Annotated in this window: 46 protein-coding genes and 3 pseudogenes (1 of these 49 running past the window's edge); 34 read left to right on the plus strand and 15 right to left on the minus strand. The window is 72.4% G+C overall.

What is annotated here, in order from left to right; all coding sequences use genetic code 11:
* Positions 1–399: 399 nt before the first annotated feature.
* On the minus strand, positions 400–954 hold the full coding sequence (locus Aru02nite_RS37270; protein WP_275408692.1) for a DapH/DapD/GlmU-related protein: 555 nt from the start codon (positions 952–954) through the stop codon (positions 400–402).
* Positions 955–1131: 177 nt separating this feature from the next.
* On the opposite strand from Aru02nite_RS37270, the gene Aru02nite_RS22615 reads away from it, so the two are divergent.
* Entirely contained in the window at positions 1132–1566 is a 435-nt protein-coding gene (locus Aru02nite_RS22615; RefSeq protein WP_203660934.1) for a hypothetical protein, read from the plus strand.
* A gap of 288 nt (positions 1567–1854) precedes the next feature.
* Here the strand turns inward: Aru02nite_RS22615 and Aru02nite_RS22620 are convergent, their stop codons facing one another.
* Entirely contained in the window at positions 1855–2193 is a 339-nt protein-coding gene (locus Aru02nite_RS22620; RefSeq protein WP_203660936.1) for a MazG nucleotide pyrophosphohydrolase domain-containing protein, read from the minus strand.
* A gap of 467 nt (positions 2194–2660) precedes the next feature.
* Here Aru02nite_RS22620 and ssd point away from each other — a divergent pair, with 467 nt between their 5' ends.
* From ssd to Aru02nite_RS37610, 7 genes and pseudogenes are all read left to right on the plus strand, one after another.
* A complete protein-coding gene (ssd, locus tag Aru02nite_RS22625) occupies positions 2661–3728 on the plus strand; it encodes a septum site-determining protein Ssd (protein ID WP_203661159.1) in 1068 nt (355 codons plus the stop codon).
* Positions 3728–4924: a TadA family conjugal transfer-associated ATPase gene (locus Aru02nite_RS22630; RefSeq protein ID WP_203660939.1), complete on the plus strand. Its 1197-nt coding sequence runs from the start codon at positions 3728–3730 to the stop codon at positions 4922–4924. Before ssd ends, Aru02nite_RS22630 begins: the two co-directional genes overlap by 1 nt.
* The gene (locus tag Aru02nite_RS22635; RefSeq protein WP_239076877.1) at positions 4921–5763 is read left to right on the plus strand and encodes a type II secretion system F family protein; all 843 of its coding nucleotides are present in this window, start codon (positions 4921–4923) and stop codon (positions 5761–5763) included. Before Aru02nite_RS22630 ends, Aru02nite_RS22635 begins: the two co-directional genes overlap by 4 nt.
* The gene (locus Aru02nite_RS22640; protein ID WP_203660941.1) at positions 5760–6491 is read left to right on the plus strand and encodes a type II secretion system F family protein; all 732 of its coding nucleotides are present in this window, start codon (positions 5760–5762) and stop codon (positions 6489–6491) included. The genes Aru02nite_RS22635 and Aru02nite_RS22640 overlap by 4 nt, the downstream gene beginning before the upstream one ends.
* A gap of 52 nt (positions 6492–6543) precedes the next feature.
* Positions 6544–6717: a DUF4244 domain-containing protein gene (locus Aru02nite_RS22645; protein ID WP_203660943.1), complete on the plus strand. Its 174-nt coding sequence runs from the start codon at positions 6544–6546 to the stop codon at positions 6715–6717.
* 96 nt (positions 6718–6813) lie between these two features.
* Positions 6814–7134 (plus strand): TadE family type IV pilus minor pilin, encoded by a 321-nt coding sequence (locus Aru02nite_RS22650; protein ID WP_275408693.1) that lies wholly within the window; start codon positions 6814–6816, stop codon positions 7132–7134.
* Positions 7134–7460: pseudogene (locus Aru02nite_RS37610) on the plus strand (Rv3654c family TadE-like protein); the annotation flags it as partial. The gene Aru02nite_RS22650 and the pseudogene Aru02nite_RS37610, both read left to right, overlap by 1 nt.
* Positions 7461–7496: 36 nt before the next feature.
* Here Aru02nite_RS37610 and Aru02nite_RS22660 read toward each other — a convergent pair.
* Together Aru02nite_RS22660 and sftH are read right to left on the minus strand one after the other, a co-directional pair.
* Complete coding sequence (locus tag Aru02nite_RS22660; protein WP_203660945.1) at positions 7497–8501, minus strand: hydroxyacid dehydrogenase; 1005 nt, start codon at positions 8499–8501, stop codon at positions 7497–7499.
* A gap of 636 nt (positions 8502–9137) precedes the next feature.
* Entirely contained in the window at positions 9138–11459 is a 2322-nt protein-coding gene (gene sftH, locus Aru02nite_RS22665) for a DEAD/DEAH box helicase (RefSeq protein ID WP_203661165.1), read from the minus strand.
* An 89-nt stretch (positions 11460–11548) separates the two neighbouring features.
* Between sftH and Aru02nite_RS22670 the strand changes: the two genes are divergently transcribed.
* The 11 genes from Aru02nite_RS22670 (at position 11549) to Aru02nite_RS22720 (ending at position 27464) form a co-directional block, all read left to right on the plus strand.
* Complete coding sequence (locus Aru02nite_RS22670; protein ID WP_203660948.1) at positions 11549–11965, plus strand: STAS domain-containing protein; 417 nt, start codon at positions 11549–11551, stop codon at positions 11963–11965.
* Between the two features lie 8 nt (positions 11966–11973).
* Positions 11974–12426, plus strand: a complete 453-nt coding sequence (locus Aru02nite_RS22675; RefSeq protein WP_203660950.1) for an ATP-binding protein — start codon at positions 11974–11976, stop codon at positions 12424–12426.
* 1300 nt (positions 12427–13726) lie between these two features.
* Positions 13727–16084 (plus strand): sodium-translocating pyrophosphatase, encoded by a 2358-nt coding sequence (locus tag Aru02nite_RS22680; RefSeq protein WP_203660951.1) that lies wholly within the window; start codon positions 13727–13729, stop codon positions 16082–16084.
* A 78-nt stretch (positions 16085–16162) separates the two neighbouring features.
* A complete protein-coding gene (locus Aru02nite_RS22685) occupies positions 16163–16717 on the plus strand; it encodes a hypothetical protein (protein ID WP_203660953.1) in 555 nt (184 codons plus the stop codon).
* Positions 16714–17367, plus strand: a complete 654-nt coding sequence (locus tag Aru02nite_RS22690) for a hypothetical protein (RefSeq protein WP_239076878.1) — start codon at positions 16714–16716, stop codon at positions 17365–17367. The genes Aru02nite_RS22685 and Aru02nite_RS22690 overlap by 4 nt, the downstream gene beginning before the upstream one ends.
* Before the next feature lie 261 nt (positions 17368–17628).
* Complete coding sequence (locus Aru02nite_RS37275; protein WP_203660955.1) at positions 17629–19137, plus strand: patatin-like phospholipase family protein; 1509 nt, start codon at positions 17629–17631, stop codon at positions 19135–19137.
* Positions 19082–21343, plus strand: coding sequence for a protein kinase domain-containing protein (locus Aru02nite_RS22700; protein WP_203660957.1), 2262 nt, complete (start codon positions 19082–19084; stop codon positions 21341–21343). The genes Aru02nite_RS37275 and Aru02nite_RS22700 overlap by 56 nt, the downstream gene beginning before the upstream one ends.
* 178 nt (positions 21344–21521) lie before the next feature.
* A complete protein-coding gene (topA, locus tag Aru02nite_RS22705) occupies positions 21522–24347 on the plus strand; it encodes a type I DNA topoisomerase (protein WP_203660959.1) in 2826 nt (941 codons plus the stop codon).
* Between the two features lie 303 nt (positions 24348–24650).
* Positions 24651–25232, plus strand: coding sequence for a TIGR03086 family metal-binding protein (locus tag Aru02nite_RS22710; RefSeq protein WP_203660961.1), 582 nt, complete (start codon positions 24651–24653; stop codon positions 25230–25232).
* A gap of 111 nt (positions 25233–25343) precedes the next feature.
* Positions 25344–26213 (plus strand): LLM class F420-dependent oxidoreductase, encoded by an 870-nt coding sequence (locus Aru02nite_RS22715; protein ID WP_203660963.1) that lies wholly within the window; start codon positions 25344–25346, stop codon positions 26211–26213.
* 120 nt (positions 26214–26333) lie between these two features.
* Positions 26334–27464 carry a hypothetical protein gene (locus Aru02nite_RS22720; RefSeq protein ID WP_203660965.1) on the plus strand — a complete coding sequence of 377 codons (1131 nt, stop codon included), beginning with the start codon at positions 26334–26336 and terminating at the stop codon, positions 27462–27464.
* 7 nt (positions 27465–27471) lie between these two features.
* Here the strand turns inward: Aru02nite_RS22720 and Aru02nite_RS22725 are convergent, their stop codons facing one another.
* Positions 27472–28770 carry a D-arabinono-1,4-lactone oxidase gene (locus tag Aru02nite_RS22725; RefSeq protein ID WP_203660967.1) on the minus strand — a complete coding sequence of 433 codons (1299 nt, stop codon included), beginning with the start codon at positions 28768–28770 and terminating at the stop codon, positions 27472–27474.
* Between the two features lie 288 nt (positions 28771–29058).
* On the opposite strand from Aru02nite_RS22725, the gene Aru02nite_RS22730 reads away from it, so the two are divergent.
* On the plus strand, positions 29059–29610 hold the full coding sequence (locus Aru02nite_RS22730) for a TetR/AcrR family transcriptional regulator (protein ID WP_203661169.1): 552 nt from the start codon (positions 29059–29061) through the stop codon (positions 29608–29610).
* 6 nt (positions 29611–29616) lie between these two features.
* Here Aru02nite_RS22730 and Aru02nite_RS22735 read toward each other — a convergent pair whose 3' ends face one another.
* On the minus strand, positions 29617–30849 hold the full coding sequence (locus Aru02nite_RS22735) for an alanine racemase (protein ID WP_203660969.1): 1233 nt from the start codon (positions 30847–30849) through the stop codon (positions 29617–29619).
* 261 nt (positions 30850–31110) lie between these two features.
* On the opposite strand from Aru02nite_RS22735, the pseudogene tmk reads away from it, so the two are divergent.
* Positions 31111–33159, plus strand: a pseudogene (tmk, locus tag Aru02nite_RS22740) (dTMP kinase); the annotation flags it as partial.
* A 680-nt stretch (positions 33160–33839) separates the two neighbouring features.
* On the plus strand, positions 33840–35015 hold the full coding sequence (locus Aru02nite_RS22745; RefSeq protein ID WP_203660970.1) for a DNA polymerase III subunit delta': 1176 nt from the start codon (positions 33840–33842) through the stop codon (positions 35013–35015).
* A gap of 66 nt (positions 35016–35081) precedes the next feature.
* Here Aru02nite_RS22745 and Aru02nite_RS22750 read toward each other — a convergent pair whose 3' ends face one another.
* The gene (locus tag Aru02nite_RS22750; RefSeq protein ID WP_203660971.1) at positions 35082–36140 is read right to left on the minus strand and encodes a hypothetical protein; all 1059 of its coding nucleotides are present in this window, start codon (positions 36138–36140) and stop codon (positions 35082–35084) included.
* A gap of 573 nt (positions 36141–36713) precedes the next feature.
* Between Aru02nite_RS22750 and Aru02nite_RS22755 the strand changes: the two genes are divergently transcribed.
* Together Aru02nite_RS22755 and Aru02nite_RS37280 are read left to right on the plus strand one after the other, a co-directional pair.
* On the plus strand, positions 36714–38420 hold the full coding sequence (locus tag Aru02nite_RS22755; RefSeq protein WP_203660972.1) for an NAD-binding protein: 1707 nt from the start codon (positions 36714–36716) through the stop codon (positions 38418–38420).
* 476 nt (positions 38421–38896) lie between these two features.
* Positions 38897–39628 carry a class I SAM-dependent methyltransferase gene (locus Aru02nite_RS37280; protein WP_203660974.1) on the plus strand — a complete coding sequence of 244 codons (732 nt, stop codon included), beginning with the start codon at positions 38897–38899 and terminating at the stop codon, positions 39626–39628.
* Positions 39629–39773: 145 nt separating this feature from the next.
* On the opposite strand, the gene Aru02nite_RS22765 is transcribed toward Aru02nite_RS37280, so the two are convergent.
* Positions 39774–40808 carry a WD40/YVTN/BNR-like repeat-containing protein gene (locus Aru02nite_RS22765; protein WP_203660975.1) on the minus strand — a complete coding sequence of 345 codons (1035 nt, stop codon included), beginning with the start codon at positions 40806–40808 and terminating at the stop codon, positions 39774–39776.
* A 40-nt stretch (positions 40809–40848) separates the two neighbouring features.
* Positions 40849–42057, minus strand: coding sequence for a DUF4032 domain-containing protein (locus Aru02nite_RS22770; RefSeq protein WP_203661173.1), 1209 nt, complete (start codon positions 42055–42057; stop codon positions 40849–40851).
* A 273-nt stretch (positions 42058–42330) separates the two neighbouring features.
* On the opposite strand from Aru02nite_RS22770, the gene Aru02nite_RS22775 reads away from it, so the two are divergent.
* The 3 genes from Aru02nite_RS22775 to Aru02nite_RS22785 all read left to right on the plus strand — a co-directional run bounded on the left by Aru02nite_RS22775 (position 42331) and on the right by Aru02nite_RS22785 (position 45238).
* The gene (locus tag Aru02nite_RS22775) at positions 42331–43713 is read left to right on the plus strand and encodes a trypsin-like serine peptidase (RefSeq protein WP_203660977.1); all 1383 of its coding nucleotides are present in this window, start codon (positions 42331–42333) and stop codon (positions 43711–43713) included.
* Between the two features lie 128 nt (positions 43714–43841).
* Positions 43842–44540: a phosphatase PAP2 family protein gene (locus tag Aru02nite_RS22780; protein WP_203660979.1), complete on the plus strand. Its 699-nt coding sequence runs from the start codon at positions 43842–43844 to the stop codon at positions 44538–44540.
* Between the two features lie 50 nt (positions 44541–44590).
* Positions 44591–45238, plus strand: coding sequence for a phosphatase PAP2 family protein (locus tag Aru02nite_RS22785; RefSeq protein WP_239076879.1), 648 nt, complete (start codon positions 44591–44593; stop codon positions 45236–45238).
* A gap of 27 nt (positions 45239–45265) precedes the next feature.
* Here the strand turns inward: Aru02nite_RS22785 and Aru02nite_RS22790 are convergent, their stop codons facing one another.
* Genes Aru02nite_RS22790 through Aru02nite_RS22810 form a run of 5 tightly spaced genes read right to left on the minus strand, consistent with a single transcriptional unit; the run spans position 45266 to position 50007 of the window.
* A complete protein-coding gene (locus Aru02nite_RS22790; RefSeq protein ID WP_203660981.1) occupies positions 45266–46099 on the minus strand; it encodes a class II fructose-bisphosphate aldolase in 834 nt (277 codons plus the stop codon).
* A 4-nt stretch (positions 46100–46103) separates the two neighbouring features.
* A complete protein-coding gene (locus tag Aru02nite_RS22795; RefSeq protein ID WP_203660983.1) occupies positions 46104–47036 on the minus strand; it encodes a 1-phosphofructokinase family hexose kinase in 933 nt (310 codons plus the stop codon).
* A complete protein-coding gene (nagA, locus tag Aru02nite_RS22800) occupies positions 47033–48178 on the minus strand; it encodes an N-acetylglucosamine-6-phosphate deacetylase (RefSeq protein WP_203660985.1) in 1146 nt (381 codons plus the stop codon). Before nagA ends, Aru02nite_RS22795 begins: the two co-directional genes overlap by 4 nt.
* On the minus strand, positions 48179–49108 hold the full coding sequence (locus Aru02nite_RS22805; RefSeq protein WP_203660987.1) for an ROK family protein: 930 nt from the start codon (positions 49106–49108) through the stop codon (positions 48179–48181).
* Entirely contained in the window at positions 49108–50007 is a 900-nt protein-coding gene (locus Aru02nite_RS22810; RefSeq protein ID WP_203660989.1) for an SIS domain-containing protein, read from the minus strand. The genes Aru02nite_RS22805 and Aru02nite_RS22810 overlap by 1 nt, the downstream gene beginning before the upstream one ends.
* A gap of 140 nt (positions 50008–50147) precedes the next feature.
* Between Aru02nite_RS22810 and Aru02nite_RS22815 the strand changes: the two genes are divergently transcribed.
* The gene (locus Aru02nite_RS22815; protein ID WP_203660991.1) at positions 50148–50942 is read left to right on the plus strand and encodes a DeoR/GlpR family DNA-binding transcription regulator; all 795 of its coding nucleotides are present in this window, start codon (positions 50148–50150) and stop codon (positions 50940–50942) included.
* A gap of 94 nt (positions 50943–51036) precedes the next feature.
* On the opposite strand, the gene Aru02nite_RS22820 is transcribed toward Aru02nite_RS22815, so the two are convergent.
* A complete protein-coding gene (locus Aru02nite_RS22820; protein ID WP_203660993.1) occupies positions 51037–51405 on the minus strand; it encodes a hypothetical protein in 369 nt (122 codons plus the stop codon).
* A gap of 231 nt (positions 51406–51636) precedes the next feature.
* Between Aru02nite_RS22820 and Aru02nite_RS22825 the strand changes: the two are divergent.
* The 6 genes and pseudogenes from Aru02nite_RS22825 to Aru02nite_RS22850 form a co-directional block, all read left to right on the plus strand.
* Positions 51637–51882: pseudogene (locus Aru02nite_RS22825) on the plus strand (DUF3263 domain-containing protein); the annotation flags it as partial.
* A 121-nt stretch (positions 51883–52003) separates the two neighbouring features.
* A complete protein-coding gene (locus Aru02nite_RS22830; protein WP_203660997.1) occupies positions 52004–53428 on the plus strand; it encodes a glycoside hydrolase family 3 N-terminal domain-containing protein in 1425 nt (474 codons plus the stop codon).
* Between the two features lie 28 nt (positions 53429–53456).
* Positions 53457–55271, plus strand: a complete 1815-nt coding sequence (locus tag Aru02nite_RS22835; protein ID WP_203660999.1) for an ABC transporter substrate-binding protein — start codon at positions 53457–53459, stop codon at positions 55269–55271.
* A 9-nt stretch (positions 55272–55280) separates the two neighbouring features.
* Positions 55281–56282: an ABC transporter permease gene (locus Aru02nite_RS22840; RefSeq protein ID WP_239076880.1), complete on the plus strand. Its 1002-nt coding sequence runs from the start codon at positions 55281–55283 to the stop codon at positions 56280–56282.
* A 76-nt stretch (positions 56283–56358) separates the two neighbouring features.
* Positions 56359–57261 carry an ABC transporter permease gene (locus tag Aru02nite_RS22845; RefSeq protein ID WP_203661001.1) on the plus strand — a complete coding sequence of 301 codons (903 nt, stop codon included), beginning with the start codon at positions 56359–56361 and terminating at the stop codon, positions 57259–57261.
* Positions 57261–57671, plus strand: the start of a protein-coding gene (locus tag Aru02nite_RS22850; protein WP_203661003.1) for an ABC transporter ATP-binding protein. Its footprint extends 618 nt past the window's final position; only the first 411 of its 1029 coding nucleotides appear in the window; its start codon is at positions 57261–57263; its stop codon lies off the right edge, out of view. The genes Aru02nite_RS22845 and Aru02nite_RS22850 overlap by 1 nt, the downstream gene beginning before the upstream one ends.

Here is a 57671-nt window from a genome sequence, read left to right on the forward strand (position 1 = left end):
GGGCGCCAGTTCCGGTTGTTGACGCAACCCGGACATTTGCTCTACTCGGCTTCGCAGTGCGGGGCAGGTCAGGTCGGCGTCGGCAGCGCGTCGGCGAGCCGGTGGCGGGTGTAGTGCTGGCTGTTGTGGGCGCGGCGAGTCCGGGGGTCACCGGACGTCGTGCACGTTGCCGCCGGCCATCTCGACCGGGCTGCGGCAGCATCCGAGCCCAAGACGGCGCGGTCCTTGACCGCTGCCGACGTCCATTGGTGGCGGGCCGGCTCTGTGCGCTTTCCGTTGCGGTACCTAAGGAATCGGTGCTGTTCCGCAGGCTGAGTCGATGGAGGACGCGTCGCGGTGCGGACGGGGCCCGGCGGCTCCGTCCGCGGCTGTTCCGTGCGGGGCTCCGCGGGGTAGTGGTTATTCGGTTGGTTTGAGATCGCGGCGCTTGACGTAGCCAGTGCTGCTCACGACGCAGTTCGGCGGTACGTCCTTGGCCACGACGGCACCGGCGGCCACGACCGATCCCGTTCCGATCCGTACGCCGGGGGTGATCGTGGCGTTCGCGCCGATCCAGACGTTCGACTCGATGTCGATACGGGCCGTGGTGATGCCGTTGAACCGTTCGCCCGGCTCGACCGGGTGACCGGCCGTGCTGAGCGTGACGCCGGGGCCGATCATGGTGTGGTCGCCGATCGTGATGCCGCCGAGGTCGTAGAACGAGCAGTTCTGGTTCACGAAGACACGTTCGCCGAACTCCAGGTTGAGCCCGTAGTCGCAGTAGAACGGCGGGTAGATCGTGAGGGTCTCCGGCACCGGGCGGCCGAGAATCTCGCCGAGCAGGGCGGTACGGCCCTCGATGTCGTTGTGGCGCAACACGTTGAGGCGTGACGTGAGATCCATGACGAGCTGGATGCGCTCGGTGGCGGCGCGCGACTCCGGCGTACGTCGCGGGATGAGTTGTTCGTTTCGCACGATCGGTCATGCTGCCACGGGTCACGGTGTGGGGCGCGTGCGAGGCGGCCTCGACGGTGGCCGTGTTCAGTGTCGGAGCCATTGCAGCACCTGCTCGGTGGTGCCGGGGTCGGGGCCGTGGCCGCCGGAGTACCGGTAGGCCCGGGTGCCCGGGATGTTGGCCAGGAGCCACGCGCTGTGACCGGGCGGCTGGTGACGTCGTCGGAGGAGTACCAGATGCCGACCGGGACGCCGATGCTCCGGATGTCGAAGCGCACCAGGGCGATCATGTCGTCGGTCCAGCCGTCCCGTCCCTCCAGCATGGCCCGCATCCTCTCTACCCTGCCGACGTCCGGCGACCAAGCGGCATCCAGCTCTGCGACGACCCCGGCCGCGACCCGCTCGGTACGCTCCCGGAACTCCGCGGCGCCGCACGTGACGAGCCGGAACCCGCCGGCGTTGTCCGTGGACATGCTGGCGAAGAAGTCCAGCCCCGGTGGGGCGAGCGGTGCCGTGCCCGCCACCACGACACATCGCGTCACCCGCGCCGACCGCAGTGCGGCGCAGGCCAGGGCGTGCGCGCCGCCGCCCGAGAAACCGGTCACCGCGAACCGTTCCCACCCCTGGGAGTAGGCCAGCGCCGCGACATCGGCCGCTCGGCCCCGCCTCGCGATGGTGGCCAAGGATCACGCTCCTCTGGAGTTGAGGTCGTGCGGTCACAGGCGTGGCATCACGCCTCGATCGACAGGGTCAAAGGTGCCCTCGTGGTATTGGTGTGTGGTCCTGCCGCCGCACATTCACTGCGCCGCAACCGATCCAGTCGCTGATACGGGATCCTGCCACGTTCAACGGGAGACGTCCGCGGTCGTCGTGTCCCTCAGCGGTGGCGGGCGGTCGAGTGCCCGGCGGGCGGTGGCCGGGTCACGTGGGTGGTTGGGCGTCGAGGCGAGCATCGATCGTGGTACGGAGTTCGGCCATGGTGCGGCGAAACGCGGTCTCCAGATCGACGTCGTGCCGATGGGCGAGGATCAGTACGGACCACAGGCAGTCCGCCAGCTCGTGTTCGAGGGCGACGCGGCCACCCGGCATCGACCGGGCACCCTCCTCCGCCATCACGAGTTTGGCGAGATCGCCGACATCGCCGACGAAACCCAGCGCGTACTCCTCGTTCGTCCACACCCGATCGCGTTCGCGGCGGTTGAGTTCGTCGTAGCGGTCGTGAATCTGGATGGCGAGGGACCGTATCTCGTCGAGGCTCATCGGCTCCGTTCCGATCCTTGGCGTTGGCGTTGGCGTTGGCACTGGGGCCGTGTTGTGGGACATGACTGCATTTCATGGGCGAGCTGTGCGTGCGGTCGAGTCGGTCGGGGTGGTTGCGCTGAGTCGGTCGATCGGATCGGGTGGGGTGAGCGGGAAGGCGCTCACGGCGGCCGTTGAGTTCGTTCGCGGCGCAACGCAACGAGGACCGAGTCGGGCGTAGCCGCGGCGAGGCATCGATCTACTGTGCCTGCGCCGCAAGGGATTCGACAACCTGGGATTCGCCGCCATAGCACGCCGATTGATTTTTCGGGAGTTGTCCACAGGGCGGTTGTCCGTTGTCCACAGGCGGTGGTGCGCAGTCGGATTCCGCGCCACGGTGGGTGCGTTCGCCCACCGACCCGGAGGCATCCATGGCACCCGACCCGTCCGATCCGAGTACGTCCCCGTCCCTTGCGCGGCCTCTGGTGGTGACCGCGGATGCGCGGCTGCTCGACGAGTTGTTGCAGCTCGCCGTCGCCAGCTGCGGCGAGGTCGACGTCGCGCACGACGCGGTGGCCGCGCGCCGGCACTGGAGATCGGCGTCGTTGGTGGTGATCGGCGTCGATGCGGCAAGTTCGTGCGTGCGAGCGAAGCTGCCGTACCGGTCGGATGTCGTGCTCGTGGCGCGGGTTTCGGACGGGGCGGAGAGTGCCGACGATCCGGCGTTCCAGGCAGCCGGCGCGCTGGGCGCCGACCACGTGGTCGTGCTGCCCGCCGCTGCGGCGTGGCTCACCGAGCGGTTCGGTTCCGCCGGCACGGCCCGACGCGACGAGGCCCCGGTGATCGGCGTGATCGGCGGGCGTGGTGGCGCCGGCGCCAGCGTACTGGCGGCAGGGCTCGCGATCAGCGCGGCGAGAGTCGGCCGGCGCCCGATGCTGGTCGACGCGGATCCGCTCGGTGGTGGCGTGGATCTGTTGCTGGGCTGGGAAAGTACGGCGGGGTTGCGGTGGCCGGAGCTGTCCGCCGCACGCGGCCGGGTCGACGTGGCCGCGCTGTACGGTGAGCTGCCGCGGCGTGGTGAGTTGGTGGTGGTGTCGTGGGATCGCGGTGACACGCTCGATCTGCCGGTCGAGGCGATGGAGGCGACGCTCGGGGCCGGCCGCCGCGGCAGCGACCTGGTCGTGGTGGACCTGCCACGGCACCTCGACGAGCCGGCCGTGCGCGCTGCGCAGGTGGCGGACGAGGTCCTGATGGTGGTCACCGCGGACATCCGCGGCTGCGCGTCGGCGGCCCGGATGGCGGCGCAGATCGGACCGCACTGCCGTGCGCTGCGCGTCGTCGTACGCGGGCCCGCGCCCGGCCGCTTGCGTGTCGCCGATGTCGGTCAGGCGTTGGGGCTTCCGGTGGCCGGATCCCTTCGCCCGGAGCCGGATCTGGCCGTGGCGTTGGAGGACGGCGAACCGCCGGCGGGCTCGGGCAAGGGCCCGCTCGCGGAGTTCTGCGAGCGGCTGGTGGCCGAGCTGCGCACCCCGACCGCACCCCGGCAGGTGGCCTGATGGCATCGGTCGACGAGCAGCTCACCGATCGGATCCGGCACCGGCTCGCGAGTACCGGGAGGGTGGCGAACCGGGCGAGCATCATCGCCGCGGTGCGCGAGGAGCGCGGTGGCGCGCTGGGTGACCAGGCATTTCTGGGGATGGCGGAGGGGCTGCAGCGCGACCTGGTCGGCGCCGGCCCGTTGGATCCGCTGTTGAAGGATCCGCTCGTCACCGATGTTCTGGTCAACGGCGACGCGGTGTGGTGCGACCGGGGCGGCGGGCTGGAACGCGTCGTCGTGCGCTGGCCGGCACCGGACTCGGTACGGCGGCTCGCACAGCGGCTGGCGGCGAGCTGCGGCCGCGCGCTGGACGACGCCCACCCGTACGTGGACGCGCGTCTCCCGGACGGCACGCGCCTGCATGCGGTGCTCGACCCGGTCGCGCCGAACGGGCCGTACCTGTCGTTCCGGACGTTCCGGCACCGGGCGTTCACGCTCGCCGGGCTGACCGCGGCGGGCACGTTCCCCGGGCCCGTCGCGGAACTGCTCCGGGCGATCGTCACGGCCCGCCTGGCGTACGTGGTGACGGGCGGCACCGGCTCCGGCAAGACGACGTTGCTCGCCACCCTGCTCAGCCTGGTTCCCGCCAGCGAGCGCATCGTGCTGGTCGAGGACGCGGCCGAGCTGTCCCCGGACCATCCGCACGTCGTTCGGCTCACCGCCCGCCCGGCGAACGCGGAAGGCGCCGGCGAGGTCGGCCTCCGCGACCTGGTACGGCAGTCGCTCCGGATGCGCCCCGATCGCATCGTGGTCGGCGAGTGTCGTGGCCCCGAGGTGGCGGAGTTGTTGTCCGCGTTGAACACCGGTCACGACGGTGGCGCCGGCACGCTGCACGCCAACGCGCCGGCGGACGTACCGGCGCGGCTGGAGGCGCTGGGTCTGCTCGGTGGCCTCACCCGTGACGCGCTGCACGCCCAGCTCGGTGCGGCGCTTCAGGTGGTCCTCCACCTGAGCCGGCAGCCTTCCGGCCGGGTGCTCGACGAGATCTGTCTCCTGACCCGCGACGGTACGCACGGTCGGGTGTCGGCCGAGTCGGTGTGGCGGAGGCAGGACGGCCGGCGTCCTGCGGCCAGCCGACTGGCGATGCTGCTCGTCGAACGCGGCGTGGTGCCACCCGCCCTGCTCAGTCCGTCCACAATGGACATCACGGCATGATCGCGGGCCTTTCGTCGGGCGCACTGGTGGTGGCCACCGTGCTGCTGCTCCTGCCGTACCGGACTCGACGCCGGCTGACCGCGATCCCGCGTACCAGCGCGAGTGCCCGGATCGCCACCGCACGGGCGTACCTGCTGCGGCTGGCGATGTCGGCACGACTCGCCGGGCTGGTCGGCGGTGCGGCCGGTGTGTTGACCGGATCCCTGCTGGCGGGCCCGGTCGCCGGCCTCACCGCTGGCGCGTACTGCTGGTTCGCGGTCCATGCCGTGTTGCGGCACCGCGCGGCGCGCACCGCCGCCCAGGTACGCGCCGACGCGCTCGATGCCGTCACCGCCCTCGCCGACGACCTGCGGGCCGGTCTCGCTCCGGCCGGTGCGCTCAGCCGCGCGTGGCCGCGTCTGGTCGGCACCGGCGGCGACGGCGACCAGGGCACGACCGCCCTCGTACCGGAGGATCCCGGTCGGGTGCTGCGCCGTGCCGACGATCCCGCGCGGTCGGACATCACAGCCCGGCTGGCGTCGGTGTGGGACGTGGCGCTGCGTACCGGGGCGCCGCTGGCCGACCTGCTCGACCGGTTGCAGGCGGACCTCGTCGAGCGCGAACGGTTGCGCCGCAAGGCATCGGCGCAGACCGCCGCCGCCCGCATGACGGCCGTGCTCCTCGCGCTGCTGCCCGTGGCCGGCATCGCCCTCGGGTACGGCATCGGCGCCGACCCGCTGCGGATCCTGTGGCACACCACGATCGGCGCGCTCTGCACCGTCGTCGCGCTCGCCCTGCAACTCGGCGGCGTCGCGTGGACCGGACGCCTGACCCGCCCGATGGACGGGGCACCCGCATGATCGGCGCGCTCCTCTCGGCGATCCCGCTCGCCTTCGTCGCGGTACTTCTCGCCGTGCCCTCGGTGCATCGCGCGTCGACCCGGTTGACCCGACTGCGGCTCCGTCCACCGACCCTTCGCGTACGGCAGGGCCGCCGCATCGTACGGCTCGCGTTGCCGCCGCTCGTTGGATTGGCCGTCGCGGTCGTCGTCTCCGGTTGGTCCGGACTGGTCGCCGGCGCCCTGGCCGGCGTCGTCGTCGACCAGGTACTCCGCCGCATGGTGCCGCGCGCCGTACGGGAACTCCACGCGCGGGCGGGCGCCGAGCTTCCGTTCGCGCTGGACCTCTTGGCGTCGTCGCTGCGCTCCGGAGTACCCCCGGGGCAGGCGGCGCTGGCCGTCGGCACCGCGCTCGGTGGTCCGCTCGGCGCCCGCTTCGACCAGGCTGGCCGGGCGCTGATTCTGGGCGGCGGAGCGACCGCGGCCTGGTCCGCATTCGCCGACGTACCAGGTGGAAAGCGGTTGGCCGCGGCGGCCGCCCGGGGCAGCGAGAGCGGTGCGGCCCAGGCCAGAGCGTTGCTCCGGCTCGCCGAGGACCTGCGTTCCGCGCGGCTCAGCGACATGGAGGCGAACGCACACCGCGCCGGCGTACTCGTCGTGCTGCCGCTCGGGCTCTGCTTCCTGCCGGCGTTCGTCATCGCGGGCCTGATCCCGGTGGTCGCGTCCATGCTCGGCCGGGTCCTGCCCTGAGCCGGTCGCCATGTTCCGGGTCGGGACCGTCCCGACCCAGAGAGGGGAAGTCATGATCTGGCAACGGATCCGTCGTCGGCTGCGCGGCGACGGCGGCATGAACACCGCCGAGTACGCGGTGGGCACCATCGCGGCGGTCGCGTTCGCGGGGCTGCTGCTGAAGGTGCTGACGTCGGGCACCGTGCGCTCGTTGCTGACCGCGATCATCCAGCGGGCGCTGAGCTGAGTGTCGGCCGTGACGAGGACTCGTCGCGGCCCGGGGTCGGCCAGCCGGTGGCCGGCCCCCACGGCTCGCGCGTCGAGAAGACGGGACCGCGGTTCGGTGACCGCCGAGTTCGCGATGGCCATGCCCGCGGTGGTGCTGTTGCTGCTCGTCGGTCTCACCGCCGTGTCCGCCGTGGTGACCAAGCTCGAATGTGTGGACGCGGCGCGGCAGGCCGCCCGTGCCGCGGCCCGCGGCGACGACGGACGTGCGGCCGGTGGACGGGTCGCGCCCCGCGGCGCCGCGGTGTCGGTCGACACCAGCGGCGAGGACGTCCACGCCACCGTACGGGCACCGGTGCGGTTGCTCGTACTGTTCGTCCCCGCCCTGTCCGTCTCCGCCACCGCCGTTGCCGCCACCGAGCCGGGAGTGGGGCAGTGATGCGGGCCCGGGACCGCGGCTCCGCCTCCGTTGTCCTGCTCATCGTCGGCCTCGCCGTACTCCTGATCGCCATCGCGGGAACGTGGCTCGGCGCGGCCACCGTGGCCCGCGCGCAGGCGCAGTCCGCGGCCGATCTGGCCGCGCTCGCCGCTGCGCGGCATGCCATCGAGGGTTCCGGTCCTGCCTGCGGTGCGGCCCGGCGCATCGCCGCGGCGAACCATGCGACCGTCGCCGCCTGCACGCTGGACGGCCTCGACGCCACCGTGCGTACGACGGTGCGCCCGTCGGACCCGGTCGGCAGCTGGGGTACCGCGACCGGGATCGCCCGGGCCGGGCCGGTGATCCGGATACCGGGGGCCGGGTCAGGCCATCCGCGCGAGGTCGGCCGGGTCCACCCGGCCGCGCAACGGCTGACCGGAGATCAGCCGTTCCACCTCGCTCACCGCGAACTCGCCGAAGCGGCGCAGTTCCCGCCCCCGGTTCCCGGCGAGGTGCGGCGTCACGAGCACGTTGTCCAGCTCCAGCAACGGATGCCCGGCGGGCAACGGTTCCGGGTCGGTCACGTCGAGTACCGCGTCGATCCGGCCGGTGACGCAGTGCGGCACGAGCGCCTCGGTGTCGACGAGCGCCCCGCGCGCCGTGTTGATGAGGATCGCGCCGTCCCGCAACATCCCGATCCGCCGAGCATCCACCATCCGGTACGTCTCCGGCAGGTCCGGCGCGTGCAGCGTGACGATGTCCGAGCGCCGGCAGAGCGTGTCCAGGTCGACCGGTTCCGCGCCCAACTCACGTGCATCGTCTTCCGTCAGGTACGGGTCGTACACCAGGCAGTCGACGTCGTAGCCGGCCAGCATCCGCAACACGACCCGACCGATCCGCGACGCACCCACCACGCCGATCGTGTTGCCGTACAACCCCGAGTCCTCGCCCGTCGGGTACTCGCCGGGCCCGCCGCTCCCGTCCCGGTACGCGGCGGCGCGTTGCACGGTCCGCTTGGCGGCCAGCACGATCGCGGCCACGGTGTACTCGGCGACCGGCCGTACGTTGACCTCGGCCGCCGAGGACACGGTGACGCCGGCGGCGAACAGTTCCGGAGTGGCGTGGTGCTTGACGGAACCGGCCGCATGGATGGCCGCGCGCAAGTTCGGCGCGTCCGCCAGCGCGGCGGCGTCGAGGCGCGGGCAGCCCCAGCCGGTGAGCAGGATGTCGGCCGTCCGCAGCAGGTCACGCCCGGCGTCCACATCGGTCAGCACGACGGTCGGGTCGAGGTCGACCACGGCGTCGAGGCGAGCCAACAGGTCGTCCGGAAAGATGTCCGCGACGAGGTGCTGGTACAGCGCGAACACCGCCACCGGGCGACTGCCCATGGGCCACCGTCCTTCCGAGACCACCGAAACAGCGACGACCGTAGCCGCTGCCACCCGACCTGTAACGGGTTAAGTGTCCCGCCACACAACCCGCCCCTGACGCCGACCCGCACCGCCGCGCGCAACTTTCCACCGCGTCCAACGACAGCCACGCCGGCACCACATCCCGACCCGACCGGCACACGACCCGTAACCCCACCCCTCCGCCGGCAGACTCGCCCACGGCCCAGATCCGCCACACAGCCCGGCACCAGGGCGCGCCAGCACACCGGAACCGAAGTACCTCCGCGTCCTGACGACGAGGCACGGCACAGCCCAGACCCGCGAAGCAACGCGCGCCTCCGTACCCGAGAACCGACGCCGTACCCGAGAACCGACGCACAAGGCGCGTGCCCCAGAGGCGACGCATGGACCGGCCCGATCACGCGTGCCCCAGAAGGGCCGCATTGGCCGGCCCCGACCATGACGGAACGCTCGTCCCATCCGGATCAGCCACCTGACCCGGTTCCGACGATGGAGCGCGCACGTGGCCCGGACCGGCCACCGCGTGTACGAGAGCAAGGTTCTACCGGGGGAATGCATCAGCGGCGATCTCCCGCAGCGCGGCACGGGCAGGCCGCCGTTGTCCCCGCGGCGTCACACCGTGGCGTCGGTGGAAAGCCCGGCGAGTACGAGGGAGAGGATGCGGATCGCGCCGGCCTTGTCGAGCGGATCGTTGCCGTTGCCGCATTTCGGCGACTGGACGCACGAGGGGCAGCCGTACTCGCAGGCGCAGGCGACGATCGCGTCCCGGGTGGCGGACAGCCACTCGCGGGCGGCGCCGAAGCCGCGTTCGGCGAAGCCGGCCCCGCCGGGATGCCCGTCGTACACGAAGACGGTGGGCAGCCCGGTGTCCGGGTGTGCGGCGGTGGACAGGCCGCCGATGTCCCACCGGTCGCAGGTGGCGGTCAACGGAAGCAGGCCGATGGCGGCGTGTTCGGCGGCGTGCAGCGAGCCGGGCAGGTCGGCGTCGGTGAATCCGGCGTCGTCCAGCGTGTCCGGCGCGATCGTGTACCAGACGGCGACGGTACGCAGCTGCCGCGGCGGCAGGTCCAGCGGGCGCTCGTCGAGGAACTCGCCGCCCGGTGTCCGGCGCCGCTGGTACGAGACGACCTGGCTGGTGACGTCGACGACGCCGAGGTGGAGCGAGACCGGACCGGCCGCCACGGACCGGGTTGCGCCGACGACCGAGACGTCGGTCTGTTCGCGCGCGTGCGTGGTCCAGTCCGGTTCCTCCGGGTGGACCAGCGCCACGGAGTCGGCCAGGTCCAGCTCGTCCACCACGTACGACGCGCCCTGGTGCAGGTACACCGCGCCGGTGTGCACCTGGCTGTGCGAGGCGTCCGCGTCCACGGTGCCGAGCAGCCGGCCGGTGCCGGACTCGACGACGGCGACGGGTTCGCCGCCACCGCCGCGCAGGTCCACGTGCGGCCGCTCGTGCGAGGTCCAGTACCAGCCGGTGGGGCGGCGGCGCAGGGATCGCGTGGCGACCAGCGAGTCCACTGTGGACTGTGCGATGTCGCCGCCGAAGAGTGCCAAGTCATCCGATGTCAGGGGCAGTTCGGCGGCAGCGCAACACAGGTGTGGCCCGAGCACGTACGGGTTCGTCGGGTCGAGCACGGTCCGTTCGACCGGTCGGTCGAAGATCGCCTCCGGATGGTGCAGGAGGTACGTGTCGAGCGGATCGTCCCGCCCGACCAGTACGCAGAGGGCCTCGCCCGCGCCGGACCGCCCGGCTCGCCCCGCCTGCTGCCACAACGAGGCGAGTGTGCCCGGGTATCCGGCGAGCACGACCGCGTCGAGACCGATGACGTCGACGCCGAGTTCGAGGGCCGTCGTGGCGGCGAGCCCGAGCAGTTCGCCGGAGCGCAGGTCCTTCTCCAGCGCGCGCCGTTCCTCCGGCAGGTACCCCGCGCGGTACGCGGCGATCCGGTCGGCCAGCTCCGGTACCGCCTCGGCGACCGCGCGTCGTCCCATCGCCGCAACCAGTTCGGCCCCGCGGCGGGACCGGACGAACGCCAGCGTCCGTACGCCGCAGGTCACCAGATCGGCCAGCAGATCCGCGGACTCGCGCAACGCGGACGTTCGGACGGGCGCGCCGTGCTCGCCGCGCGCGTCGCTGATCGGCAGCAGCGGCGGCTCCCAGAGCGCGACGGTACGGCCGGCGCGCGGCGACGCGTCCTCGGTGACGGACCGTACGGGCAGGCCGGTGAGCCGGGACGCCGACTCGGCCGGGTCCGCCACGGTCGCCGACGCGAGCACGAAGACGGGCTCGGCCGCGCCGTACCGGCCGACGACACGCCGCAGCCGCCGCAACACCTGCGCGACGTGCGACCCGAACACCCCCCGGTACGTGTGGCACTCGTCGACCACCACGTACCGCAGGCGTCGCAGGAACGTGGCCCACCGCCGGTGCCCGGGCAGGATCCCGCGGTGCAGCATGTCCGGATTCGTGAGGATCACCCGGGCGTACCGCCGGGCCCAGTCACGTTCCGCGTTCGGTGTGTCCCCGTCGTACTGGGCGATCGGCACCGCGCCGTCCGGCACGATCGCAGCGAGCGACCGGAGCTGGTCGGCCGCGAGTGCCTTCGTCGGCGACAGGTACAGCGCGGTCGCCCGCGGGTCGGCGAGCAGGTCCGCCAACACCGGCAGTTGGTACGCCAGGGACTTACCGGACGCGGTCCCCGTCGCGATGACGGTGCTCTGTCCGGAACGGGCCGATTCGGCGGCGGCGACCTGGTGCCGCCACGGCCGCTCGATGCCCTGCTCGGCGAGGGTGTCGCGGAGGGACGCCGGGAGCCAGTCGGGCCAGTCGACGGTGTCGCCGGCGCGGGCCGGCAGTCGACGGATGTGCGTGATCGGACCGGCACCGTCCGCGTCCGTCGGACGACCGGCCGTCAGCCGCCCGAGCAGGTCCATCGCATCCACTGGCAGAAACTCTGCCACGCCCGCGCGATCGGTAGAGTGCGCAGGGGAGTGGTCCGCGGTCGATCGTCGGGAGGTTCTGCATGGAGCTGTCGTTGCAGACGGGCACCGTCGCCGGCCGCACGGTGCTGCGGGTGACGGGCGAGATCGACGTCTACACCGCACCGGAGCTGCGGCAACGTCTCCTCGCCCTGATCGAGCGGGGCGACGGGGACGGCGCGCCGCCACCGGTCCGGCACCTCGTGATCGACCTGAGCAAGGTCGAGTTCCTGGACTCCACCGGCCTCGGTGTCCTCGTCGGCGGGCTCAAGCGGCTGCGGGCACTGGGCGGCACGCTCGTGCTGGTGTGCGCGCAGGCGCGCATCCTCAAGATCTTCCAGATCACCGGCCTGGACGGGATCTTCACGATCGTGCCCACCGAGGAGGCCGCGGTCGCGGCGGAGCCGGCGGCGGAGGACTCGACGGGGGACCAGTCGGCCCCGCCGGCGACCGATCGGTAGCGGCCCGGATGCCGACGGTACGGCTGGGATTCTCGCCCGCGCCAGCGCACGTACGCACCGCACGACTGGTCGCGGTGGCCGTGGCGCGTCGGGCTGGAGTACCCGAGGAACTTCTCGACGAGGTACGCCTCGCCGTCGGTGAAGCGTGCTCCCGTGCCGTCGCGCTGCACCAGCTCTACCACCGCAAGGAACTCGTCGACGTCGAGATGACCGACGGCCCCCGCTTCACCGTACGGGTGCACGACCGTGGCCCCGCCGAGTCCCGCGCCGACGCCCTGCCCGATCCCGTCGAACTCGTCGCGCACTCCGAGGACATCGTGACCGCCGAGCCGTTCCCGGCCGCGACGGTCGCGGTCGGCATGGGGCTCGCGCTGCTCACCGGCCTGGTCGACGACCTTGAGGTCACCCCGAGCCCCGACGGCACCGGTACCTCGGTCCGCATGTCCTGGCCCATCGCCTGACCGGCGCCCCACCACCGCATCACTCCGCCGCCGCATCGCTGGCACGATCCGCCCCTCGTACGCCCTGCGCGTCTCGCCGGTGCGCCGCTCGCCCGATCCCACCGCCACGACGCCCGGCCGTGTGATCACGCGCGGACTTACGCCGGCCCTCGTTCGCGTGGCACTTGGATGATCCCGGGCCGTTTCCTGCTACGACGCCCGGCGGCGTAGCCAGACGCGGCCTTGCCTGTGCTCCCGCTCTCGCCCTCCCTTCTCCGCGTTCCCACGTGGCGCTTGCATAATTCCGCGGGGTCTTCCGTCACGACGCTCCGCGGAGTAGCCCGCCGCAGCGCCCCAGATTCCGCGCGGCACTGGGGAGATCCCGAGCCGTCGTCTGCCATGAGGCTCTGCGGAGTGGCCACGTGCGGGCGGCCCCGCGTTCCGCGTGGCAACTGGGAGATCTTGAGCCGTCTTCTGTCATGACGCTCCACGGAGTGGACACGTGCGCACGGCCCCACGTTCCGCGTGGCACGTGGGCATCCCCTGTCATGACGGTCAATGGCGAAGCCCTGTGCGGCTTGACCCGTACTGCGCTCCCGCGGCGCTTGCACGCTCCAGTACGGTCTCCCGCCACGGCGCCCGGTGGAGCAGTCACGTGCGGCTGAACCCGCGCTCCCGCTCCCGTACTTCGTGCGCCGCTCGCGTGATCACGCGTCCTCGCAAGGGTGGAACAAGCCGCACGCGGGTGTGCCTGCGCTTCCGCCCGCCAACTCCTCCGTACTTGCGCGCTCGGAGCGCGTCGTTCGCGCCGGGTCGTACGCAGGTCCACGATGTCGCGCGATCACCTCGCTGGGCAGGAGTACCAGCTGGGCCGGTGCTTCGCGCGGGAGTACCAGATGGGTTTTGGGGCGGGGTTGGCGGGGTCGAGGGGTGAGCGGGGCCGGTGCGGTGGGAGTGGTCGGCATGAATCGCCGACTTCCGGAATGTCGGTGAAAACGTTCTACGGCGTCGGCGCATCGTTCCTGGTGGATGCGGTCGCGCGGGTCGTACGTGTCCGAAGGCGTGGTCACCGAACGGCGAATCCCTTGTCACACAGGGTTTTCCGCCGCCCCATTCGCCTTGATCAACATCGACGGTCACGTATCTGAACGACCGGCCAGGTACGTCCGTAATGCCAATCGTATTAACACAGTGGCATGGCCCACAGTTTCGACCGGGCCACACATGTGAGGATGAGCACGTTGGGCCCGCTAGAGTACGCGGGTCCACTGGCCCGGCCGTCCCGGTCGGACCGGATCTCAGACGCGGTTCAGGAGGACGGATGGACACCACTCTCGCCACTGGCGGCGAGACCTTGTCCCTGAGTGACGTACCCCTGACCGGCTCGAACCTCGTGTACGTGGTCATCGCGGCGGTCATCGCACTCGTCGCACTGGGGTTCGCGGCCGGCCTGGTCAAGTTGGTACTCGCCACGGACCGGGGCACCACGAAGATGCAGGAGATCGCCGGCGCGGTACAGGAAGGCGCGTCCGCCTACCTGACCCGGCAGTTCCGGACGCTCGGCATCTTCGTCGTGGTCGCCCTTGTTCTGTTGCTGGCACTGCCGGTCAGCGAGGGTGGCTGGGGGGTGCGGATCGGCCGGTCCGCCTTCTTCGTGGTCGGGGCCCTGTTCAGCGCGTTCATCGGCTGGGCCGGGATGTCCCTGGCGACCCGCGCGAACCTGCGCGTCGCCGCCGCCGCCCGGAGCAGCCGGGAGGGCGCGATGAAGATCGCGTTCCGTACCGGTGGGGTGGTCGGCTTCATGACGGTCGGCCTGGGCCTGTTCGGCGCCGGCGTCGTCGTCCTCATCTACAAGAGCGAGGCCCCGACGGTACTGGAGGGCTTCGGTTTCGGTGCGGCGCTGCTGGCCATGTTCATGCGGGTCGGCGGCGGCATCTTCACGAAGGCCGCGGACGTCGGCGCGGACCTGGTCGGCAAGGTCGAGCAGGGCATCCCGGAGGACGACCCGCGCAACGCGGCGACCATCGCCGACAACGTGGGCGACAACGTGGGTGACTGCGCGGGCATGGCCGCCGACCTGTTCGAGTCGTACGCGGTGATGCTGGTCGCGGCGCTCATCCTGGGCCGGACCGCGTTCGGTACCGAGGGTCTGGTGTTCCCGCTGATCGTGCCCGCGATCGGCGTGGTCACCGCGATCATCGGGGTGTTCATCACCCGGCTGCGCAAGACCGACAAGTCCGGGATGGCGGCGATCAACCGGGCGTTCTTCGCCTCGGCCGGGATCTCCGCCGTACTGTGCGTCGTCGCCGCCCTGCTGTACCTGCCGGCCACGTTCCACGAGCTGCACGGTGTCGGCCCCGCGATCGCCGCGAACACGCACAACCCCCGGGTCATCGCGATCGTCGCGGTCCTCATCGGCATCGTGCTGGCCGCCCTCATCCAGGTCCTCACCGGGTACTTCACGGAGACGAACCGGCGGCCCGTGCGGGACGTGGCGAAGACGTCGCTGACCGGCCCCGCCACCGTCGTACTCTCCGGCGTGAGCCTGGGCTTCGAGTCCGCGGTGTACTCGGCGATCCTGATCGCCGCCGCGGTGTACGGGGCGTTCCTGCTCGGCGGCGGCAGCATCATCCTGTCGCTGTTCGCGGTGGCGCTCGCCGGCACCGGCCTGCTGACCACGGTCGGCGTCATCGTCGCGATGGACACGTTCGGCCCGATCTCCGACAACGCGCAGGGCATCGCCGAGATGTCCGGCGACGTCGAGGGCGAGGGCGCGCAGATCCTGACCGAACTCGACGCCGTCGGCAACACCACGAAGGCGATCACCAAGGGCATCGCGATCGCCACCGCCGTACTCGCGGCGACCGCGCTGTTCGGTTCGTTCACCGACACGGTGACGAACGCGGCGAAGGACAGCATGAAGGGCCTCGGCACGCTGGATCTCCAGCAGTACACGGGGATCCTGAACGTGGCGAACCCGCGCAACCTGGTGGGGCTCATCATCGGCGCCGCGGTGGTGTTCCTGTTCTCCATGCTGGCGATCAACGCGGTGTCCCGGTCCGCCGGCGCCGTCGTCTTCGAGGTACGCCGGCAGTTCCGGGACTTCCCCGGGATCATGGACGGCACCCAGCGCCCCGAGTACGGGAAGGTCGTGGACATCTGCACCCGGGACGCGCAGCGTGAGCTGATCACGCCGGGCATCCTGGCGATCTTCGCGCCGATCGTGGTCGGGTTCGGGCTGGGCGTCGGCGCGCTCGGGGCGTACCTGGCGGGCGCGATCGCCACGGGCATCCTGATGGCGATCTTCCTGGCCAACTCGGGCGGCGCCTGGGACAACGCCAAGAAGCTCGTCGAGGACGGCGTACACGGCGGCAAGGGTTCCGAGGCGCACGCGGCGACGGTCATCGGCGACACGATCGGCGACCCGTTCAAGGACACCGCCGGGCCGGCGATCAACCCGCTGATCAAGGTGATGAACCTGGTCTCGCTGCTGATCGCGCCGGCCGTCGTGATGTTCTCCATCGGTACCGACGCGAACACCGCCGTACGGCTCGCGATCGCGCTGGTGGCCCTCGCCATCATCGTGGCCGCGATGGTCGTCGCGAAGCGCCGCACCATCACCGTCGGCGAGTCCAACGGCGACGCCGCCACCAAGGAGACCGCCGAGGTCTCCGCCTGACACCGACGGCCGCGGCGACCCGCTCGCCGCGGCCGCTGGGCTGCACGGGCCCCCGTGGACCGGTTACCGTTCCGGTCCATGGGGGCTCTCGTCCGTTCCGGCACCGGTACGCCGGCCGCGCTCGCCGCGGTCACGGTGCTCGCCGCCGCCGCGCTGGTCGGCTGCGGCTCGTCCGGAGTACCGCCGAAGACCTGGGCGAAACGCGTCTGCCAGGCCGTCAAACCGTGGAGCGCCACGATCAACGACCTCACCGGGCGTACCCAGCGGGAGATGCAGGACGTCACCACGCCCGACGCCGCGAAGGTCAGCATCGTCAACCTGCTCGACGCCGAGGCCAAGGCCAGCGACCGGGCACGGGACAAGCTGCTCGCCGCCGGGGTACCCGACGTCGACGACGGCAAGAAGATCGCCGGCGAGTTCTCCGCCGCGCTCGGCTCCGCGCGCGACGCGTACACGACGGCCCGCAACAGCATCAGCACACTGCCCACCGACGACTCGTCCGCGTTCTACCGCGGCGTCACCACCGCCATCGACAAGCTCAACAAGCAGTACGACGCCGGCGCGCTCGACACCGACAAGGTGCGCTCGGAGCAACTCCAGCAGGCGTTCGACGAGGTACCGGAGTGCCGGTGAGCACCGACCCGGAACCGCTGTTCCCGCTGCCCGAGCCGCCGCCCGAGCCACCCGAGCGACCCGCCCGACCCCGCCGCCGCCGTACGTCACCCGCCCAGGCGTCCCTGTTCTCCGCCGTACTCGCCGAACCCCGCCCCACCGACGTCGCCGGCGTCCTCGCCGGAGCCGGCCAGGTCGTACGCATGGGCGGCACCGCCCGCATCTCCGTCGTCGTCACCGACGAATGGCGCGCCGCCGCCCTCCTCGCCGCCTTCGACGAACGCGGACTCGCCGGCAGCCGCGTACCCACCGTCGACGACCACATCGGCGTACGCACCGCGTTCTGCGCCGCACTCGCCCCCGTCGCCGACGCGTGGCTGCACGGCACCGTCACCCGGCCACCGACCGGATTCCGCGCCGACGGACTCGTACTCCGGCTCTGGGCGCTCGCCGGCGGACGCCGCGACCGCCTCGGGTACCTCCTGCCGCTGCCCTCCGCCGAATCAGCGTGGCAGCCGCTGCGGACCGCCCTCCGCGTCGCCGGATTCGACGCCGAACTGCTGACCAGCGGGCCCGCGCTGCGGATCGTGGGGCGCGGGCAGCTGGCGACGCTCGCGGACGTACTGGGGCCGGTGGCGCCCGGTGCGGGGGACGGTGCGTGGCCGGCGTGAGGGGGCGTCGGATCTTCTGGGCGGCGTGACGGGTCGCGTTGGACGCGGCGAGGCGAATCGGTCGCACCAGTTTTTGTTCAATTGTTCAACTGTCTCATTGTTGAACAATTGAACAGTTGAACAATGAGACAATTGAACAAGATCGCGTAGCGTCGCCAAACCCTCCCGTCCCGTACTCAACTCGCGGCTTCCACGTGATCTCTGTTCCCCCGAGGCGCTACGCTCGATTGCGTCGTATGTCGCCGACTGTCGGGAGACGGCGTGGCTGTCCGGCTCGACCATCCGGTGTTGGCTGTGCTGCGCGACCGGCTGGCCCGCGGTGACCGCGCGGACGGCTGGCGGGTGGGTCTGGCGATCCAGGGTGGCGGCATGCGTGGCGTGTTGTCGGGGGCGATGCTGACCGCGTTGGAGGATCTGGGTTTCGGCGCGGTGTTCGACGGTGTGTACGGGGCGTCGTCGGGTGCCCTGAACGGCGCGTACTTCCTGTCGGGTGGTTCGTGGCGCAACCTCGCCGCGTACTACGACGATCTGACGCGGCCGGAGTTCCTGTCGCCGTGGCGGCTGCGGTCGGGGGCGATGGATCTCGACTGGGCGCTGGACGAGGTGTTGTACCGGAGCAAGCCGTTGGATTTCGCCGCCGTGCTGGGTTCGGACACGCCGCTGCACGTCGCGGTGACGCGCCTGGACCCACCGGGTACGGAGCTGCGCCACGGCTTCGCGGACGATCGCGAGCTGGTCGGCGCGTTGCGGGCGAGCGCGTGGCTGCCGGTGGTGTCGCGGGGCACGGCGGACTGCGGGGGCCGGGCGGTCGACGGCGCGATGCTGACCGTCCATCCGTACCGGCTGGCGGTGCGCGACGGCTGCACGCACGTACTCTCGCTCAGCACTCGCCGTCCCGGCCCCGTGACCGGCCCGTACGCGCCGGCCGAGTTGGCCGTGACGGCCGTGCTGCGCCTGCTCGGGCCGGGGCTCGTGGGCCCGCGGCGCCGCGCGGTCCGGGAGTACGGCGGGGACGTGGCGATGCTGGCGGAGCAGGCCGGGCGACCGACCGGCCCGCCGTACCTGCTGGATGTGGCGCCGCCGGTCGGTGTGCCGCCGTTCGAGCGGAGTTCGGCGCGGCTGATCGTCGCCGCCCGCCACTCGTACGAGGCGGCGTTCCGGTTGCTGTCCGGCCGCACCGGCGACGGTTTCGTGACGGTCCCCCGTTTCACCCCCGTCGACCGCCCCATCGCGTACTCCCGGCGCACGGTGCCCGCCGCCGACCCCCCGTACGACGACGGCCGGCCCGCGATCCCGTGCGCCACCGGCACATCCGCCGCCAACGGCCCACCCGCGACCAGCGCACGTAACGCCGGCTCGGCAAGTAACAAGACACCCGGAAGCGGCGCCGCGTCACGAAGTGTCGGTCGTCCGGGAAGCAACGGCGCACCGGGAATCGGTGCCGGGTCGGCGAGCACCAACACACCCGAAAGCGGCGCCGCACCGGGAAACGGCAGCGGGCCGGCAAGCAGCGGCGGACCGGAAGGCGGCGGGCCGGGAAGCGGCGGCACAACGGGCAGCGGCGCCGGGCCAGGGAGTAGTGGCGAGCCGCAGGGTGACGGTGGACGGGGAAGCGGCGCCGCAACGGGATTCGGCGGGCCGGGACGTGTTGCCACGCCGGGGAACGGTGGGCCGGGGAGCGGTACCGGGACGGTCGGGCGAAGGGGGGCGGGGGATGGTGCCGAGACTGGCGAGGGTCAACCTGACGGTGCTGCTGTCGAAGCTTCCTGAGTCGCCGCCGGCGTTGTCCGGTTGGGGTTCCGCGTCGGTGGTGGCGTGGCGTGCGTTGCTGCGGTCGGTGCCGACGGACCGCCGGGCGTTCGAGGCGAGGTACGAGGCGAGTTGGGACGACACGCTCGCGGCGCTGTCGGCGTGGTGCCGGGCCCCGCACGCGCCGCGGCACGCCAGGCTGTACGGGCGGCTTGCGGTGCTGTTGTTGACGATGCTGTCGTTGGACCATTCGCAGCGGTACCGGTCGGGTCGGCGGGGCGAGTCGGGGCAGCACGACTGCGACGAGTTGTGCCGGCCGTTGCTGCGCGCCCCGCACGTACGGGCGGCGCTGATGGAGCTGTACGCGCCGGGTGAGGATCCGGACGCGGAGCGGGAGTGGGCGGGGATCGATCCGGCGACGTTGACGTTCCACCGGCACGGGACGACGTCGTTCATCGTGACGGGCCGCAGCCGCGGGGTGAGCCAGGGTGCGCGGCGCCGGTTCGCGTTGAAGTGCCTGCTGCTGCCGTACCTGGAGATTCCGACGATCGAGCGGGCGACCCGGGGGTACGCGGCGCGGTACCGGCGGGAGGATTCGGGGCTCACGCATCTGGTGCGGTTGTGGGCGTCGGCGGAGAGCTGGATCCTGATGGACTTCGCCCCGGGCCGCACGTTGGCGGAGCGGTTGGCGGCCGAGCCGGCCGCGCGCCCGGGCCGCCGGCTGCGCCTGGATCTGTTGGAGCGGTACGGTTCGGCGCTGTTCACCGCGCTGTCCGAGCTGGAGCGGGTGGGTCTGCGGCACCAGGACCTGTCGCCGTCGAACATCGTGGTGGCCGACGCCGAGGACGGCACGCTCACGATGACCCTGCTCGACCTGGGCGCGAACTACCTGTACAGCCAGTCGCTGCCGGGCGAGGCGGGCCCCGACCTGGCGTACGTGGCGCCGGAGGTGCGGCACGACGGCCCGGCCGACCGCACCGACCTGTACTCGCTGGGGCAGTTGCTGGTGACGTTGGGCACGGGCGCGCCGGCCGAGGGCGGGATCGTGCCGGACGACTTCTACGCCGAGACGCCGCTGATGGCGCGGTTCCTGGAGGACCTGCTGGACGCGTCGCCGGCGCGGCGGCTGCTGCTGTTCCGCCCCGAACCCGACCGCCCGCTGTACGCGCAGCTCAGCCGCCGGTTCACCGAGGAACTGCGGGCGCTGCGCGCGGCGTACGCGGAGCGGGTGCAGCCGGCGGGCGCGGACCTGCGCGGCAACCTGCGCGGGCTGCTGCTGCCGTTCTCGGGCGCGCCGGGCCGGCAGTGGCGGCTGCGCAAGGTACGCCGTAGCCAGGAGTCATACACGACGGGGCGGCTCGGGTGGCTGCTGATGTGGTCGCTGCTGTCGGCGGTGCTGTTCTACCTGGCCGGCCTGCTCGTCGTCACGTACGCCCTGCGTGAGCTGGGGTTGGACTTCGGCGGGCCGCTGCTGTCGGTCGCCCAGCGCGCCACCGGCGCCGGCCCGGACCGGATCCCGGTACTCGACGCGGTGCGCGCGCCCGACTACCCGGCGCCGGATCCGGCGCACAACCTGCTGATGTTGGCGGTGGCGTTCAGCTTCGTCCTGGTCTGCGCCAAGTACTACCAGGGGTTGTTCGCGGGGCTGACGCCGCTGCTGGGCCGCCGGACGGGCCGGTCGTCGGTGTCGGCGGTGGCCGCCGAGGTGGCGATGCGGGCGACGGTGGTGGGGTCGCCGCTGGCGATCGCGCTGCCGGTGATCGTGCAGCGCCGCTGGTGGCTGATCGCCGTCGCGGCCGGCATGACCCTGGTGATGGTCTGCAACGTCCTCGTCTCCGCGTACGCCCGGGGCGCGCTGCGGGCCGCCCGCGCCGCCGGCCTGTCGACGGTCCCGGACACGGTGCCCGGGGTCGACCGGTACTCGTCGTGGCTGGCCGGCAACCTGCTCTACGCGTTCGTCCTCTGGCTGCTCACCCCGCTCCTGTACTTCGGGGTCCTCGCCGACACCCCGGTGTACATGGTGGTGGTGATCCTGGGCAACATTCCGCAGATGTACCTGGTCAAGTGCGGGATCGAGGCGGTCGGGATCCGGGTGGGGCTGGGCCGGGCGTGCCTGGCGGCGGAGCGGCTGGCCGCTATTCCCACCCCGGTACCGGCGCAGCGCCAGGACGATCGTCCGGTTTCGGTGGATGTGGCCGCACCGGTGGGCACCGGCCCTGCCGACTGACGGTGCTATGACCAGTACGCGAACTATGTCCCTGCACGCGTGTCCCGCGCAACCCGCTGGCGAGCGGCGCGTTACGTTTGACAACCTGTGGACACACCACCGAGTGGCGCTGTGTCATCCTGTCCCACTGGCGGCTGGACGTCGCCCGCGCGTCACCTGATCGTCTGACTGGAGTACCGTGCCGCGATCCGAGAGCACCACCCGGCTGGTCATCGTCGAGTCCCCGGCGAAGGCCAAGACCATCTCGGGCTACCTCGGCCCGGGATACGTCGTGGAAGCCAGTGTCGGGCACATCCGCGACCTGCCCAAGGACGCGAAGGAGGTGCCCGAGAAGTACAAGGGCACGTCCACCGCGAAGTACGGGGTGGACATCGACCACGACTTCGCCCCGCTGTACGTGGTGAGTCCGGACCGCAAGGCGCAGGTCGCCCGGCTCAAGGCGCTGCTCAAGGACGCCGACGAGCTCTACCTCGCGACGGACGAGGACCGCGAGGGCGAGGCCATCGCCTGGCACCTGGAGCAGCTGCTCAAGCCGAAGGTGCCGGTCCGGCGGATGGTGTTCCACGAGATCACCAAGCCGGCCATCGAGGCCGCGGTGTCCAGCCCGCGCGAGATCAACCAGTCCCTCGTCGACGCGTACGAGGCGCGCCGCATCCTCGACCGGCTGTACGGGTACGACGTCAGCCCGGTGCTGTGGAAGAAGATCATGCCGAAGCTGTCGGCGGGTCGGGTGCAGTCCGTGGCGACGCGGATCGTGGTCGAGCGGGAGCGGCAGCGGATGGCGTTCCACGCCGCCGACTACTGGGACGTCCAGGCCACCCTCGCGGTCCGGGCCGCGGAGGCCGCGCGGGACGCGGGCGGGCAGCGCACGTTCACCGCGAACCTGATCGCGCTGGACGGCGACCGGATCGCGACCGGCCGCGACTTCGACCCGGCGACCGGCCGGGTGCGGCCCAACTCGGGTGTCATCCACCTCGACGAGCAGGGCGCGCGCGGTCTCGCCGCCCGGCTCGACGGCCGCGAGTTCACGGTCACCCGGGTCGAGGAGAAGCCGTACCGGCGCCGGCCGTACGCGCCGTTCATGACCTCGACGCTCCAGCAGGAGGCGTCGCGCAAGCTGCGGTTCTCGTCGGACACCACGATGAAGGTCGCCCAGCGGCTGTACGAGAACGGCTACATCACGTACATGCGTACCGACTCGACGACGCTGTCGGACACCGCGCTCACCGCGGCCCGCCAGCAGGTCCGCGAGCTGTACGGGGACCGTTACGTGCCGGCCGAGCCCCGGCAGTACACGCGCAAGGTAAAGAACGCGCAGGAGGCGCACGAGGCGATCCGTCCGTCCGGCGAGACGTTCCGTACGCCGGGCGCGGTGGCGAAGCAGCTCTCCGCCGACGAGTACAAGCTGTACGAGCTGATCTGGCGGCGCACGATCGCGTCGCAGATGATCGACGCGGTCGGCAACTCGGTGTCGGTGCGGGTGTCCGCCACCTCCACCACCAACGAGCGGTGCGACTTCGGCGCCAGCGGCCGGACGATCACCGAGCCCGGCTTCCTCCGGGCGTACGTGGAGTCGACGGACGACGAGACCGCCGAGGCCGAGGACGCCGAGCGCCGCCTGCCGAACCTGACCCGCGACCAGCTGCTCGACGCCGACCGGCTGGAGGCGTCCGGGCACACCACGCAGCCGCCCGCGCGCTACACCGAGGCGTCGCTGGTGAAGGCGCTGGAGGAGCTGGGCATCGGCCGCCCGTCGACGTACGCGTCGATCATGCAGACGATCCAACGCCGGGGGTACGTGTTCAAGCGCGGCCAGGCGCTCGTGCCGTCGTTCGTGGCGTTCGCCGTGGTGCAGCTCCTGGAGCGGCACTTCGCCCGGCTGGTCGACTACGACTTCACCGCCGGCCTGGAAGGCGAGCTGGACGAGATCACCGCCGGTCAGGTACAGACGCTCGCGTTCCTGCGCAGCTTCTACTTCGGCGACGCGAGCGGCGCGGAGGGCTCGGTGGCCGCGGCCGGCGGGCTGAAGCGGATGGCCACCGACCAGCTCTCCGAGATCGACGCGCGGGGCATCAACTCGATCCCGCTGTTCGACGACGACGAGGGCCGGCACGTGGTGGTCCGCGTCGGCCGGTACGGGCCGTACCTGGAGCGGCGCGCCCCGGGTGACGAGGACGCCGCACCCGACCCGGACGGCCCGCGCCGCAACGTGTCCGTACCGCCGGACACGGTGCCGGACGAGCTGACACCGGAGAAGGTGGAGGAGCTGTTCACCAGCAACTCCAACGCGCGCGAGCTGGGCACCGACCCGGCGACCGGCGAGCCGGTGATGCTGAAGTCGGGCCGCTTCGGGCCGTACGTGTCGTCCGGCGAGAAGAACGCGTCGCTGTTCGGCTCGCAGTCGATGGAGACGCTGACCCTGGAGGACGCGCTCAAGCTGCTCACCCTGCCGCGCGTGGTCGGCGCCGCGCCGGACGGCGAGGAGATCACCGCGCAGAACGGCCGGTACGGGCCGTACATCAAGAAGGGCACCGACTCGCGGTCGCTGGACGCCGAGGAGCGGATCTTCACGATCACCCTCGACGAGGCGTTGAAGCTGCTCGCGGAGCCGAAGCAGCGCGGTCGCCGCGCCGCCAAGGAGCCCCTGCGTACGCTCGGGGACGACCCGGTGACCGGGAAGCCGATCGTCGTCAAGGACGGCCGCTTCGGGCTGTACGTGACCGACGGCGAGACGAACCGTACGCTGCCGCGCAGCGACACGGTCGAGTCGGTCACCCTCGACCGGGCGGCCGAGCTGCTGGCCGACAAGCGGGCGCAGGGCCCGGCGCCGCGCAAGAAGGCGGCGGCGAAGAAGGCGCCCGCGAAGAAGGCCACGGCCAAGAAGGCGGCCGCCAAGTCGACGGCGAAGAAGGCCACGGCGAAGAAGGCGGCGACGAAGAAGACCGCCGCCACGAAGACGGCCGCGAAGAAGGCGGCGCCGAAGAAGTCCACGGCAGACGGCTGACCTGGTGCCGGACCGCGACGACCTCGCCGCGGTCCTCTCCCGGTACGACGTGGCCACCGCGTACCGGGTTGCCGTCGTGGACCTGCCGGTCCCGCACCGGATCCACGGCGACGCGCGGTGACCGGGCCGCATTCGCTGGCCCGGCCGAGGCGGAGGCGTTCGACCGGGCGGTGACCGACCTCGGCACGCCGTACTCGACCGCCGCCGTGACCTGGCCCGTCTGTGATCACCGCCCGGGCCGATGAGATCCGGCGGCGCCCGTCGTCCATGCTCGTGACGTACGACGACGGAAGGGTTGGGCGGATGGGAATCGTGGACCTCGGGCCGGTCGCCGGCCAGGTGCGGGACGTCACGCTGGGGCTGGCCGACGAGCAGCTCGACGGCGTGACCCCCTGCGACGGGTACGCGGTGCGCGACGTGCTGGCGCACGTACTCGGGTTGAGCGTGGCGTTCCGCGGCGCGGCGGAGAAGGCGGACGGTGCGGCGCAGAACGCGGCGCCGACGAAGGCGGAGCTGCCGGCCGACTGGCGCGAGCGGCTGCCCGGCCTGCTCGACGACCTGGCCGAGGCGTGGCGCACGCCGGACGCGTGGGACGGCATGACCCGGGTCGGCGGCGTCGACCTGCCGGGGTCTGCGGCGGGCGCGGTCGCCGCCAACGAACTGGTCCTGCACGGCTGGGATCTGGCCCGTGCCGTCGGCGCCCGGTACGAGCCGGACGGGGCCGCGGTGCACACCGCGTACGGGTTCGCCTCGTCGGTGGCGGAGAGTACCGGGGGGAAGGGGCAGGACGGGCTGTTCGGCCCGGCGGTCGCGGTGCCGGAGGACGCGCCGCTGTTCGACCGGCTCCTCGGCCTCAGCGGCCGTACGCCGACCTGGACGCCCTGACCGGCGACCCGCCGGCGACCCCGTACCGGAGAGGTGCGGCGGGGTTGTCGGCGGGGCCGTGCCGACCCCTCCTGGCGTGCGACGATACGACGGAGTGATCGGAGGGGCGCCATGCGACTCGGCCTGCACTACTGGACGTACTCGACCCCGGCGGAGGCGGCGCAGATAGCGCCGACCCTGGCCGAGACGGCGCGGATCGCCGAGGACGCGGGCGTCTCCTCGTTCACGGTGATGGACCACTACTTCCAGATGGAGCACCGGGGCACGGCCGACGAGCCGATGCTGGAGGCCTACACCACCCTCGGGTACGTGGCGGGGCTGACCCGGCGGATGACGCTGGGCGTGCTGGTCACAGGCGTGATGTACCGGCATCCGGGGTTGCTCGCGAAGATCGTCACCACGCTGGACGTGCTGTCGGGCGGCCGGGCCCGGCTCGGCATCGGCGCCTCCTGGTACGAGCGGGAGCAGCGTGGCCTGGGCGTCCCGGTGGTACCGGTGGCCGAGCGGTTCGAGCGGCTGGAGGAGACGCTCCGGATCTGCCTGCAGATGTGGAGCGCCGACGACGGCCCCTTCCGCGGCCGGTACTACGACCTCGACGAGACGCTGTGCGTACCGGCGCCGCTGACGCGGCCGCATCCGCCGATCCTGGTCGGTGGCGGCGGCGAGAAGAAGACGCTGCTGCTCGCCGCGCGGTACGCGGACGCCTGCAACCTGTTCGCGACGACTCCGGACGAGGTCGCGCACAAGCTCGACGTGCTGCGCCGGCACTGCGCCGACGAGGGCCGCGACTACGACGCGATCACCAAGACCGTCCTGTACACGGGGCCGGTGCTGGACGCGCCGGACACCTTCCTCGCCGACGCGGAGACGTACGCGGGGCTGGGGATCGGTGAGCTGGAGGTGATGCCGGACCGGCATCCGGTGCGGTTCGCCGAGTCGCTCGCGAGCACGATCCTGCCGCGCCTGGCCGCCGTCGGTTGACGGTCCCGCGCCGGCCCGCGGGTTGTGCCGGCATGCCACGGTCGTAGCGCCGCAGCCGGGTCCGCCGGGTGCGGCGCGGCGGTTCTCGATCGGCGGGTGGCCGGCCCGCGGGAGGGCGACATGGGGCGTCGGACCGGGTACGTGGTCGGCTGTCTCGTGGCCGTACTGGCCGTGGCCGCGCTGGGCCTGGCGCGGTCGGGGCGGTCGGGTGCCGAGCCGGTCGGCTCGGGCGCCGTGGACATGGCGGTGACCGCGAACGATCCGACCGTCGAGGCGACCGGCCCGGGCGACGGTACGGCGGATCTCGTCGTCTCCGTCCGCAACACCGGTGACGTACGGCAGGAGCGCGTGACGGTGGTCGTCCTGCCGCCGGCGACGGGGCGGCTGACCGGTGCGTACCGGGCGGACGGCATCGAGGAGTGCGTGCCGACCATGTCGGACGGCCGTTCCGGACTGGCCTGTCAGGTACGTGACCGCGGGCCGGGCCGTGCCGAGTCCGTCCACTTCGAGCTGACCGTACGGGTGCCGCTGGCGGTGGACGCGCAGGCCGGCACGGTGGCGCTGCGCGGGCTGTCCGGCCCGGCCGAGCATCCGGAGGACACCGCCGTCGACTTCCTGACGTACGCGCCGGGTGCGACGACCGCGCGCCGCGTCGACTTCCGGATACGCGGCAGCCGGGCGACGCTCGCCCGCGGCGACGGCGGCCGGTACGAGGGGAGCGAGACGGTCACCGTGGACAACCGTGGCGCGACCCCGGTGGACCGGGTGGTCCTGGAGGTCACGCCGCCGCGCGGGGTACGTCTCGGCATGCCGTTCGGTGACCTCGCCACGAACTGCGCGCGGCACGGCAGCCGGGACCGGCCGTCCGGGCTGCGCTGCGACATCCCGCTCGGTCGGCCGGGCTCGCGCGGCCAGTTCACGTTCCCGCTGTGGGCGGACGCCCCGCGCGTCGACGGTACGCAGGGGGTCGTGGACCTGGTGCCGCTGCGGGCGCACACCCGGCTGGACGAGCCGGGGCCGCACTGGACGCGCGTCGCGTTCGTCACCGCGTTCACGGTGCCGCCGACGCCGAGCGCCACGCCCAGCCGGTCACCGAGCCGCCCACCGGCCGCCCGTCGTACGGCCGCGGCGCCGGACCGTCCCGTCACCGGAGCCGGTACCGCGCTGGTCGTGGGTGTCGTGGCCCTGCTCGCCGGCAGCACCGCGGTCGTCGTCGTACGCCGTCGGCGTGCCCGCCCGCCGACGACGTGACGCGCGCTCAGTCGCCGAAGACCTGACGGGTGTACTCGTTGGCGAACACCCGGTCCGGGTCCAGCCGGTCCCGTACGGCCAGGAAGTCGTCGAACCGGGGGTACGTGGCCCGCAGCGAGTCGGCGTCCCGCCAGTGCATCTTGCCCCAGTGCGGTCGCCCGTCCACGTCGCGCATGACCGCCTCGACCCCCCGGAAGTACGGCTCATACGGCATGCCGACGTACTGGTGGACCGCGACGTACGCGGTGTCGCGGCCGTGCGCGGTGGACAGCCACAGGTCGTCGGCCGCCGCGACACGTACCTCGACGGGGAAGGCGACGGGCACGCCACAGGTGTCGACCACCCGCCGCAGCCCGGCGAACGCGTCGCCGAGCGCGGCCCGCGGCACCGCGTACTCCATCTCGACGAAGCGGACCCGGCGCGGCGTGCAGAACACCCGGTCGGAACGGTCCGCGTAGGTGCGGGCGCCGAGCGCGTGCGCGGAGAAGCCGTTGAGCCGCGGCACCAGCGCCGGCGCGCGGCGGGCGAGCCGGCACGCCACCGAGAACACCGTGTTCGACAGCAGTTCGTCGTCCAGGTACGCCCGCCAGCGGGGCAGCGGGTCCGGCGCGTCGGCCCGGTTGTTCCGCTTCACCAGACACCGCTCGGTGTACGGGAACCAGTAGAACTCGACGTGGTCGTTCTCCGCCGCCATGTCGTCCACAGTGGACAGTACGGCGGGCAGCGGCATCGGGCGCTCGTCCGCGCGGAGCGTGAACGCGTCCACGCAGGCCAGCTCCACCTCCGTCAGTACGCCGACGGCACCCACCCCGAGCCGCGCCGCCTCGTACTCCTCGGGGTGCTCGGTGGGGGAGCAGTGCAGCACCTCGCCGGTGCCCGTGACCAGCGTCAGGCCGGCGACGAACGTGGCCAGCCCGCCCAGCCGCGCACCGGTGCCGTGCGTACCGGTGGAGACGGCGCCGGCGACGGTCTGCCGGTCGATGTCGCCCAGGTTCGGCAGGGCCAGGTCGGCGGCGGCGAGCACCTGGTTGAGCAGGTACAGCGGCATGCCGGCGGGGACGGTGACGCGGCGGGCGTCCTTGTCGACGGTGAACGGTCCCGCGTGTCCGGCCGGCTCCAGGCGGGTGCCGTCGGTGAGCGCGGCGCCGGTGAACGAGTGGCCGGCGCCGACCGGTTTGAGCGTGCCGCCCGCCGCGCGGACCGCGCCGACCAGCTCGGCGACCTCGGCCGCCGTCTTCGGTCGGGCGACGGCGGCGGCGACGCCCCGCCGGTTGCCCGCCCAGTTCGCCCAGCGGGGGTCGGACATCGCACCTCCTCCGGAGACGCCTACCGGAACATGATGGTGCGCCGTGCCCGCCGCCGCCATGCCCCGGCGTACCGTGCCGCCCGCGCTCCCGTTCATCCGATGTGAATACTCCTCATGTACGCCACGCGTCAACGGCTCCACGCTGGTGAACGACCCGATCGGGCATGATGGTGGGCGGAGCGAGGGGGCGATGCGGTGGCAGGCGGGCAGCGGGCGGCGACCCGGCGAAGCGGTGCACCCCTGCGCCGGGTACCGGTACAGGAGCGCAGCGCCGCCCGGGTGCAGCGGATGCTCGACGCCTGCGCCGACCTCGTCGACGAGCTGGGGTACGACGGGCTCACGACCACGCTGCTCGCCGAGCGTGCCGGCGTCGCGATCGGCTCGGTCTACCAGTTCTTCCCGGACAAGCGGGCGGTCGTCCAGGCGCTGACCCTGCGCAACCTGGAGACGTACCTGGGGCGGATCGGGCACCGGTTCGGCGAGGGCGGCTTCACGCACTGGTGGGACGGCGTCGACGCGGTCATCGACGAGTACGTGACGATGCAGCGGCACACGCCCGGCTTCCGCGGCCTGCACTTCGGCGACATCGTCGACGTACACCTGCTCGACCCGGAGCTGGACAACAACGCGGTGATCGTCCGCGAGCTGCGCGACCTGCTGGTCCGCCAGTTCGAGCTGACGGCCGACGAACGGTTGGACTTCGCCCTCACGGTCGCCGTGGAGACCGGCGACGCGCTGATCAAGCTGGCGTTCCGCCGCGCGCCGGACGGCGACCCCGGGGTCATCGCCGAGGCCAAGACCCTGATCCGCCAGTACCTCTCGGGGTACGTGCGCGACTGACGCGGGTCAGAGGAACGCCTTCCCCTCGCCGCGGTACGTCGGCACGGTGTCGACGACGCGGTCCCCGTCGACCAGGTGCAGCTCGGTGACGTGGTCGGCGAGTTCGCCCGCCTTCGCGTGCCGGAACCAGACCCGGTCCCCGACGTCCAGGTGGTCGGCCGCCGGCCCGGCCAGCGGTGTCTGCACCTCGCCCGCCCCCTCGGAACCGAGCAGCCGCAGGCCGACCGGCAACGTGGGCCGCGGCAACCGGTCCCGCCCCGGTACGCCGGAGGCCACCCAACCGCCGCCGGCGACCGTGACGACACCCCGCGCCGGCCGGCGTACGACGGGGAGGGCGAACCAGGCGGCGGGGCGCGGACGCCACGCCGAGTAGCCGTCGAACGTGGCCGGACCGTACAGGCCGGAGCCGGCGGCGACCTCGGTGACCGCAGCCTCGGCCGCGGTGCTGTGCACGCTGCCGGTACCGCCACCGTTCACGAACTCCAGCTCGGTGACCGCGCGTACGGCGGCGACCGCGGCGGCCCGGCGGTCCCGCAGCTCGGCGGCCGAGTACCGCTGCATGAGGCGGATGGCGGCCCCGTACAGCGGGCGGCCGGCGGGACGGTCCTGGAGCCCGGCGATCTGCGCCTCGTACGCCATCAGGCCGACGAGCCGGAACCCGGGCCGGGCCACGACGGCGCGGGCGGCGGTGGCCAGCTGCGCCGGCGTGTGCAGCGGTGACCGCCGTACGCCGAGGTGCAGGCCGAGCGGCCGCCAGGACGCGTCGAGTTCCAGGCAGACCCGGACGGGCGGACGGTCGGCCGGCAGTACGGCGTCGATCAGGTCGAGCTGGTCGGCCGAGTCGACCAGCACCGTCACCCGGGCGGCCAGCTCCGGGTCGCGCAGCGCGCCGATCGCCCCCCGGTCCGCACTCGGGTACGCGCACAGCACGTCCGGATGCGTACGCGCCAGCCACGCAGCCTCGGCGAGCGTGAACGCCATGACCCCGGCGTACCCGGGCTCGGTGAGGGCCTTGTCGATCAGGGTGCGGCAGCGGACCGACTTGCTGGCGACGCGGATGGGGCGGCCGGCGGCCCGGGCCCGCAGCGCGGCGGCGTTGGCCCGGAACGCGGCGAGGTCGACCACGGCGAACGGGGGGTCGAGGTCGGCGGTGGCGGCGTCGAGGCGCGCCCGCAGCTGGGGCGCCGGTTCGCCCGCCGCGCGCGGTGCCTGCACGTCGGGACCTCGGTGGCCGGTCATGGCTGTAACCTAGCCCGCGCGCACGGCAAACGCGAACAGGACTCACAAAGTCGGCCACGTCCCAGTCGTACGGTGCGGTGCGGATGGCCGTCCGGCCCCGCGGATACAGTGGAATGCACTCACGGACGGGGGGAGACTGCCATCGCCACGCATCCCGCGGACGACGAACGCGCGGCCAGCACGACCGGGCAGGCGGATCTGTCGGGCATCGCCGAGTTGAAGGCAGTACTCCGGTTCCGGGCGTTTCGCCGGTTGTGGATCGTGCTCGGCTTCTCCTCCATCGGTGACTGGCTCGGCATCCTCGCCACCGGCACGTTCGCGTCCAGCCTGTTCAAGAACCCGGTCGCGCAGGGCGCCGCGTTCTCCGGCACGATCGTCGTCCGGCTGATCCCCGCCCTCGTACTCGGGCCGATCGCCGGCGTGTTCGCCGACCGCTTCGACCGGCGACGGACCATGGTCGTCTGCGACGCCGCCCGCTTCGTGCTGTACGCGTCGATCCCGATCGTCGGCACGTTCGCCACCACGGTGATGACCGCGACCTGGGCCGCGATCGCCACGTTCCTGATCGAGACCTGCCAGATGATGTGGGCGCCGGCCAAGGAGGCCTCGGTGCCCAACCTGGTACCGAAGGCGCGGCTGGAGAAGGCCAACCAGCTCGGCATGGCCACCACGTACGGGGTGACGCCGATCCTCGCCGGCCTCGTACTGGCCCTGCTCAACTGGTTGATCGGCGCGATGGGCTTCGGCTCGTCGTACAAGGTGGCGCTGTTCCTCAACGCGCTGACGTACGCGGCGACCGCGCTCATGGTGTGGTTCGGCATCCGGGAGATCTCCGGGCGGCGCGACAAGGCGCCGGAGAAGGCCGACCAGGGCATGTTCCGGCAGTTCGTCGACGGCTGGCGGTACATCGCGCGTTTCCCGTTCGCCCGCGGTCTGGTACTCGGCATCTTCGGCGCGTTCGCCGCGGCCGGCGTGGTCGTCGGTACCGGCCGGTTCTACGCCAAGTCCCTCGGCGGCGGCGACGCCAGCTTCTTCCTGCTGTTCGCGTTGCTGTTCGTCGGCCTCGGCATCGGCATCACCGCCGGACCGAAGCTGGTCGGCGCGCTGTCCCGGCGCCGCTGGTTCGGCCTGTCGATCATCCTCGCCACCGGCGCCGTCGGCCTGCTCGCGCTCGCCCCGCACCTGATGATCGCGTGCCTGCTGACCGTCGTGGTCGGCGCCGGCGCCGGCATGGCGTTCCTCAACGGCATCACCCTGCTGGGCGCCGAGATCGACGACGCCATGCGCGGCCGGGTGTACTCGTTCATCCAGGTGTCCGTGCAGGGCGTGCTGCTGCTGACGCTGTCGCTGTCCAGCGTGCTCGTCGGCATCGGCTCGTCCCGGCACATCGGGCCGATCTCGATCAGTTCCACCCGCATCCTGCTGCTGGCCGCCGGTGTCGTCGGCGTCTTCGCCGGGTACGCGGCGCTCAAGCAGATGGACGACAAGCGCGGCGTACCGCTGCTGCCCGACATCTGGTCGTCGATCCGCGGGCGCCCGCTCGGCCGCCCGGTGCCGCACCCCGGCCCCGGCGTGTTCGTGGTGTTCGAGGGCGGCGAGGGCGCCGGCAAGTCCACCCAGGTGATCAAGCTCGCCGCCTGGCTGCGGGTGCACGGCCGGGAAGCCGTCGTCACCCGCGAGCCCGGCGCCACCGAGGTCGGCGCCCGGATCCGCGGCCTCGTCCTCGACAAGGACGCGCTGCCCACCGGTTCCCGCGTCTCCCCCCGCGCCGAGGCCCTGCTGTACGCGGCGGACCGCGCGCACCACGTCGCCACCGTCGTACGGCCGGCGCTGGAGCGCGGCGCCGCCGTCGTCAGCGACCGGTACGTGGACTCGTCGCTGGCGTACCAGGGGGCGGGGCGGACGCTGCCGGCAGAGGAGATCGGCTGGCTGTCGAACTGGGCCACCGGCGGGCTGCGCCCCGACCTGGTCGTCCTGCTCGACGTCGACCCGCACGTCGGCCTCGCCCGCGTCGCCGATCGCGGCTCGGCCGACCGGCTGGAGTCCGAGTCGCTGGAGTTCCACGACCGGGTACGGCACGCCTTCCTCGACCTGGCCGCCGAGGATCCGTCCCGCTACCTGGTGCTCGACGCCAGCGAGGACCCGGACACCATCGCCGGCAAGGTACGCGAGCGCATCGGTCGGCTGCTCCCCGCCGACCCCGAGCATCCGGCCGAGTCGACCACGCCCGGCACGCCGCCGGAGCCCACGCCCGCACCGGCCGACGAGACCGACCCCGCGGTACGGCCCGGCATCAGCATCCGCCGGCTCGGCTCCACCGCGCACGAGCGGCACCCGGACGGCGGCCACGACGGCGAGACCCCACAGGCCACCGCCGTACTCCCGGCGGCGTCCACCGACGACGCCACCGAGGTACGGCCGGCCGGCGCGGACGAGGCCACCCTCGTCAAGGCCGACGCGGATGTGGCCGCTCCCGTGGCCGACGCGACCGCGGCGTCGACGGCGAACGGTGCCGACAGCGCCGCGTCCCCGGACGCCGACGAGAGCACGGCGCCCGCGGCCGGGCCCGGCGACACCACCGTGCTGCCCGCGGCCGACACCGACGCCACGAGCGTGCTCCCCGCCGACACGACGAGTGCGGTTCCCGCCGACGACAGCAAGCCGCCGGCCGGCGACGGGAACGCGCCGGCCGATCGGAGGGCGCCCGCGGACCGTACGAGCGTGCTCCCAGCCGTCGGCGCCGACGGTACGAAAGTGCTGCCGGCGGTCGACGCCGACGGCGGTGACAAGCCCAGCGAACGCTCCGACCCGACGACGGTGATGCCGGCGCTGCGGCCGGCGGTCGACCCGTGGAACACCACGGCGGAGACGAAGATGTTCCCCACCGTGCCCGAGCACGCCGTCCCCGACCGGTACGACGACGACGAGACGATGATCATGCCGTCCGGCGGCGGTGACCTGCGGCGGCGCAAGCCGCGCCGGCGGCGCTGATGGGCGACGTGTTCGCCGCGGTGGTCGGCCAGCCCGAGGCGGTCGCCGTACTGCGGCGCGCCGCGAGCGCCGGCCGCCCCGGCGGCGCGCCGGCCAGCGCGATGACGCACGCCTGGCTGTTCACCGGGCCGCCCGGCTCGGGCCGGTCCGACGCGGCGCGCGCGTTCGCCGCGGCGTTGCAGTGCGACCGGGGCGGCTGCGGCGAGTGCCCGTCCTGCCACACCGTCCTCGCCGGTACGCACGCCGACGTGCGCTTCGTCGTACCGGAAGGGTTGTCGATCGGGGTCGAGCAGATGCGCGCGCTGGTGCTGCGGTCGCAGGGCGCGCCGTCGTCCGGCCGCTGGCAGGTGCTGGTCATCTCCGACGCCGACCGCCTCACCGAAGCCGCCGGGAACGCGCTGCTCAAGGCCGTGGAGGAGCCGCCCGCGCGCACGGTCTTCCTGCTGTGCACGCCGTCCACCCACCCGGACGACATCTCCGTGACGATCCGTTCCCGCTGCCGCGTCGTGACACTGCGTACGCCGAGCGTGGAGGCGGTGTCCGCCGCGCTGCTCGCCGCGGGCGGTACCGACGAACCGACCGCGCGGTGGGCGGCCGCGGCGGCGCAGGGGCACGTCGGCCGCGCCCGCCGGCTCGCCACCGACCCGGAGGCGCGCGCCACCCGGGACGCCGTGCTCGCCATCCCGCGCCGGCTGACCAGCCTGTCCGCCTGCTTCGACGCGGCCGGCGACCTGGTCACCGCGACCGAGAAGGAGTCCGGCCCCGAGCTGGCCGAACTCGCCGCGAAGGAACGCGAGGAGCTGGCCACCGCACTCGGCGCCGGCGGTACGGGGAAGGGGTCGGCGAGCGCGTCCCGCGGGTCGGCCGGCCAGCTGAAGGATCTGGAGAAGCGGCAGAAGACCCGAGCCACCCGCGCGCAGCGGGACGCCCTGGACCGGGCGCTCACCGACCTGGCCGGCTTCTACCGGGACGTACTCGCGGCCCGGTTCGGCGCCCCGGTCCCGGCGGTCCACGTCGACGCCGCCGACACCGTACGGGCGGCCGCCGAGCGGTGGACACCCGAGTCGACGCTGCGCCGGCTGGAGGCGGTACTCGACTGCCGCGAGGCGATCGGCGCGAACGTCAAGCCCCGCATCGCCGTCGAGTCGATGATGCTGACCCTCTGGCACGCCTGACCGCGGCCACGTGACGGCGCCCTCCCCGTGGGTACGGGAAGGGCGCCGGCATGGTGGTGGTGCGGGTCAGACGAGTCCGCCGCCCAGCAGACCGGTCACGGCCGACAGCGGGTCACTGCCCACTCCCGGCGCGCCACCCGGCTGCTGCTGGTCGCCGCCCGCCGGCTGCTGCTGGTCGGTCGGCTGCTGGCCGGCCGGCTGCTGCTGGTCGGCGCCGGTGGACTGGTCGGCCGGTGCGGCCGGGGCGTCCTCCGGGCCGGTCAGCCCGCCGCCGCTCAGCTGGCCGGTGACCGGCCCGGTGAGCTGGTTGACGGGCAGCCCGGCGACGTTCGCGCCACCGGTCAGACCGTCGACCGGCGAGGCCGACTCGCCGCCCGGGTTCGGCAGGCTGCCGAGGGCGGGACCGCCGGCGAGCTTGCCGACCGTACCGGCCACGGTGGTGCCGGCCTGGGTCATCAGCCCGTCGGTGGGCAGCTTGTTGTTCTGCCCGACGGTGAAACCGTCCTCCGAGCGGCTGACCGCCAGCAGCGGTACGACCTTGCCCGGTGCCGCGACCGGCAGCGGTACGACGGTGCTCTCCGGCCCGGTGTTCGAGTCGGTCGGCGCCGCCTGCTGGTCGGTCGACGGCGGCTGCTGCTGCGCCGGCGCGCCCTGGTCGGTGGGCGCCTGCTGGCCCACACCGCCCAGGAGCGGCCCGACGACCGGCAGCCCCGACGGGTCGGTGACGCCGGCCTCGTGCCCGCCGGTCAGACCGTCGAGCGGGCCGGCCGCGGGGCCGGCGAGCTGCTTGACGGGCTGCACGACCTGGCCGGCGGCGCCGGTCAGCTGGGGCACGTCGACCTTCGTACCGTTGGTCGGGATCTGGCCCGGCGCCGTCGAGACGCCCGGCAGGTCCTCGGTCGCGGACTCGTTGAAGACCGCACCCGGCCGTACGACACCCTGCTGGGTCGCAAGGTCCCGCGAAGCCATGATCGGGTGCGCCACACGCGGCGTGGTGCTCAGTACGGCGGGCCGGTCGTTGCTCGGTACCGACACCGCCGCGTTGGCCGCGCCCGCGCCGAACAGGAGCATTCCTCCGGCGATGACGGCGGCGCTGACCGCGCGGTGGATCCACTTGCGGTTCATCGTTATGTCCTCAATGCATCGGGTACATGGTCAGTCGTGCGCTGTACCCGCGGAGCGAGCCTCCGGTACGCGCGGCGTACCGGGTGAGGGTGTGGAGAGTGACCGCGGTGGTGCGGCGTGCCGATCGAGGTCGTACCTCCCGGGCGCGGGGCAGCCCGGCACGGGCTGGCTGCCCGCTCCGGCGCGCCCGGGGCGCGGTACGTCCGACCCGGCCCGCGCCCGGATGGCACGGGATGGTCGTCGATCTGCTCGCTCCGCGGTCCTTCTCTCCCGGAACCGTCCGGTCCTCCCGCCGGGGCCCGCGGCCGTCCGCGGTCGCCATGCGGCGCGGCTGCGGTGGTACCGGCATCGGAGCTGGTGTGGACGACGACGGCACCGCCTGCCCGCGGGCCTTCGTCGTACGCCTCCGAGCCATCGCACCCCCTTGGTCGGTACGGACTGTTCCGGGCACGGATTGTGCCTACCCACGTACATAACGTGCAAGTGCCCGGGGAGGGTTACGCATCACACGCGATCAACCGCCGGCCATCGGCGATTCGTCAGGACATCGGCATCGGTCGTTACCATCGGGCCGTGCCTCCCATCACGCCCAAGCTGCCCACCCGACCGTGGCGCCGCCCGCGCGGTCGGCACATCGTCGTCTGCGGCGCCAACCAGCTCACGTACCGGCTGGTCGAGGAACTCGTCACCCGGCACGGGGAGTACGTGACGGTCATCGTGCCGTCGCGGCAGGCGAACAAGGCGCCCGACATCGCCGCGCTCGACGGCGTCCGCATCGTCGTCGCCGAACGCCTGGACAGCAAGGCGTTCCGGGAGGCCGGGCTCAGCGAGGCGCGGTCCCTCGCGCTCGCCGCCGACGACGACATGGGCAACCTGCACGCCGCGCTGCGCGCCCAGGAGTTCAACCGGCGGCTGCGGCTCGTCATCCGGATGTCCAACGCGAACCTGCGGGTCCGCATCCACGAACTCTTCGCCGACTGCACGGCGCTGCACGACGCGAGCACCGCGGCGCCCGCGTTCGTGGCGGCCGCGCTCGACCAGCCCGCCCCCGTACGGCTGCCCAGCCGTACGTTGATGCTCACCACCCGGCGCGACGTACCGCCCGAGCTGGTCGTGTGCGGGCTCGCGAGTACCAGCGACCGGCCCGGCCAGCCGCACCTGCTGCCCGACACCACCGCGCCCGACGACCTGGTCCTCGCCATGGCCGACGGCCAGCGCGACCCCGAACGCCGCCCGCACCGGCTCCCCACCCGACTGCGCCACGTCCTCCGCCTGTCCGTACGACGCAGCCTCGCCATGGTCGTCGCCGTCCTGTTCGGCCTCATCATCGCGGGCATCGCGCTACGCGTCGGCCTGCTCCACCAGCCCCTGGGCTACTCGCTCTACGACACCGTCCTCACCATCGCCGGATCGGGCGACCCCAGCGAGCAGTACTCCGGGCTGGAGATGGTGATCCAGTCCGTCACCATGGTCGGCGGCATCGCCCTCGTACCCACGATCACCGCCGCGCTCGTCGACTGGGTCGTACGGGCCCGGCTCGCCGCCACCCGCGGCACCACCCCGCTGCCGCGCGAACGCCACGTCATCGTCACCGGACTCGGCGACGTCGGCTCCCGCATCGTCCAACAACTCGACGACATGGGCGAACGCGTCGTCGCCATCGAACGCGACGAGAACAACCCCGCCGTCGACCTCTGCCGCCGCCGCGGCATCCCCGTCATCATCGGCGACGCCACCCGCGCCGGCACCCTCACCCGCGCCAACGTCGACACCTGCCGCGCACTCGTCCCCGTCACCAGCGACGACGTCGCCAACCTCGAAGTCGCACTCAACGCCCGCGCCACCCGACCCGAACTCCGCGTCGTCCTCCGACTCTTCGACGCCGACCTCGCCGCCCGCGTCGAAGAACACTTCGGCATCACCACCTCCCGCAGCGTCGCGTACCTCGCCGCCCCCGCGTTCGCCGCCGCCCTCGTCGAACGCCAGGTCATCAACACCATCCCGGTCGGCCGCCGCGTCCTCGTCATCGCCGACATCCCCGTCAACACCGGCGCACCACTCGCCGGCCAGCGCGTACACATGGTCGAAGAACCCGGCGAGACGCGCGTCATCGCCCTGCGTACCGGCGACGGCGAATGGATGTGGGCGCCCGCCGCCAACCGGGTACTCCTCCCCGGCGAACGCGCCATCGTGCTCTCCACCCGGACCGGACTCGGACGGGTACTCGTCCGCAGCGAGCCGCCCACCCCGGACGCGCAGACCGAGAGCGCGCTCACGTGACCGGCGTTGTCCACAGGTACGCGGGGGTTGTCCACAGGCGGTGGCGCGCGCCGCGATCGGCGCCCCGAAACGACTAGAATTGCCGCCGGGGTGCCCCCCAGGGTGGGTGGGGGAAGCTCTTCTGGCGGCGCAACTTTCGCGATGCGGCCTTGCGTTGCTGCCCGCGTGGGCCGCGTTCCTTGCACGCGACCGGGCGGGGCCACGCCGCCGCCCGCCACTTGGTCCCGCATGACCGCGTCCGCTGCGATGCCAACGCCTCATCCGCTTGCGCTGTAACGGATTCCGAGTCCCACCGTCCACCAGCGCCACCGTCCCGCCACCGAAACGGGCACGCCAGCGTCACGTACGGCGTCGACGAAACGACCACGCGGCGACCGCCCCACCGTCGTAAGTAACGGAACCTGCCCCAACGCCGCTCAGCTGCACACGTACGAAACGCGCTGCGCCCGGCGCCCGTCCGTGGCCACACTGTCCCCGTGTACTCCGATGCTGACGCTGCTGCGCTGTACGACGTGACGAATCCGTGGGATCCGGACCGGTACGCGAGCGACAGGTTCTATCACGACCTGGTGATGGCGGCGGATTCCGTACTGGATGTGGGCTGCGGTACGGGTGGGATGTTGCGGCTGGCGCGGGAGTCGGGCCATGCGGGGCGGTTGACGGGGATCGACCCTTACGTGGCCGCACTGGACCGGGCCCGGCGCCGTACGGATGTGGAGTGGTGTGTCGGCACGGCGGCGGATGCGGCGTGGGACGGCGTGTTCGAGTTGGCGACGATGACGAGTCACGCGTTCCAGTTCCTGGTGGGGGATGCGGAGCTGCGGGCGTCGCTGGCGGCGGTGCGGGGGTCGTTGCTGCCGGGTGGCCGGTTCGCGTTCGAGACGCGGCATCCGCAGGCGCGGGCGTGGTTGGACTGGAACCCGTCGCGGGCGGAGGATCTGGTGGACGCGCGCCGCCGCCCGCTCCGTTCCTGGTACGAGGTGGAGTCGGTGGCGGGTGACGTGGTGACGTTCACGGGGACGACGGCGGAGCGGGACGGCACGGTGCTGCGCGTGGATCGGACGAGGCTGCGGTTCCTGTCGGAGCCGGCGCTGGACGCGTACCTGGTGGCGGCGGGTTTCACGGTCGACGCCCGGTACGGCGACTGGGGCGGCGGGCCGGTCACGGCGGCGAGTACCGAGATCGTGACGGTGGCCCGCCGCCTGTGATCCGCTCGGGCGTGTCCGCACAGGGCCGGTCGAGCCGGACTCCGTTCGTTGTCTCGCAAGTCGGAGGGGGCACACCGGTGTCGTCTGCGCTCGTCCGACAACGCGAGGCGGCGAATGCGCGGCCAGCACCCTGTGCAGACACGCCCTACCGGCGGAGGACGGCGATGCGGCCGTCGGTGCCGGAGGCCCAGCAGGTACCGCCGGCGCACTGGACGGCGTCGTAGCTGTCGTGGTCGAACCGGGTCCAGGTACGGCCGGCGTCGGTGGAGATGTCGCTGCCGGTGGGGCCGACGGCGAGCACGGTGCGTCCGGTCAGCCAGGCCGCCCCGGACCGGTACTCGCCGGGTCCGTCGCCACCGACCCAGCTGCGCCCGCCGTCGCTGGTACCGGCCTGGGAGTGTGGGGCGGCGGTGGGGGCGAGGTAGTCGCCGCCGAGGGCGATGCCGTGCCGCGGGTCGTGGAACGCGAGGGAGAAGATCCCGGCCGACGCGGAGCTCGGTACTCCCGTGTCGGTGTACGTCCAGGTGTGGCCGCCGTCGTCGGACCGGTACACGCGGGCCGCGGCGCCACCGCCGGACGCCAGGTACGCGGTGCGGCCGGCGGTGACGAGGCAGGTGCCGCTGGCGGCGAAGCCGGCCTCGCCGGGCTGGGCGGCGGGCATCCCGTCGGACGGCAGTACGGTCCAGTGGTGTCCACCGTCCACAGTGGACAGAATGCGGAACTTCCCGTCCACCGGGTCGGACATCGCGAGCCCGTGCCACCGGTCGTAGAAGGCGGTGCAGTCGTAGAACGCGGCCGGATCGGTGTTGCGGAAGCCCAGCGTCCAGTGCGCACCGCCGTCGTCCGTCACGTAGATCCGGGACGCGTCGCCCTCGCCGATCGTCAACGCCACCGCGTGCCGCGCGTCCGTCGCCTCGATGTCCCGGAACTCCAGCCCCGCGGCATCCGCCGGCGACACGTCCGCCCAGCGCCGGCCGCCGTCGACCGTACGCAGCACCACGCCGCCGGCCCCGGCCACCCACGCCACGCGCGGCGACACCGCCGCCAGCCCGCGGAACTGACCGCCTCCACTGTGGACGGTCCGCCACTCCGGAGTACCAGGGTGGGCGGTGGCGGGGGTGGCCGCGAGCACCGCCACGCCGGCAGCGGCGAGTACGCCGAACGATCCGAGTCTCCTCATGCCGACGGAACCTACCGCCCCCACGACCCCCGGTCGAGAGTCAGCCGGTCGCGTCCAGGTCGTCGCCGAGCACCGCCCGCTCGTCCGGCTTGTACGCCAGCACGTTGTCCAGGAACGAGATCAGCGCGATGTGCATGCCGACGTCGAGCCCGGCCTCCTCCGACATGTACCACCGGTGGTCGAGCAGCTGGTGGAACAGTTCCGTCGGCTCCAACTTGCCGCGCAGCTCCGCCGGCACCGCCCGCACCACCGGCTCGAACACGTCGGTCAGCCAGTGCGCCGCGGCGATCTGCTCGTCGTCGATGTCGTTCGCCGCCCGGTACGTGTCCAGGTCGTTGAGCAACGAACGCGCCTGGTTCTCCTCCGCGTCCAACCCCGTCAACGCCTGCAACCGGCGCGCATGGTGCCCCGAGTCCACCACCTTCGGCCGCACCCGGTACGAGTCGCCGGCCTCCGCCGTGCTCATCGACATCTCCGCCACGTCGAACCCCAGATCGTTCAACCGGCGGATCCGCGACTCCAGCTTGTGCCGCTCCCGCCGACCGATCACCTGCTCGTACGTGATCTCGTGCCAGAGCCCCTCGTACCGCTCGACGACCTGCTCCGACACCCACTCCGGATCGATCGACGGATGCAGGAAACCGCCCGCCTCCAGATCCAGCGCCTCGCCGAAGATGTTGACCCGCGCCAACTCCAGATCCTCGTCCCGCTGCCCCGCCGACAACTGGTTGTGCAGCGCGCCCGTCTCCGCATCCACCAGGTACGCCGCGAACGCGCCCGCGTCCCGCCGGAACAACGTGTTCGACAGCGAGCAGTCACCCCAGAAGAAACCCGTCAGATGCAGCCGTACCAACAGCGCCGCCAGCGCGTCCAGCAGCCGGTTCATCGTGTCCGGCTTCAACGTGTGCGCGAACAGCGCCCGGTACGGCAGCGAGAACTGCAGATGCCGCGTGATCAACGCCGGCTCCAGCGGGGCGCCCTCCGGATCCACCCGGTCGTGCACCACCGCCACCGCCTCGACCGCCGGCGCGTCCAACCGCTCCAACCCGCGCAGCAGCCCGTACTCCCGCTCCGCGACGCGCTGACCGGTCTCCTTCACCGCGTACACCACGTCGCCGAGCCGGACGAACCGGACCACGTGCCGGGAGATGCCGCGCGGCAGCGCGACCAGCCAGTCGGCCGGCCACTCCGTCAGCGGCTTCTCCCACGGCAGGTCCAGCAGGGCCGGATCGGTGAGCGCGGAGGTCATCTGCACGCCTCACAGCATGACGCCCGGACGTGTCGGGCGGCAGCCCATCGAGCCAGTGAGGATGATCGCTGTCCGGTTCGGGCGTGCGTTCCGGGCGGGTGCGGCGTTGTTGGTTGTACTTCCCAACTGTTCAATTGTTCAACTGTCCCATTGTTGAACAATTGAACAGTTGAACAATCGATGATGAAGACTCCTCAGCGTACGTGGTCGCACACGTACCGCATCCATCTCGGCGGGCGCCTCGTTGTACGCCCGAGGAGAGAGGAGCGGTACATGACACGTCGTCGGACCGTCCTGCTCGTCGCGGGTGCGTGCGCGGTCGCCGCGCTGGCCGTGGCGAGCGACGCGGTGGCGGGGGGACCGGTCAGTGGGCAGTTGCTGCCCGCGCGGCACACCGAGGCCCGGTTGGCCGCGCGGGACAGTGGCGGCCACACCGCCGCATCCGGCCGCACCGCCGCATCCGGTACGTCCGGCGCGGAGTCCGGTGCGGCTGCGCGGGCGTCGGGGCCGCAGCGCCGTTCGGCGGCGAAACCGCGTACGGAGCCGGCCGCGGGCGGGGTCGAGGAGGCGGGCCGGCAGGACACGGTCACGCAGCCGGTGGGGTACTCGGGGAAGCCGACGGTCCGGTTCAGCTACCCGGGCGCGAGCTACGTCAAGGTCCACTTCTCCCGCCTGCTCGTACGTCCGGGTGACTCGGTGACGGTCTCGGATCCGTCGGGGGCGCAGAAGTACACGTACACGGCGGATCCGCGGTTGGTGCGGGTGCCGGGGGATTCGCCGGCGACGGAGAGCGGCCGGGACGGCTTCTGGGCCATGTCGATCACCGGTGACACGGCGGTGGTGGCGCTGCACAAGGCGTTGCCGGGGCCGTCGCTGGGGAAGTTCGGTGTGGACGTGGACCGGGTGGCGCACGGGTTCACCAGCGCGCAGCGGTCGGCGCGTACGCATGACGAGCGGCTGGCGGCGGGTGGCCGTGAGCCGGAGAGCGTGTGCGGGAACGACGACACGCAGGACGCGGTCTGCTACCGGACGAGCCACCCGGTGGAGTACCAGCACAGCCTGCCGGTGGCGCGGCTGCTGATCAACGGCACGACGTTGTGTACGGCGTGGCGGGTCACCGCGGACGACCGGATGTTGACGAACAACCACTGCCTGGGTGACCAGGGCGACGTCAGCAACACCGAGGTCTGGTTCAACTACCAGTGCAGCGCGTGCGGCGGTCAGGCGACGGAGCAGGTGACGAAGGTACCGGCGGACAAGCTGCTGCGTACGGACAAGACGCTGGACTACTCGCTGTTCTCGGTGTCGAACTTCGACGCGGTGAAGCGCTTCGGATACCTGGGGCTGGACATCCGTACGCCGAGGTCGGGTGAGCAGGTCTACATCCCGCAGCATCCGGAGGGCGACCCGACGAAGCTCGCCATCTCGTCGGACCAGGACCCGAACTCGACGTGCGAGATCGAGCAGGCCACGATCGACGGGTACGCCAGCAACTCGGACACCGCGTACCGGTGCGACACGGCGCCGGGGTCGTCGGGTTCGCCGGTCATCTCCGAACGCACCAACCGGGTCATCGCCCTGCACCATCTCGGCGGCTGCCCGAACAGCGGAGTACGGATCGACCTCATCTACGCGCAGATCAAGTCGCTGCTCTGAGCCGGTCGGCCGCGGGCCCGGACGTCCAACCGGACATCCGGGCCCTTTCCGCGCCGTACTGTCGCTGGCCCTCCGACGTGCGGGTACGGTCGTGGCGTCGGGAGGCGGTCGACGGCGAGGGGGCGCGCATGGCGGGGCCCGCTGCCGTCGCCGTACGGTCGGTGCCGCGCGGCGGCTGGTGGCCGGACGTGGGGCTGCTGGCGGGGTTCGTCGCGATCACCGGCGCGTTGCTGGTGTGGCCGCCGCTGCTGCGCCTCGACCTCGCCGTACGGGACGGCTCCGACGCGCACCGTCCGCCCGTGGCGTACTGGACGGCCTGGACGGCGAACCATCTCGGCCAGGGCACCCCGCTCGCGGTGCTGGCGCTCGTCGTGGCGCTGGTGCTGTGCTGGCGGGCCCGTTCGGTGCGGCCGGTGTTGCCGGTGCTCGGCGCCGAGATCCTCACGTACTGCGTGGTCGGGCCGTTGAAGCTGTGGACCGAGCGCGGCGCCCCGCACTACGGTTCGGTCGCGCTGTTCTCCGAGCCGCACCAGACGTCGTACCCGTCGGGACATCTGGTCAACACCATCGTCTGGTACGCGGTGCTCGCGGGGCTGCTGTCGGGCTGGCTGCCGGCCGCCGCACGTACCGCGCTGCGGGTCGTACCGGTCGCGGTGGTCGCGGTGACCACCGTCTACCTCGGGTACCACTGGTTCACGGACACGCTCGCCGGCCTGCTGCTGGGCGTACTCCTGGGTCGGCTGCTGGCCCGGGTGCCGTGGCAGCGCGTGCCGGTGCCGGCGGCCCTGGACCCCGGCCCGCGCGATGCCGACCGGGGGACGGGCTGAGCGGCACGACGGTCACGTACCGGCCGCGGCTCGTACCCGCCGGCTGGTGGGTGGAGGCGACCCTGGTCGTGGTGTTCGCGGCGCTGACGGTGCTGTTGAGCCGTTCCGGGCCGTTGACCGCGGCGGACGTCTGGCTGCGGGACGTGGCCGACGCGCACCGCCCGACCGTCGCGTACTGGGTGGCCCGGGTGGTGAACCTGCTCGGCAACGGCGGCTGGGTGATGACGGTGACGTTGCTGGTGTCGCTGCTGCTGGCGTGGCGCCGCCGTACGGTGCGGCCGGTGTTCCCGGCGGCGGCCGCGGCGGTGCTGACCGCCGTGGTGATCGAGCCGCTCAAGCGGCTCACCGCCCGGCCGGCGCCGCACTACCGCGGCCCGGTCGAGCTGTTCACGGTGCCGGGGCGGGAGTCGTACCCGTCGGGGCACCTGGTCAACACGGTCGTCTGGTTCGGCGTACTGGCCCTGCTGCTCGCGCCGTACCTGGCGCCGCGGGCGCGGCGCGCGCTCGCCGTACTGCCGTCGGTGCTGGTCCTGGTCAGTACGGTCTACCTGGGGTTCCACTGGTTGACCGACGACATCGCCGGCCTCGCCCTCGGGCTGCTGCTGCTCCGGGTGATCTGCCGCGTCCCGTGGTCGGACGTCCCGCTGTCGCGCCGGCTGGAGGCCGTACCGCAGCCCGCGGAGCGGCCCTGGCCCTGACCGTCCACAGTAGACGGTCAGGGGGGTTCAGCGGGGGGCGAGGACCGAGAGGAAGTGCGCGACGGTGTTGGCCATCGCGTCCCGCGCCGGCGCCAGGTACTTCCGCGGGTCGACGAGCCGCTCGTCCGCCAGCGCCGCGCGTACCGCGCCGGTGAAGGCGATGTTGAGGGCGGTGCCGACGTTCACCTTGACCATGCCGGCGGCGACCGCGGCGGCCAGTTCCGCGTCCGGTACGCCGGAGGAACCGTGGAGTACCAGGGGGACGGGGACGGCGTCGCGCAGCCGGGTGATGAGGTCGTGGTCGAGCGCGGCGGTCCGGTCGGTCATCGCGTGCGACGAGCCGACCGCGACGGCGAGCGCGTCGACGCCGGTGGCCGCCACGTAGTCGCGCGCCTCGGCCGGATCGGTCCGTACGCCGGGGGCGTGCGCGCCGTCCTTGCCGCCGACCTCGCCGAGCTCGCTCTCCAGCCACAGCCCGCGCGCGTGGCAGAACTCGGCCGCCTCGCGCGTCGCCGCCACGTTCTCCGCGTACGGCAGGGTGGAGGCGTCGTACATGACGGAGCCGAACCGGTGGTCGGGCGCCTGCCGCATCAGTTCGGCGTCCTCGACGTGGTCCAGGTGCAGCGCGACGTCCACGCCCGCCGCCTCGGCGACGGCGGCGCTGGCCGCGGCGATCGGGGCCAGCCGACCGCCGTGGAACGTCACCGCGTTCTGCGAGATCTGCAGGATGACCGGCAGGCCGGCCCGCTCCGCCCCGGCCACGATCGCCTCGGCGTGCTCGACCGTGATGACGTTGAACGCGGCGAGCCCGCGTCCGCCCTTCGCGGCGTCGGCGACCAAAGTCCCGGTGGGCGTCAGCATTCCCTTACTCCGTAACGGTCTCGACGGTGATGATCTTGCGCAGCCGGTCGTACTCCCGGCCGTCGACCTGGCCCGCCTCGGGTGCCGCGACAGCCGCCGCGGACAGCGCGACCGCGTCGGTCAGCGTCGCCGGCCACCCCGTCCGGTACGCCAGGCCGCGGGCGAGCGCGGCGACGGCCGCGTCCCCCGCCCCGGTCGGGTTGCCGGTGACGGCCGCCGGCGGTGCCGCCCGGTACGCGCCGTCCGGGGTCGCGGCGACCAGCCCGTCCGCGCCGCGCGACGCGACCACCGCGCCCGCCCCCCGGGTACGCAGGGCCTCGGCGGCGGCGAGTACCTCGGTGACGGTGTCGGGGGCGGTGCCACCGGTGACGGAGGCCAGCTCGTGCGCGTTGGGTTTGACGACGTCGGGGCGGGCGTCGAGCGCCGCGGCCAGCGCCGTACCCTCGGCGTCCACAATGGACGGTACGGCCAGCTCGCGCGCGATCGTCACCAGCTCCGCGTACGCGTCGGCGGGCACGCCCGCGGGCAGGCTGCCGGACAGGACGACCGCGCGGGACACCGTCGCCAGCCCGCGGAACCGCGCCACGAACGCCGACCACTCCTCGGCGGTCACCGGCGGCCCCGGCTCCCAGAACCCCGTCGCCCCGGTACGGTCGGCCACCACGAGCGTGCGCCGCGAGTCCGCCGCGACCGGTACGAACGAGTCGGCGATGCGCGCGGCGGCGAGCCGGTGCCGGATCTGCTCCCCGGTCGGGCCGCCGACCAGGCCGGTCGCCACCACGGGCTCGCGGATCTGGGTGAGGACGGCGGCCACGTTGACGCCCTTGCCGCCGGCCCGGGTCACCACGCTCGACACCCGGTGCGTCTGCTGCGGCCGCAGCTCGTCCACCCGGTACGTGACGTCGAGCGCCGCGTTCAGCGTGACGGTCAGGATCACTGCCACTCACCCCCACGCATGACCCGCCGTACGGCCAGGTCGTCGTCGAGTACGACGAGGTCGGCGCGCAGGCCGGCGGCGAGCGCGCCACGGTCGGTCAGGCCGATCGTCCGGGCCGGGGTGGTGGCGGCCATCCGCGCGACGTCCGCGAGGGGCAGCCCGGCGCCGACGGCCCGGCGTACGGCGGCGTCCATGGTGAGGGTGGAGCCGGCGATCGAACCGCCCTCGGCGAGCCGGGCGACGCCGTCGAGCACGGTGACGGCCTGGCCGCCCAGCTCGTACGCGCCGTCGGACATGCCGGCGGCGGCCATCGCGTCGGTCACCAGCGCGGCCCGGTCCGTGCCGGCCGCCGACGCGGCGAACGACAGCATCGCGTCGTGCAGGTGGTGCCCGTCCGCGATGAACTCGCAGGTCACCGACGGCGAACGGAGCAGCGCGACGATCGGCCCCGGCTCCCGGTGGTGGATCGGGCGCATCCCGTTGCACACGTGCGTACCGGCGGTCGCGCCGGCCTCGACCGCGGCGAGCGTCTGCTCGTAGCTGGCGTCGGTGTGCCCGACGGCGGCCACCACCCCGCGCCCCACCAGGTACCGGATGGCATCGAGGGCGCCGGCCCGCTCGGGCGCCACCGTGACCATGCGTACGCCGCCGATGTCGAGCAGCGCGGCCAGCTCGTCCAGGTCCGGATCCCGCAGGTACGCCGGGTTCTGCGCGCCGCAGCGCGCCGCCGACAGGTACGGCCCCTCGTAGTGCAGGCCGGCGAGCGTGCCGTCCGCGACGAGCGGCTGGTACGCCCGGGTCGCGGCGAGCATCAGCTCCGGCGGCGCGGTCACCAGGCTGGCCAGCGTCGTCGTCGTACCGTGCGCCAGGTGGAACGCCGCGGCCCGCCGCGCCTCGTCCGCGTCCCCGGTCGTGTACGTCGCGCCCCCGCCGCCGTGCGTGTGCATGTCCACGAACCCGGGCAGTACCGTCGCGCCGGCCAGGTCGACGACCGTACCGTCGGCCGGGCCGTCGCCGGCACCGACCGCGGTGATGGTGCCGCCGGCGACGAGGACGTGGCCGCGGTCGAGTGCCCCGGTCGGGGTGACGACGCGGGCGTTGCGCAGCACGAGCCGGGCCGGTTCGGACGGGTCAGCGGACATCTACGACTCCTCGGCGTGGAAGCGGTCCAGGGCGAGCAACGCCGCCCCGATGCATCCTGCCTCGTCGCCGAGGTCCGCCGACACCAGCCGCGGCATCGCCTGGAACGCGCGGCGCGCCTCCATGCCCTTCGCGAGCGGCGTGAACAGCGCGTCGCCCGCCTCGGCCAGCCCGCCGCCGACCACGACGACCTCCGGGTCCAGCAGGCGCAACGCGGTCGTCATGCCCTCCGCCAGGATCTCCACGGTCTCGGCCCACACCTCGGCCGCCCGCGGCTCCCCGGCCACCGCCCGCGCGACCACCTCGGCCGCCGCGATCCCGTCCCCGCCGGCCTCCCGGTACCGCCGGGCCACGGCCGCCGCGGACGTCAGCGCCTCCAGGCACCCGTACCGGCCGCAGCCGCACAGCGGGCCGTCGTGCCGCACCTGGACGTGTCCGAGCTCGGACGGCGCGCCGTGCGCTCCCGGGTACGTCCGGCCGCCGAGCACGTGTCCCGCCGCGATGCCGGTACCGATCGCCACGAACAGGACGTTGTCGCTGCCCGCGCCGGCGCCCAGCCGAGCCTCCGCCACCGCGCCCGCCCGTACGTCGTGGCCGAGGGCGGTGGTCAGCCCGGTCCGCGCCCCGATCAGCGACACGAACGGCACGTCCCGCCAGCCGATGTTCGACGAGTACACGGCGACGCCGTTCGCCTCGTCCACCACCCCCGGTACGACGATGCCCACGGCACGCGGGTCGAGTCCGCGGTCGCGCGCCGTACCGACGAGACCCGCGGCCACGTCGACGATCGCGTCCACGACGGCGGCCGGCCCGCGCTCGCGTCCGGTGGAGTGCCGTTCGCCGTGCAGTACGGTGCCGTCCGGGGCGACCAGCGCGCACTTCATCGCGGTACCACCGACGTCGATGGCGACCGCGGTCTCGCCGGTACCCATCAGCCCAGGATCACGGAGCGGGTCAGGTGGCGCGGGTTGTCCGGGTCCAGGCCGCGGTGGTCGGCGACCGCGATCGCGAACCGCTGCGCCCGGATCAGGTCCGCCATCGGGTCCAGCCCGCTCGTCACGAACGTGCCGCCGGTGGGCGCCACGTCGTCGGCCAGCCCGGCCGGCGCGGTACCGAACATCCAGGTGGCCCGGTGCGGCGCCGCGATCGAGATCGGCCCGTGCCGGTACTCCATCGCCGGGTACGACTCGGTCCAGAACGTCGCCGCCTCGCGGCACTTGAGCGCCGCCTCGTTCGCCAGTCCGACGGTCCACCCGCGGCCCAGGAACGTGACCTGCTCGGTCGTGTCGGCCGGCAGCGGCAACGGCTCGGCGATCGCCTTCTCGGCGTCGGCCGCCGCGGCGGTCAGGTCCTCGCCGAGGCTGGCCCGCAGCAGCGCCAGCGCCGTCGTCGCGAACCGGGTCTGCACCACGGAGGTCTCGTCGGCGAAGTCCATCACGATCGTGTCGCCGGCCAGCTTCGCCATCGGCGCGTCGTGGATCCCGGTGATCACCACGCTCGCCGTACTCGGCGCCAGCCGGCGCAGCAGGTCGAGTACCTCGGTGGTGGTGCCGGAGCGGCTGATCGCCACGAGCCGGTCGTACCGTCGGCCGAGCGGCATCTCGGAGGCGGCGAACGCGTCGGTCTCACCCTTGCCGGCAGCCTCCCGCAGCGCCGCGTACGCCTGCGCCATGAACCAGGACGTGCCGCACCCGACCACGGCGACGCGCTCGCCGTCCCGCGGCAGTGCGCCGGCCCGCTCGGCCGCGAGGGTGGCGGCGCGCCGCCAGCAGTCGGGCTGGCTGGCGATCTCGGCGACGACCGCCGGGGTGTTGCGTGCTGCGTCCGACATGGGCCCTCCAGTACGTTGGCGCGGCACGTTGTCGAGCTGTGGCGCGCGGCGCGTAAGCTTCGCGCATGTCCCTCGACGTTGTACCCGGGTTTCGCGCATCATTGTGCACGCGCTGAGTACTGAAGGCTAGGGAGGTCCCGGTGGACCGCTACGCACGCTGGACCGCGCTTCTGGAGGTGCTGGCCGAGACGGGCCGGGTCAGCGTCGAGGACGCGGCCGCCCGGCTGGACGTTTCCCAGGCGACGATTCGACGTGATTTCGACCAGTTGGCCCAGCAGCAGATGATCACGCGTACGCGGGGTGGCGCCGTCGCCAGCGCCGTGTCGTACGACCTGCCGCTGCGGTACAAGTCGGCGAAGCGGGCGCCGGAGAAGCAACGGATCGGCTCCGCCGCTGCGGCCCTTGTCACACCCGGCATGGTCGTCGGCATCAACGGCGGCACCACCACGACCGAGGTGGCGCGCGCCCTGGCCACCCGTCCCGACCTCGCCAGCGGCGGTACGACCGGCGACGGCACCTCGCTCACCATCGTCACCAACGCGCTGAACATCGCCAACGAACTGATCGTCCGGCCGCACGTGAAGCTCGTCGTCACCGGCGGCGTCGTCCGCCCCCAGTCGTACGAGCTGATCGGGCCGCTCGCGACCGGCATCCTGCGGGACCTGATGCTGGACGTCGCGTTCCTCGGCGTGGACGCGGTCGACGTGGCGCTCGGCGCCGCCGCGCACAACGAGGGCGAGGCCGCGATCAACCAGCTCATGGCGGCGCGGGCGCGGCGGATCGTGATCGTGGCCGACTCGTCCAAGCTGGGGCAGCACGCGTTCGCGCGGATCTGCCCGATCGACCGGGTACACACGCTGGTCACCGACTCGTCCGCGGAGGAGGACCAGACCCGCTCGTTCGCCACGGCGGGTGTGGAGATCGTCCGCGTCTGACGCGCGCGGCCCGACACGCAGGTACCAGAAAGCGCTTGCCGTCGGGGTACGGGCAGGCGCGTGCGGGCCGACCGGGGCCGGCCCGCACGGTGGCTCACATGCCCGGGATGCTCATCGAGGTGCCGCAGGCGCTGCCGAGCTTCTGCGCGTCGCTGGACATCGACGAGGTGTCGGGGGCGCTGGTGCCGCCCATCGAGTCGGCGAGCGAGTCGAGGTCGTCGGCGAACGCGTTGGCCGCGGACTTGACGTCGCCGTCGGCGCCCTTGGCGTCGTCGCGGATCTTGCCGGCCAGGTCCTTGATCCCCTTGCCCGGGTCGTCGGTGCCGGCGCTCGACGAGTAGGACTTCAGGTCGTTCTGGATGCTCTTGCAGGCGTCCTTGTTGGCGCTGCTGCAACCGGAGACGAGGCCGATCGCGGCGACCGCGGCGAGGGCGACGACGCCACGCGTGACCGTCTGGCGCACGGAGGGTTTCCTTTCCTGGGGGATTCACGGTGATCTTGCGTTGGCCGAGGGTAGATCAGCTGATCAAGCAGGGCAGACGTTGACGAGTGCGCGAAACTGCGGCACTATGAACACGCATACGCAAGCCCGTACGGCGAGGCGGCCCCCTCGTCGTGCGGGCTGTTTTTGTGTCGTGGTTTCGGCGGCGCTGTCCGCCCGCATGGTTGAATGCGAGGGATGGACACCTCGGAGCCCGATGGCGGGTTGAGCGGCCGCGACCGCAGGATGCTCGACTTCGAGCGCCAGTGGTGGCGGTACGCGGGCGCCAAGGAGCAGGCCATCCGCGACCTGTTCGGCATGACCGCCACGCACTACTACCAGGTGCTCAACGCGCTGCTGGACTCGCCGGCCGCGCTCGCCGCCGATCCGGTGACGGTGCGCCGGCTCCGCCGTCTCCGCGACGCCCGGCAGCGGCCGCGGCCGGCGCGCCCGGCCTGACCGCTTCGTACCCGGGGCGGGGCCGGTGGAGCGGTTCGGCGACGTCCGGGCAACAAGAAATTTATTTTCTTGTGAGCATTGATCAAGGGACAAAGCTTACGGCGGATGCAAGGATCTCTGCGTGACCAGCGCCGTGGACCGCTGCCTGCTCGTCGGCATGCCGGGGTACGAGTTGTCGCCGGCCCTGCGGGCGTGGCTCGCCGAGGGGCTCGGCGGTGTCGTGCTGTTCGCCGGCAACATCGCCGACCGGGACCAGCTCGGTGCGCTCGTCGCGGACATCCGCACCGCCGGTGACGACCCGCTCGTCGCGCTCGACGAGGAGGGCGGCGACGTCACCCGGCTGTACGCGACGACAGGCGCTCCGTACCCGGGGAACCTGGCGCTCGGCGCGGTCGACGACGTGGCGCTCACCCGGCGGGTCGGTGCGGCCATCGGCGCCGAACTGGCCGCCCTCGGCGTCAACCTCAACCTGGCCCCGGTCGCCGATGTCAACACCAACCCCGACAACCCGATCATCGGTACGCGGTCGTTCGGTGCGGACCCGGAGCGGGTCGCCGCGCACGTCGTGGCGTACCTGACGGGGGTGCAGTCGACGGGGGTGGCCGCGTGCGCGAAGCACTTCCCGGGGCACGGGGACACCGCGCTGGACTCGCACCTGGCGCTGCCCACGGTGACCGGTGACCTGACGCCACACCTCGTACCGTTCCGCGCGGCTGTCGAGGCGGGCGTCCGGTCGGTACTCACCGCGCACGTCGCGTACCCCGGGTACTGCGAGGGGCCGGCGACGCTGAGCCGGGCCGTACTGACCGGGCTGCTGCGCGACGAACTCGGCTTCACCGGCGCCGTGGTGACCGACTCGATGACGATGAACGCCATCGCGGACGGGGTGGGCGTCGCCGAGGGCGCGGCGCGCGCGGTGGCCGCCGGCGCCGACCTGGTGTGCCTGACCGGGACGTACGAGCTGCAGCGGCAGGTACGCCAGCGGCTCGCGGAGACCGCCGACCCGGGCCGGCTGGCGGGGGCCGCCGCCCGGGTACGCGCGCTCGCCGCCCCCGTACCCGTCGGCGAGCCGGTACCACCGGCCGGTGACACCGAACTGGCCGCCGCGGCGCGTGGCGCGCTGCGGCCGGACCCCGGCATCGGGCCGCTCGACGGCCCGCCGTACGTGCTCGAACTCAGCCCACCACGGCAGGGCATCGAGCTGACCGCCGGCAGCCTGCTGGCGCTGCTGGGCGCGCGCGACCCGCGCGTCACCGGCACCCGGCTGACCGCCGACCCGGCGGACCGGGGCGACGACGACCTGGCCGGTGCGCTGGCCGCGGCCGGCGGGAGACCGCTGGTCGTGGTGGTACGGGACGCGCACCGCGCACCCGGCCAGCGCGCCCGGCTCGCGACCGTACTCGGCGCCCGCCCGGACGCCGTGGTCGTCGGTACCGGAACCAGCGCCGACGCCGGTCTGGCGCCCGGCAGATACCTCGGGACCCGGGGTGGCGCCCGGGTCAACCTCGACGCGGCGGCCGACCTGCTCGTCGGCGCGCACCGCTAGTCAGCCCGTACCCCCCAGGAGAATGCGCATGAGGAAACCTGTCGTCGCCGTACTCACGGCGGCCGGCACGCTCGCCACGGTGCTCGCCGCGGCCGGCTGTACCGACTCCAGTTCCGCCGACGGCGGTGTGTTCACCACGATCGACGGCAACCACCCGATCAACGTGAACGCGCCGATCAACCCGTACAACCAGGCGAGCAACACGTTCGTCGGGTACAACACGATGCAGCTCGGGTGGGCGAAGAACTCGAAGACCGACCCGAACGCGTTCTACCCCGGCCTGGCGAAGAGCTGGACCGAGACGCCGGACCACCTGAAGCTGACGGTGAAGCTCCAGCCGAAGGCGAAGTGGTCGGACGGCAAGGACGTCACCGCCGAGGACGTGAAGACCTCCGCGGCGATGTCGTTCACCCAGGGCGGCGGCGCGTTCGCGGTGTCGCCGGGTGCGGCGGGCGGGCTCGGTGACATCAAGGTCGTCGACTCGAAGACGATCGAGTTCGACCAGGCGGCCGGGTCGGCGAACAACAGCTTCCTGCGCAACATCCTCAGCATGAACGTGATCCCGAAGTCCGTGTACGGGCCGCAGATGCCCGCGGACATCTGGGACACGATCAAGACCGCGACCGACCCGAAGGCCGCCAAGGCCGACCAGACGAAGGCGCAGAACACGATCACGTCGCTGGGCAAGAAGCTCGTCGACTTCGGCCCGAAGAAGGACGTGTCGGCCGGCCCGTTCGTACTCCAGCGGGTGAACCCGGGCGAGGCCGTACTGAAGAAGAACACGTACTTCTTCGACGCCGACAAGATCGGCCCGAAGCAGGTCGTGCTGAAGAACTACTCGGGCAACGAGCAGATCTGGAACTACCTGATCGCCGGTCAGCTCGACGCCGCGCCGTACACGTCGACGCCGACGAACGTGGTCAAGAAGATCGTGGGCCACAAGGGGAACGGGACCGTCAAGGGCTTCAGCCCGGTGGCCGCGTCGCTGGCGTTCAACCAGTCGTACAAGCCGCTCGACAACGTGCACGTGCGGCGGGCGCTGGCGTACCTGATCGACCGGAAGCTGACCACGAAGATCGGTGAGGCGGAGAGCGGCACCGCGTCGCAGACCACCACCGGCCTGGTCGGCGACGCCGCGAACGCGTGGCTCGGCGCCGACGGCGTCAACAAGCTCAACCCGTACGCGCACGACACGGCGAAGGCGGAGAAGGAGCTGAAGACGGCCGGGCTGACGAAGTCCGGGAAGACCTGGATGTACAAGGGCAAGCCGTTCACGCTGAACATCCAGGCGCCGACCGGCTTCTCGGACTGGATCGCCGGTTCGAAGTCCATCTCCAGCCAGCTCACCGACTTCGGCATCGCGTCCTCGGTCAAGACCTCGGCGGACTACGCCACGTACCTGAGCGAGATCGCGGAGGGCAAGTACCAGGTGGGCTTCTGGCTGACCGCGCTCGGCCCGTCCACGTACAACGCCTACGCCCGGCTGTACGGCCCGTCGAACGGCTGGACCCAGTTCGGTGCGCAGGTGAAGCACTCGGCGGCCGGCAAGGACGGCAACTGGATGGGCGGCACCGAGACGGCGAACGTGCCGGGCCTCGGCACCGTCAACCCCGGTGACCTGACCAACCAGCTCAGCCAGGCCGACGAGGCCAAGCAGAAGGAGCTGGTGGGCAAGCTGGCGCGGTACAGCAACGACCAGCTGCCGGCCATCCAGATCTGGGACTACGTGAACGTCCAGTTCACGAACACGACCCGGTTCACCAACTTCCCGAAGGACGACTCCGACGTGCTGCGGCTCTCGCCCGGCGTGTGGATGCAGCTCGGGTACATCAAGAAGAAGTAAGGGAACCTGGTGCTCAAGTTCCTCAGGCGGCTCGCGGGCCACGTGGTCCGCGGGCTCGTCATGATCTGGATCGTCACCACCTTCACCTTCGTCCTGGTCCGTCTCATGCCCGGCGACCCGGTGCAGACGCAGTACGAGACGCTGCTGTCGAAGGGCATGTCGCCGGACCAGGCGAAGGCGCAGGTGGCCGTCACGTACGGGTTCGTGCCGCACGGCTCGTTCTGGTCGCAGTACGGCCACTACCTGTGGCAGCTGCTGCACTTCGACCTGGGCCGGTCCGTACGGGCGCAGGGCGTGAGCGTGACGACCGAGGTGCTGTCCACGGCGAAGTGGACCATCGGCCTGGTACTCGCGGGCACCCTGCTGAGCTTCCTGTTCGGCGTGGTGCTGGGTGTGGTCGCGGCGATGCGCCGCAACAGTCACCTGGGCAACGGGCTGTCCATCGTGGGCAGCCTGCTGCACGGCGTCCCGCAGTACGTGATGGCGCTGATCCTGGTGACGTTCCTGACCGTGAAGTTCAAGCTGTTCTCCACCGGGCCGGTGGACGGGCTGCTCGAACCCGGCTTCAACGGGCCGTACATCGCGTCGATCGTCGCGCACGCGGTACTGCCGGCGGTGGCGTTCGCGCTGTCGTCGTTCGGCGGGTACCTGCTGTCGATGAAGTCGAGCGTGGTGTCGGTGCTGGGTGACGACTTCATCCTGGCGTCGGAGCTGCGCGGCATCAGACCCTCGATCATCTTCCGGTACGTCGCGCGCAACGCGATCCTGCCGTTGTTCACCGTACTGGCGCTGTCGCTGGGCTTCATGGTCGGCGGCGCGGTCTTCATCGAGAACGCGTTCAACTATCCGGGCATGGGCGCGATGCTGGTCGCCAGCATCGGCCAGCGGGACTACTCGGAGATGTCCGGCGCGTTCCTGCTCATCACCATGGCGGTCATCATCGCGAACATCTGCGCCGACATGCTCTACACGGTCATCGACCCCCGGGTACGCCGAGGGGAGGGCGCATGAGTGAGCGTGAGCGAGCGAATCATGAGTGTTGCGCGTTTGTGCCTCATGGCGGCTCGGAGCGAAGCGAGGAGCCGGCATGAGCACGACGGTTGAGGTGCCCGTCGCGAACCCGGTGGTGCCGGCGCGGCGGACGAGGTTCCTGGCGAACCTGTGGAAGGTGTTGCGCCGCAAGCCTTCCCGGATGGTCGGCGCGTTCATCGTCGCGCTGTTCGTGGCGCTGGGGATCATCGGCCCGTGGCTGTACCCGGAGAACCTGCCGAAGTCGGCGGACCTGCTGGCGGGGCCGAGCCTGTCGCACCTGCTCGGTACCGACTTCGAGGGCGCGGACGTGCTCGCCGAACTCATCGTCGGCAGCCGGTACGTGCTGACTGCCGCGGCCGTCGCCGCGCTGGTCACGGTCGTCGTCGGGGTGGCCGTCGGCCTGTACGCCGGCTACCGCCGCGGCCGTCCCGACTCGGCGCTCATGCGGATCACCGACTTCGTCCTGACCATCCCGGGTTTCCCGCTCCTGCTGGTACTCACCACGGTGTGGAAGTTCGAGTCGGCGCTGCAGATGGGTCTGGTACTCGGGCTCACCGGCTGGGGCGGCCTGGCCCGCTCGGTACGGTCGCAGACGCTGTCGTTGCGGGAACGTGGCTTCGTGGAGGCCGCCCGCGGTCTCGGCCTGTCCACGCCGCACGTGGTGACGCGCGAGCTGCTGCCGAACATCGCGCCGTACGTGGCGATGAACCTGCTGATCGGCGTCACCACGTTCATCTACTCGCAGGTCGGTCTCTTCTACCTCGGCGTCCTGCCGTACAACTCGACGAACTGGGGCGTGATGATCCAGCTCGCCGTCAACAACGGCGTGACCCAGACGGGCGCTGGCCTCAGCTACCTGATGGCGCCGCTCATCGCGATCCTGCTGCTGACCCTGGGGGTCGTGCTGCTGGTGGACGCGATGGACGAGGTGTTCAACCCACGGCTGCGGGAGGACTGATGACGGCCGCCACCGAACCGTCCACAGTGGACGGCGCCAGCACCGGTCCGGGCGTACGCATCAGCGACCTGACCGTGGCGTACCGGACGCCGGCGGGTGAGCTGCCCGCGGTGTCCGGCATCAACCTGGAACTCGCGCCGGGCTCGATCACCGGCCTCGTCGGCGAGTCCGGCTCGGGCAAGTCGACGATGGCGCTGGCCATGCTCAACGCCGTACAGCAGCCGGGCCGGATCACCGGCGGGGTCATCGAGATCGACGGTCTGGGCGACGTACTCTCGTTGTCCCCCAAGCAGATCCGGGCGGCCCGCGGCGGTTCGATCGGCTACGTGTTCCAGGCCGCGCAGAACTCGCTCAACCCGCTGAAGACCGTCGGCAAGCAGCTGCTCGACCTCGGCCGCTCGCACGGCGTC

It is taken from the genome of Actinocatenispora rupis (assembly GCF_016861975.1).
Lineage (GTDB): Bacteria > Actinomycetota > Actinomycetes > Mycobacteriales > Micromonosporaceae > Actinocatenispora > Actinocatenispora rupis.

What these genes read in the sequence shown, in the direction of transcription:
- Aru02nite_RS22620 (WP_203660936.1), bottom strand. Translation starts at nt 2,193, where the DNA reads ATGAGCCTCGACGAGATACGGTCCCTCGCCATCCAGATTCACGACCGC.
- Aru02nite_RS22630 (WP_203660939.1), top strand. Translation starts at nt 3,728, where the DNA reads ATGGCATCGGTCGACGAGCAGCTCACCGATCGGATCCGGCACCGGCTC.
- Aru02nite_RS22635 (WP_239076877.1), top strand. Translation starts at nt 4,921, where the DNA reads ATGATCGCGGGCCTTTCGTCGGGCGCACTGGTGGTGGCCACCGTGCTG.
- Aru02nite_RS22640 (WP_203660941.1), top strand. Translation starts at nt 5,760, where the DNA reads ATGATCGGCGCGCTCCTCTCGGCGATCCCGCTCGCCTTCGTCGCGGTA.
- Aru02nite_RS22645 (WP_203660943.1), top strand. Translation starts at nt 6,544, where the DNA reads ATGATCTGGCAACGGATCCGTCGTCGGCTGCGCGGCGACGGCGGCATG.
- Aru02nite_RS22660 (WP_203660945.1), bottom strand. Translation starts at nt 8,501, where the DNA reads ATGGGCAGTCGCCCGGTGGCGGTGTTCGCGCTGTACCAGCACCTCGTC.
- sftH (WP_203661165.1), bottom strand. Translation starts at nt 11,459, where the DNA reads ATGGACCTGCTCGGGCGGCTGACGGCCGGTCGTCCGACGGACGCGGAC.
- Aru02nite_RS22670 (WP_203660948.1), top strand. Translation starts at nt 11,549, where the DNA reads ATGGAGCTGTCGTTGCAGACGGGCACCGTCGCCGGCCGCACGGTGCTG.
- Aru02nite_RS22675 (WP_203660950.1), top strand. Translation starts at nt 11,974, where the DNA reads ATGCCGACGGTACGGCTGGGATTCTCGCCCGCGCCAGCGCACGTACGC.
- Aru02nite_RS22680 (WP_203660951.1), top strand. Translation starts at nt 13,727, where the DNA reads ATGGACACCACTCTCGCCACTGGCGGCGAGACCTTGTCCCTGAGTGAC.
- Aru02nite_RS22685 (WP_203660953.1), top strand. Translation starts at nt 16,163, where the DNA reads ATGGGGGCTCTCGTCCGTTCCGGCACCGGTACGCCGGCCGCGCTCGCC.
- Aru02nite_RS22700 (WP_203660957.1), top strand. Translation starts at nt 19,082, where the DNA reads ATGGTGCCGAGACTGGCGAGGGTCAACCTGACGGTGCTGCTGTCGAAG.
- Aru02nite_RS22710 (WP_203660961.1), top strand. Translation starts at nt 24,651, where the DNA reads ATGGGAATCGTGGACCTCGGGCCGGTCGCCGGCCAGGTGCGGGACGTC.
- Aru02nite_RS22715 (WP_203660963.1), top strand. Translation starts at nt 25,344, where the DNA reads ATGCGACTCGGCCTGCACTACTGGACGTACTCGACCCCGGCGGAGGCG.
- Aru02nite_RS22720 (WP_203660965.1), top strand. Translation starts at nt 26,334, where the DNA reads ATGGGGCGTCGGACCGGGTACGTGGTCGGCTGTCTCGTGGCCGTACTG.
- Aru02nite_RS22725 (WP_203660967.1), bottom strand. Translation starts at nt 28,770, where the DNA reads ATGTCCGACCCCCGCTGGGCGAACTGGGCGGGCAACCGGCGGGGCGTC.
- Aru02nite_RS22730 (WP_203661169.1), top strand. Translation starts at nt 29,059, where the DNA reads ATGCTCGACGCCTGCGCCGACCTCGTCGACGAGCTGGGGTACGACGGG.
- Aru02nite_RS22735 (WP_203660969.1), bottom strand. Translation starts at nt 30,849, where the DNA reads ATGACCGGCCACCGAGGTCCCGACGTGCAGGCACCGCGCGCGGCGGGC.
- Aru02nite_RS22745 (WP_203660970.1), top strand. Translation starts at nt 33,840, where the DNA reads ATGGGCGACGTGTTCGCCGCGGTGGTCGGCCAGCCCGAGGCGGTCGCC.
- Aru02nite_RS22750 (WP_203660971.1), bottom strand. Translation starts at nt 36,140, where the DNA reads ATGAACCGCAAGTGGATCCACCGCGCGGTCAGCGCCGCCGTCATCGCC.
- Aru02nite_RS22765 (WP_203660975.1), bottom strand. Translation starts at nt 40,808, where the DNA reads ATGAGGAGACTCGGATCGTTCGGCGTACTCGCCGCTGCCGGCGTGGCG.
- Aru02nite_RS22770 (WP_203661173.1), bottom strand. Translation starts at nt 42,057, where the DNA reads ATGACCTCCGCGCTCACCGATCCGGCCCTGCTGGACCTGCCGTGGGAG.
- Aru02nite_RS22775 (WP_203660977.1), top strand. Translation starts at nt 42,331, where the DNA reads ATGACACGTCGTCGGACCGTCCTGCTCGTCGCGGGTGCGTGCGCGGTC.
- Aru02nite_RS22780 (WP_203660979.1), top strand. Translation starts at nt 43,842, where the DNA reads ATGGCGGGGCCCGCTGCCGTCGCCGTACGGTCGGTGCCGCGCGGCGGC.
- Aru02nite_RS22790 (WP_203660981.1), bottom strand. Translation starts at nt 46,099, where the DNA reads ATGCTGACGCCCACCGGGACTTTGGTCGCCGACGCCGCGAAGGGCGGA.
- nagA (WP_203660985.1), bottom strand. Translation starts at nt 48,178, where the DNA reads ATGTCCGCTGACCCGTCCGAACCGGCCCGGCTCGTGCTGCGCAACGCC.
- Aru02nite_RS22805 (WP_203660987.1), bottom strand. Translation starts at nt 49,108, where the DNA reads ATGGGTACCGGCGAGACCGCGGTCGCCATCGACGTCGGTGGTACCGCG.
- Aru02nite_RS22810 (WP_203660989.1), bottom strand. Translation starts at nt 50,007, where the DNA reads ATGTCGGACGCAGCACGCAACACCCCGGCGGTCGTCGCCGAGATCGCC.
- Aru02nite_RS22835 (WP_203660999.1), top strand. Translation starts at nt 53,457, where the DNA reads ATGAGGAAACCTGTCGTCGCCGTACTCACGGCGGCCGGCACGCTCGCC.
- Aru02nite_RS22845 (WP_203661001.1), top strand. Translation starts at nt 56,359, where the DNA reads ATGAGCACGACGGTTGAGGTGCCCGTCGCGAACCCGGTGGTGCCGGCG.